The sequence below is a fragment of the Rhodoferax sp. genome, assembly GCF_028715765.1.
GTDB lineage: Bacteria > Pseudomonadota > Gammaproteobacteria > Burkholderiales > Burkholderiaceae_C > Rhodoferax.
In genome coordinates this window covers 1-42,785 of record NZ_JAQURE010000027.1, presented here as the reverse complement: position 1 = coordinate 42,785, position 42,785 = coordinate 1, and the positions used below count along the sequence as shown (strand labels likewise).

Annotated in this window: 41 protein-coding genes, 1 pseudogene and 1 CRISPR repeat array; of the genes and pseudogenes, 15 read left to right on the top strand and 27 right to left on the bottom strand. The window is 60.6% G+C overall.

Features of this window, described 5'->3' with window-relative positions:
- Nucleotides 1–149: 149 nt before the first annotated feature.
- Nucleotides 150–3,412: direct repeats of the CRISPR family, unit length 29 nt; unit sequence GGTTCCCCCGCGCGAGCGGGGATAGACCC.
- A gap of 241 nt (nt 3,413–3,653) precedes the next feature.
- Genes trkA through PHT20_RS10675 form a run of 3 tightly spaced genes read left to right on the top strand, consistent with a single transcriptional unit; the run spans nt 3,654 to nt 6,978 of the window.
- On the top strand, nt 3,654–5,045 hold the full coding sequence (gene trkA, locus PHT20_RS10685; protein ID WP_301020507.1) for a Trk system potassium transporter TrkA: 1,392 nt from the start codon (nt 3,654–3,656) through the stop codon (nt 5,043–5,045).
- A gap of 8 nt (nt 5,046–5,053) precedes the next feature.
- Nucleotides 5,054–6,517: a potassium transporter TrkG gene (locus PHT20_RS10680; RefSeq protein ID WP_301020506.1), complete on the top strand. Its 1,464-nt coding sequence runs from the start codon at nt 5,054–5,056 to the stop codon at nt 6,515–6,517.
- A gap of 35 nt (nt 6,518–6,552) precedes the next feature.
- Entirely contained in the window at nt 6,553–6,978 is a 426-nt protein-coding gene (locus PHT20_RS10675; RefSeq protein WP_301020505.1) for a rhodanese-like domain-containing protein, read from the top strand.
- Nucleotides 6,979–7,043: 65 nt separating this feature from the next.
- On the opposite strand, the gene purH is transcribed toward PHT20_RS10675, so the two are convergent.
- The 3 genes from purH to dusB form a co-directional block, all read right to left on the bottom strand.
- Nucleotides 7,044–8,642, bottom strand: coding sequence for a bifunctional phosphoribosylaminoimidazolecarboxamide formyltransferase/IMP cyclohydrolase (purH, locus tag PHT20_RS10670; protein WP_301020504.1), 1,599 nt, complete (start codon nt 8,640–8,642; stop codon nt 7,044–7,046).
- An 86-nt stretch (nt 8,643–8,728) separates the two neighbouring features.
- Nucleotides 8,729–8,965 (bottom strand): helix-turn-helix domain-containing protein, encoded by a 237-nt coding sequence (locus PHT20_RS10665; protein ID WP_301020503.1) that lies wholly within the window; start codon nt 8,963–8,965, stop codon nt 8,729–8,731.
- A complete protein-coding gene (dusB, locus tag PHT20_RS10660) occupies nt 8,962–10,011 on the bottom strand; it encodes a tRNA dihydrouridine synthase DusB (RefSeq protein WP_301020502.1) in 1,050 nt (349 codons plus the stop codon). Before dusB ends, PHT20_RS10665 begins: the two co-directional genes overlap by 4 nt.
- A gap of 136 nt (nt 10,012–10,147) precedes the next feature.
- Between dusB and PHT20_RS10655 the strand changes: the two genes are divergently transcribed.
- Complete coding sequence (locus PHT20_RS10655) at nt 10,148–10,618, top strand: YqaA family protein (RefSeq protein ID WP_301020501.1); 471 nt, start codon at nt 10,148–10,150, stop codon at nt 10,616–10,618.
- 142 nt (nt 10,619–10,760) lie between these two features.
- Here PHT20_RS10655 and ychF read toward each other — a convergent pair whose 3' ends face one another.
- Together ychF and PHT20_RS10645 are read right to left on the bottom strand one after the other, a co-directional pair.
- Complete coding sequence (gene ychF, locus PHT20_RS10650) at nt 10,761–11,849, bottom strand: redox-regulated ATPase YchF (protein WP_301020500.1); 1,089 nt, start codon at nt 11,847–11,849, stop codon at nt 10,761–10,763.
- Complete coding sequence (locus tag PHT20_RS10645; RefSeq protein ID WP_300086915.1) at nt 11,846–12,004, bottom strand: hypothetical protein; 159 nt, start codon at nt 12,002–12,004, stop codon at nt 11,846–11,848. Before PHT20_RS10645 ends, ychF begins: the two co-directional genes overlap by 4 nt.
- Here PHT20_RS10645 and PHT20_RS10640 point away from each other — a divergent pair.
- From PHT20_RS10640 to PHT20_RS10625, 4 genes are all read left to right on the top strand, one after another.
- On the top strand, nt 12,003–13,115 hold the full coding sequence (locus PHT20_RS10640; protein WP_300086912.1) for an FAD-dependent monooxygenase: 1,113 nt from the start codon (nt 12,003–12,005) through the stop codon (nt 13,113–13,115). The two genes, PHT20_RS10645 and PHT20_RS10640, sit on opposite strands and share 2 nt — an antisense overlap.
- 78 nt (nt 13,116–13,193) lie before the next feature.
- Nucleotides 13,194–13,895, top strand: a complete 702-nt coding sequence (locus tag PHT20_RS10635) for a DsbC family protein (RefSeq protein WP_300086909.1) — start codon at nt 13,194–13,196, stop codon at nt 13,893–13,895.
- A gap of 48 nt (nt 13,896–13,943) precedes the next feature.
- Nucleotides 13,944–15,743, top strand: coding sequence for a peptidase M61 (locus PHT20_RS10630; RefSeq protein WP_301020499.1), 1,800 nt, complete (start codon nt 13,944–13,946; stop codon nt 15,741–15,743).
- A 73-nt stretch (nt 15,744–15,816) separates the two neighbouring features.
- The gene (locus PHT20_RS10625; RefSeq protein ID WP_301020498.1) at nt 15,817–16,596 is read left to right on the top strand and encodes an enoyl-CoA hydratase; all 780 of its coding nucleotides are present in this window, start codon (nt 15,817–15,819) and stop codon (nt 16,594–16,596) included.
- 2 nt (nt 16,597–16,598) lie between these two features.
- On the opposite strand, the gene PHT20_RS10620 is transcribed toward PHT20_RS10625, so the two are convergent.
- The 4 genes from PHT20_RS10620 to PHT20_RS10605 are packed head-to-tail and all read right to left on the bottom strand — an operon-like array spanning nt 16,599 to nt 19,979.
- Entirely contained in the window at nt 16,599–17,981 is a 1,383-nt protein-coding gene (locus PHT20_RS10620) for an ATP-binding protein (protein WP_301020497.1), read from the bottom strand.
- A gap of 28 nt (nt 17,982–18,009) precedes the next feature.
- Nucleotides 18,010–18,681 carry a winged helix-turn-helix domain-containing protein gene (locus tag PHT20_RS10615; RefSeq protein WP_301020496.1) on the bottom strand — a complete coding sequence of 224 codons (672 nt, stop codon included), beginning with the start codon at nt 18,679–18,681 and terminating at the stop codon, nt 18,010–18,012.
- A 33-nt stretch (nt 18,682–18,714) separates the two neighbouring features.
- The gene (locus tag PHT20_RS10610) at nt 18,715–19,437 is read right to left on the bottom strand and encodes a cytochrome b/b6 domain-containing protein (protein ID WP_301020495.1); all 723 of its coding nucleotides are present in this window, start codon (nt 19,435–19,437) and stop codon (nt 18,715–18,717) included.
- A gap of 11 nt (nt 19,438–19,448) precedes the next feature.
- Nucleotides 19,449–19,979: a cytochrome C gene (locus PHT20_RS10605; RefSeq protein ID WP_301020494.1), complete on the bottom strand. Its 531-nt coding sequence runs from the start codon at nt 19,977–19,979 to the stop codon at nt 19,449–19,451.
- Nucleotides 19,980–20,156: 177 nt separating this feature from the next.
- Between PHT20_RS10605 and PHT20_RS10600 the strand changes: the two genes are divergently transcribed.
- Nucleotides 20,157–20,774 carry a glycine zipper 2TM domain-containing protein gene (locus PHT20_RS10600; protein ID WP_301020493.1) on the top strand — a complete coding sequence of 206 codons (618 nt, stop codon included), beginning with the start codon at nt 20,157–20,159 and terminating at the stop codon, nt 20,772–20,774.
- Nucleotides 20,775–20,809: 35 nt separating this feature from the next.
- On the opposite strand, the gene PHT20_RS10595 is transcribed toward PHT20_RS10600, so the two are convergent.
- Nucleotides 20,810–21,835, bottom strand: coding sequence for an undecaprenyl-phosphate glucose phosphotransferase (locus PHT20_RS10595; RefSeq protein WP_301020508.1), 1,026 nt, complete (start codon nt 21,833–21,835; stop codon nt 20,810–20,812).
- Between the two features lie 66 nt (nt 21,836–21,901).
- Nucleotides 21,902–22,174 (bottom strand): hypothetical protein, encoded by a 273-nt coding sequence (locus PHT20_RS10590; protein WP_301020492.1) that lies wholly within the window; start codon nt 22,172–22,174, stop codon nt 21,902–21,904.
- 171 nt (nt 22,175–22,345) lie between these two features.
- Here PHT20_RS10590 and PHT20_RS10585 point away from each other — a divergent pair, with 171 nt between their 5' ends.
- The gene (locus PHT20_RS10585; protein WP_300086451.1) at nt 22,346–23,926 is read left to right on the top strand and encodes a GGDEF domain-containing protein; all 1,581 of its coding nucleotides are present in this window, start codon (nt 22,346–22,348) and stop codon (nt 23,924–23,926) included.
- Between the two features lie 6 nt (nt 23,927–23,932).
- Here the strand turns inward: PHT20_RS10585 and PHT20_RS10580 are convergent, their stop codons facing one another.
- Complete coding sequence (locus tag PHT20_RS10580; protein ID WP_300086448.1) at nt 23,933–24,145, bottom strand: DUF2788 domain-containing protein; 213 nt, start codon at nt 24,143–24,145, stop codon at nt 23,933–23,935.
- A gap of 77 nt (nt 24,146–24,222) precedes the next feature.
- Nucleotides 24,223–24,780: a Spy/CpxP family protein refolding chaperone gene (locus PHT20_RS10575; RefSeq protein ID WP_300086445.1), complete on the bottom strand. Its 558-nt coding sequence runs from the start codon at nt 24,778–24,780 to the stop codon at nt 24,223–24,225.
- Between the two features lie 193 nt (nt 24,781–24,973).
- Between PHT20_RS10575 and PHT20_RS10570 the strand changes: the two genes are divergently transcribed.
- Complete coding sequence (locus tag PHT20_RS10570; RefSeq protein ID WP_300086443.1) at nt 24,974–25,867, top strand: recombination-associated protein RdgC; 894 nt, start codon at nt 24,974–24,976, stop codon at nt 25,865–25,867.
- Between the two features lie 70 nt (nt 25,868–25,937).
- On the opposite strand, the gene PHT20_RS10565 is transcribed toward PHT20_RS10570, so the two are convergent.
- From PHT20_RS10565 to PHT20_RS10555, 3 genes are all read right to left on the bottom strand, one after another.
- Entirely contained in the window at nt 25,938–26,129 is a 192-nt protein-coding gene (locus PHT20_RS10565; RefSeq protein WP_300086440.1) for a DUF2892 domain-containing protein, read from the bottom strand.
- An 82-nt stretch (nt 26,130–26,211) separates the two neighbouring features.
- Nucleotides 26,212–26,868: a Crp/Fnr family transcriptional regulator gene (locus PHT20_RS10560; protein ID WP_300086437.1), complete on the bottom strand. Its 657-nt coding sequence runs from the start codon at nt 26,866–26,868 to the stop codon at nt 26,212–26,214.
- Nucleotides 26,869–26,872: 4 nt separating this feature from the next.
- On the bottom strand, nt 26,873–27,067 hold the full coding sequence (locus PHT20_RS10555; protein WP_300086434.1) for a heavy-metal-associated domain-containing protein: 195 nt from the start codon (nt 27,065–27,067) through the stop codon (nt 26,873–26,875).
- 76 nt (nt 27,068–27,143) lie between these two features.
- On the opposite strand from PHT20_RS10555, the gene PHT20_RS10550 reads away from it, so the two are divergent.
- Entirely contained in the window at nt 27,144–29,375 is a 2,232-nt protein-coding gene (locus PHT20_RS10550) for a heavy metal translocating P-type ATPase (protein WP_300086432.1), read from the top strand.
- Here the strand turns inward: PHT20_RS10550 and PHT20_RS10545 are convergent.
- The 3 genes from PHT20_RS10545 to PHT20_RS10535 are packed head-to-tail and all read right to left on the bottom strand — an operon-like array spanning nt 29,372 to nt 31,240.
- Nucleotides 29,372–29,992, bottom strand: coding sequence for a 2-hydroxychromene-2-carboxylate isomerase (locus PHT20_RS10545; protein WP_300086429.1), 621 nt, complete (start codon nt 29,990–29,992; stop codon nt 29,372–29,374). The genes PHT20_RS10550 and PHT20_RS10545 overlap by 4 nt on opposite strands.
- Nucleotides 29,993–30,023: 31 nt before the next feature.
- On the bottom strand, nt 30,024–30,311 hold the full coding sequence (locus PHT20_RS10540) for a DUF1289 domain-containing protein (RefSeq protein ID WP_301020491.1): 288 nt from the start codon (nt 30,309–30,311) through the stop codon (nt 30,024–30,026).
- Between the two features lie 20 nt (nt 30,312–30,331).
- On the bottom strand, nt 30,332–31,240 hold the full coding sequence (locus tag PHT20_RS10535) for a hydroxymethylglutaryl-CoA lyase (RefSeq protein ID WP_300086424.1): 909 nt from the start codon (nt 31,238–31,240) through the stop codon (nt 30,332–30,334).
- 117 nt (nt 31,241–31,357) lie between these two features.
- Between PHT20_RS10535 and pyrC the strand changes: the two genes are divergently transcribed.
- Genes pyrC through PHT20_RS10520 form a run of 3 tightly spaced genes read left to right on the top strand, consistent with a single transcriptional unit; the run spans nt 31,358 to nt 34,164 of the window.
- Nucleotides 31,358–32,407 (top strand): dihydroorotase, encoded by a 1,050-nt coding sequence (pyrC, locus tag PHT20_RS10530; RefSeq protein ID WP_300088492.1) that lies wholly within the window; start codon nt 31,358–31,360, stop codon nt 32,405–32,407.
- A gap of 33 nt (nt 32,408–32,440) precedes the next feature.
- Nucleotides 32,441–33,319 carry an NYN domain-containing protein gene (locus PHT20_RS10525; protein WP_300088486.1) on the top strand — a complete coding sequence of 293 codons (879 nt, stop codon included), beginning with the start codon at nt 32,441–32,443 and terminating at the stop codon, nt 33,317–33,319.
- A 32-nt stretch (nt 33,320–33,351) separates the two neighbouring features.
- Nucleotides 33,352–34,164 (top strand): DUF3025 domain-containing protein, encoded by an 813-nt coding sequence (locus PHT20_RS10520; RefSeq protein ID WP_300088488.1) that lies wholly within the window; start codon nt 33,352–33,354, stop codon nt 34,162–34,164.
- A 3-nt stretch (nt 34,165–34,167) separates the two neighbouring features.
- Here PHT20_RS10520 and ftsZ read toward each other — a convergent pair whose 3' ends face one another.
- The 8 genes and pseudogenes from ftsZ to PHT20_RS10480 form a co-directional block, all read right to left on the bottom strand.
- Complete coding sequence (gene ftsZ / locus PHT20_RS10515) at nt 34,168–35,418, bottom strand: cell division protein FtsZ (RefSeq protein WP_301020490.1); 1,251 nt, start codon at nt 35,416–35,418, stop codon at nt 34,168–34,170.
- Between the two features lie 144 nt (nt 35,419–35,562).
- Entirely contained in the window at nt 35,563–36,792 is a 1,230-nt protein-coding gene (gene ftsA, locus PHT20_RS10510) for a cell division protein FtsA (protein ID WP_300088093.1), read from the bottom strand.
- A 4-nt stretch (nt 36,793–36,796) separates the two neighbouring features.
- Nucleotides 36,797–37,597 carry a cell division protein FtsQ/DivIB gene (locus PHT20_RS10505; RefSeq protein WP_300088095.1) on the bottom strand — a complete coding sequence of 267 codons (801 nt, stop codon included), beginning with the start codon at nt 37,595–37,597 and terminating at the stop codon, nt 36,797–36,799.
- On the bottom strand, nt 37,594–38,544 hold the full coding sequence (locus PHT20_RS10500; RefSeq protein ID WP_300088097.1) for a D-alanine--D-alanine ligase: 951 nt from the start codon (nt 38,542–38,544) through the stop codon (nt 37,594–37,596). The genes PHT20_RS10505 and PHT20_RS10500 overlap by 4 nt, the downstream gene beginning before the upstream one ends.
- Before the next feature lie 11 nt (nt 38,545–38,555).
- Nucleotides 38,556–39,974: a UDP-N-acetylmuramate--L-alanine ligase gene (gene murC, locus PHT20_RS10495; RefSeq protein WP_300088099.1), complete on the bottom strand. Its 1,419-nt coding sequence runs from the start codon at nt 39,972–39,974 to the stop codon at nt 38,556–38,558.
- A 34-nt stretch (nt 39,975–40,008) separates the two neighbouring features.
- Entirely contained in the window at nt 40,009–41,085 is a 1,077-nt protein-coding gene (gene murG / locus PHT20_RS10490; protein ID WP_301020489.1) for an undecaprenyldiphospho-muramoylpentapeptide beta-N-acetylglucosaminyltransferase, read from the bottom strand.
- On the bottom strand, nt 41,082–42,359 hold the full coding sequence (ftsW, locus tag PHT20_RS10485) for a putative lipid II flippase FtsW (protein ID WP_301020488.1): 1,278 nt from the start codon (nt 42,357–42,359) through the stop codon (nt 41,082–41,084). Before ftsW ends, murG begins: the two co-directional genes overlap by 4 nt.
- Nucleotides 42,356–42,785 (bottom strand): annotated as a pseudogene (locus PHT20_RS10480) (UDP-N-acetylmuramoyl-L-alanine--D-glutamate ligase); the annotation flags it as partial. The pseudogene PHT20_RS10480 and the gene ftsW, both read right to left, overlap by 4 nt.

The following is a 42,785-nucleotide window of genomic DNA, read 5'->3' as shown; positions in this document are numbered from 1 at the left end:
TGTAGGCGTGCCAAGTTAGTTATCGGGATGCTCGCTCCCAAAGAATTTTCTCGGCATCGACCCCGTCACCTCCACCCTAGAGTTTCTTTCATCATCCGGGGCGTCGGCTTGGATTCATGACAGTTAGAAGGCCTGAAGCCGTTTTCAGCGGTTCCCCCGCGCGAGCGGGGATAGACCCGGTATAAACGGTTTATACGGTTTTCGTTGCTAGGTTCCCCCGCGCGAGCGGGGATAGACCCCACGCGAGCAAGTGGTAATGCACCACCGCATCGGTTCCCCCGCGCGAGCGGGGATAGACCCGATAAGCAGTGGTAATACCCGGCGAGGTCAAAGGTTCCCCCGCGCGAGCGGGGATAGACCCATGGGCGAAGGGGCGAACCTCACCATTGGGCAGGTTCCCCCGCGCGAGCGGGGATAGACCCCCATGGCTCTCATCACCCCCGCACTCATTACCGGTTCCCCCGCGCGAGCGGGGATAGACCCAAAGAACACTACCGATGGAACCAAGCAAACCAGGTTCCCCCGCGCGAGCGGGGATAGACCCCACAAGGCGACGATCAATTAATACGCCCTTGGGGTTCCCCCGCGCGAGCGGGGATAGACCCATGCGCAGAACTTTTTTCACACCCCACACGCCGGTTCCCCCGCGCGAGCGGGGATAGACCCTCTTAGACAACTTGTTTCCAGGCGCAGCGGCAGGTTCCCCCGCGCGAGCGGGGATAGACCCCCTCTTTGGCCTTCTTCCCCAAATTCCCCCCTGGTTCCCCCGCGCGAGCGGGGATAGACCCCGGGCCAGTTCCGAACGGACCCGCCTCTACTTGGTTCCCCCGCGCGAGCGGGGATAGACCCGATGCCGAGAAAAAGGACAGCGAGCGCAGGAGGGTTCCCCCGCGCGAGCGGGGATAGACCCGCACGCGCCAGGAGCAAGGCCCCGACGATCACGGTTCCCCCGCGCGAGCGGGGATAGACCCCGCCAGCCGCCGACGACGCGAGCGCCGACACAGGTTCCCCCGCGCGAGCGGGGATAGACCCCGTAGCCATCGCCGAGGTCTGAAGCGTCGAACGGTTCCCCCGCGCGAGCGGGGATAGACCCTCTAGAGCGGGTGCAAAAAGAGCGTGATGCGCGGTTCCCCCGCGCGAGCGGGGATAGACCCCGACAAGCTCCATGCCGACCCTGATTTTTACGGGTTCCCCCGCGCGAGCGGGGATAGACCCCCGAGGTGTCGCACTCGCACCTGTCGTGGCCAGGTTCCCCCGCGCGAGCGGGGATAGACCCCACGGATATCAAAGCCCGCAAACTGTATGCATGGTTCCCCCGCGCGAGCGGGGATAGACCTTTATGCGAGACAGCGGCACGCATGGGCATTGGGGTTCCCCCGCGCGAGCGGGGATAGACCCGTCCGCAGGAACGCCATTTGAGCGCATCTCCCGGTTCCCCCGCGCGAGCGGGGATAGACCCCGCCAGCTCCCGCACCTAGGCAACGCCGGGCAGGTTCCCCCGCGCGAGCGGGGATAGACCCATGCTTGATGCAGCGCTGACAGAGCCGACAACGGTTCCCCCGCGCGAGCGGGGATAGACCCGTGGCACGACGTAACGGGCAAAGACCCATAGTGGTTCCCCCGCGCGAGCGGGGATAGACCCGCGAAAATTCACGCACCGTTCAGCCGCGCGCGGGTTCCCCCGCGCGAGCGGGGATAGACCCAAAAGCGCCGCCGAAGCCTCTGGCAAATACTGGGTTCCCCCGCGCGAGCGGGGATAGACCCTGGCCGTTCACCGTCTGGCGCAAGTCGTTCCAGGTTCCCCCGCGCGAGCGGGGATAGACCCGCTACAGCCAGCCAGGCGCCAAGCGTTACCGAGGTTCCCCCGCGCGAGCGGGGATAGACCCCGCTGGCACTGTCGGTAACAACGCCAGCGCCTGGTTCCCCCGCGCGAGCGGGGATAGACCCGCTGTTGATATTTGCGAGGTGGTCATGCCCTGGGTTCCCCCGCGCGAGCGGGGATAGACCCGTCACCAGCCACACACTCTGGGCAAATGGTCTGGTTCCCCCGCGCGAGCGGGGATAGACCCGCCAAAGCTGCTAAAGACATGGCCGCAGAGCAGGTTCCCCCGCGCGAGCGGGGATAGACCCTTCAGCAGCTTGGAGCGCTCTACACCATCCACGGTTCCCCCGCGCGAGCGGGGATAGACCCTTTTCTTGCGCGATGCAGGGCAGTTCAGTAAAGGTTCCCCCGCGCGAGCGGGGATAGACCCGGGTTTGTTGACAACGTGGTGGAAGCCAAGTCGGTTCCCCCGCGCGAGCGGGGATAGACCCCAAGACGTTGCTGTCATGGCCGCAAATGCCAAGGTTCCCCCGCGCGAGCGGGGATAGACCCCTGTGCCTGCAATAGATGCTGCAACACCTCCGGGGTTCCCCCGCGCGAGCGGGGATAGACCCTAAGCGCCAGTGATGTGCTTGGTGCATCAGGCGGTTCCCCCGCGCGAGCGGGGATAGACCCAAGCTCAAAGGCAATCCACGGCATATTGCCATGGTTCCCCCGCGCGAGCGGGGATAGACCCCTGCCTACAACACGCAATGGCCTTCAACGTTGGGTTCCCCCGCGCGAGCGGGGATAGACCCCACTGCCAAAGAGGTGATACACCTTATCGCGTGGTTCCCCCGCGCGAGCGGGGATAGACCCGTGATCGAGTTCAAGTCCTTGTGTCGCAAAGCGGTTCCCCCGCGCGAGCGGGGATAGACCCGTCTCAGTAGCTCTCTGAATGAGCCAGTAGGGGGTTCCCCCGCGCGAGCGGGGATAGACCCGCCCCCATTGACCCGGCCACCGGGCTGGCTGTGGTTCCCCCGCGCGAGCGGGGATAGACCCAACGGCCTGTCAATCGTCGGCTCACTGACAAAGGTTCCCCCGCGCGAGCGGGGATAGACCCAGGCCGCGCGGCTTGTCTGGGCCATAGTGTTTGGTTCCCCCGCGCGAGCGGGGATAGACCCTAGGGCGCAATGGGCAAAGGAAGCACAGGCAGGGTTCCCCCGCGCGAGCGGGGATAGACCCGCCAGGGAATTCATCACAAAGCTGCTGCAAATGGTTCCCCCGCGCGAGCGGGGATAGACCCCAGTCACATTGCATTGCCACATCGGCAATGAGGGTTCCCCCGCGCGAGCGGGGATAGACCCGGATAAGGCCATGTGTAGCTCTTCTCCCCGCCGGTTCCCCCGCGCGAGCGGGGATAGACCCAGGCGTTTTTCTTGCCCTTATCTTCACTTCTCGGTTCCCCCGCGCGAGCGGGGATAGACCCGACATGGGCTGGGGGGACTGGAAGCGCCGGTGGGTTCCCCCGCGCGAGCGGGGATAGACCCACGAAGGCACGCCGAAAGGGGAGCTATTGCAGGGTTCCCCCGTGCAAGCGGGGATAGACCCGAGTAAGACCTTTTCTCCGAACCGACATATTGGTTCCCTTGTGCGTGGCTATGCTTAAAGATTTCCATTGGAGATTCGCCCACCAGCAACGTCAGGCATAAATCCATCAGCAATCCGAATCAATTGTGTAAACACGCCGTTGCCACCCAACCCCACCCAACCCAATCAGTTCACCAGATCATCAGGCGGCGTTTTTCATCACACCCCCCGCTATGATTCCCAAACTGAAAGGTTTTTGACGATGCGAATTCTTATTTTGGGTGCGGGGCGTGTGGGTGAGAGCGTGGCAGAGAGTTTGGTGTCTGAGCAAAACGACATCACGGTCATTGACCCCGACCCCGACCGCCTGCGCCTGCTGGAAGATCGGCTTGACCTGCGTGGCGTGCCTGGTAACGGCATTCAGCCGTCGGTGCTGCGCCGGGCGGGGGCTGAAGATGCTGACTTGTTCATTGCCTGCGCGTCGTTGGATGAAACCAACCTGACAGCCTGCCGGGTGGTCAAAAGTGTGTTCAATGTGCCCACCACCATTGCGCGCGTGCGCTCTGACGAGTTTGAAGCAGACACACCGCTGCTGGGCAAAGAGGGGGGCTTTGGTGTAGACCGTGTGATCTGCCCTGAAGAGTCGGTGATGCGCTATGTGCACAAACTCATTGAATACCCCGAGGCGCTGCAGATTTTGGAGTTTTCGCAGCAGCGCGCACATCTGATTGCGGTGCGGGCGGCGGCAGGCAGTTTGCTGGTGCACCACACCATTGGTGAATTCAAGTTGCTGTTTCCGCAAGCGCCGATGAGGGTGGTCGCGGTATACCGGCAAGATGACGAGCTCACCATCAACGCCCACACCCGGGTGCTGCCGGGGGACGAGGTGTTTGTGCTGGCCGACAAAACCCAGATCAAGCAAATTTTGAGTGCCATCCACAAAGACGATCGCCCCGTGCAGCGCATCATGATTGCCGGTGGTGGCAAGGTGGGCTTGCGCCTGGCGCGCAGTTTGATGGGGCAATACCAGGTAAAGCTGATTGAGCGCGACCGCAAGCGCTGTGAATACCTGGCGGGTGAATTGGGTTCTGACACACTGGTGCTGTGTGGCGACTCAGCCGACGAGGCGCTGCTGATTGAGGAAAACGTGGGCGAGATGGACTTGTTTGTCTCACTCACCAGCGACGATGAAGACAACATTTTGTCGGCCATGTTGGCCAAGCGGCTGGGCGTGCAGCGGGTGATTGCGCTGGTGAACCGGCGCATTTACGCCGAGATGATGCAGGGCAGCGCCATTGACATTGCACTGTCGCCAGCGCAAACCGTCATTGGTGAACTGCTGGTGCATGTGCGCCGGGGTGCGGTGGCGGCGGTGCACAGTTTGCGCCGAGGTGCTGCCGAAGCGCTGGAAGGCATTGCGCGGGGCGATGCGCGCTCGTCCAAGCTGGTGGGGCAACGCATCAAAAACATCACGTTGCCCGATGGCGCACGCTTTGGTGTTGTGGTGCGCGGGCACGGTGATGCCTGCCAGGTGCTCATGCCACACCATGATTTGCTGATTGAGGCTGACGACCACGTCATCATCTTCATCCCCAACAAGAACCAGTTGCGCGCGGTGGAACGCTTGTTCCAGGTCAGTGCCACCTTCTTTTGATGCGCGCCATGACGGCATTTTTTGGCCCGGTTCTGGCGGTGTTTGCGCGCATCGTAATCGCCTTTTCGGTGATGTTTCTGATGCCGCTGGCGTGGGCCTGGCAGCTGGATGCGCCAGCCTTGCGCAACATCTGGCTGCGTAGCCTGGGTTTGACCTTGGTGGTGGGCTTGATTTTGATGCTATTGACCAAAAACCACCGGCGAGAGCTGGCTGTGCGCGACGGCTTTTTACTGGTCAACCTGGTTTGGCTGGTGTTGCCTGCGCTGTCAGCCGTGCCGCTGCTGCTGGCGATTGATGGCTTGAGCTGGACTGACGCTTACTTTGAAGCCATGAGTGCCTTGACGGCCACCGGTGCCACGGTGCTCAGCGGGCTGGATGCGCTGCCGGTGTCGGTCAACGTGTGGCGCTGTTTCTTGCAACTGGTGGGTGGCTTGGGCATCATGCTGCTGGTGGTGGCGGTGCTGCCACTGCTGGGCTTGGGTGGTGTGCAGCTCTACAAAGCCGAGACGCCGGGGCCGATGAAAGACGCGCGCCTGACCCCGCGCATTGCCGAAACCGCGCGCGGTCTGTGGGGGGTTTACGGTGTGCTGTCGGTGGCCTGTTTGTTGGCTTATCACACCGCCGGCATGAGTTGGGCCGATGCCTTCATGCACATGTGCACCACCATGGGGCTGGGTGGTTTTTCGTCGCACGATGCCAGTTTTGGCCATTGGAACTCGCCGCTGATGGAGGCGGTGGCGGTGCTGTTCATGGGGCTGGCGGGCATCAGCTTTGCGCGTTATTTCATCGTCTGGCGGGCGCGCTCGCTGCGCTCACTGGTGCGCGACCAGGAAGTGCGTGCCTATGTGGCCGTGCTGCTGGCGGCCAGCGTGGTGCTGACCGGGGTGCTGGTGGTGCATGGCACGCAGGCCACGTTGTTGGACGATGTGCGCGCAGCGGTGTTTCATGTGGTGTCGCTGGCCACCACCACGGGTTATGCGTCGCAAGACTACACGCTGTGGCCAGTGTTTGCGCCAGTGTTATTGCTGTCCCTGGGGTGCTACGTGTCGTGCGCCGGCTCCACCGGTGGCGGCATCAAGATGGTGCGCATGATTTTGCTGTTCAAACGCACGCACCGCGAGCTGGTGCGCGCGGTGCACCCCAATGTGGTCAACCCCATCACACTAGGGCGCAATGTGATCCCGGTGAGCGTCATGGCCTCGGTGGTGGCGTTCATGCTGATTTACATCGCAGCCATTGTGGGGCTGACGATGCTGATGCTGCTCTCGGGGCTGGACATGGTGACGGCGTTCTCAGCTGTGGTGGCTACGCTCAACAACATTGGCCCTGGGCTGGGCCTGGTGGGGCCATCAGCCAACTTTGGCGTACTGACCGATTTTCAAACCTGGGTCTGCACCGTGGCCATGTGGATGGGGCGGCTGGAGCTGCTGGCGGTGATGGTGTTGTTTGTGCCGCAGTTCTGGCGCAGGTAAGCTCAATCTTTTATTTTTTACAAGGAGACATCTCAATGGCAATTACCAAAGGAATCGATGTGCTGGTGGCGCAGGCCATGGCCGAGGTCAAAACCTACAGCGTGGCTGAGGTCAAGGCACGCCTGGGGGCTGCAGACTTGCAGATTGTGGACATCAGAGACGTGCGCGAGCTGGAGCGCGAGGGCACGGTGCCGGGCTGCTTCAACGCGCCACGCGGCATGCTTGAGTTTTGGGTTGACCCCGCCTCGCCCTACTACAAGCCGGTGTTTGGTGACGAGAGCAAAGAGTTTGTGCTGTTTTGCGGCGCCGGCTGGCGCAGCGCCCTGGCCACCAAGGCGCTGCAAGACATGGGCATGACCAATGTGGCGCACATCGACGGCGGCTTCACCGCCTGGGCGCAACAAGGTGCGCCGGTAGAAACCTACGAGCAGCACAAGGCACGCCGCCACAGCAAAGCGTGAATAGACTGAATGAAATCAGGCGGCCAGCTGACCGCCTGATTCGGCCTTAATGTCTCGCCACGGCCTCAATGCCTGAAATGGCGCACGCCGGTGTAGACCATCACCACACCGCGCTCGTTGGCGGCGTCAATCACTTCTTGGTCGCGAATCGAGCCGCCGGGCTGGATGACGCAGGTGGCACCCGCGTCCACCACCACATCAAGCCCGTCGCGGAACGGGAAAAATGCGTCGCTGGCCACGGCCGTGCCCTTGAGCGACAAGCCGGCATGCTCGGCCTTGATGCTGGCAATGCGCGCCGAATCGAGCCGGCTCATTTGCCCAGCACCCACACCCATGGTCATGCCGCCCTTGCAGAACACGATGGCGTTGCTTTTGACAAACTTGGCAATAGTCCAGGCAAACATCAGGTCTTGCAATTGCTCTGGCGTGGGCTGCAGCTGGGTCACCACTTTCAGGTCGGCCAGGGTCAGGATGTGGTTGTCGGCGGTTTGCATGAGCAAGCCGGAGCCGACGCGTTTGACATCCACGGCATTGCGGCCGTTGTCCCAGTCAGAGGCACCACCCGCGGGCAAGTCAATTTGCAAAATGCGCACATTGACCTTGCTTTTGAACACCGCCAAGGCTTCGGGGGTGAAGGCGGGCGCCATCAACACCTCAATAAACTGCTTCGACATTTGTAGCGCCGCACGCTCATCCAGCGTGCAGTTCAGGGCAATGATGCCGCCAAAAGCCGAGGTCGGGTCGGTTTGGAAAGCCTTGCTGTAGGCTTCCAGCGCATCAGCGCCCACGGCCACGCCACAGGGGTTGGCGTGTTTCAAGATCACGCAGGCAGCGCCATCACGCGCCGCATCAAAACTCTTGACGCATTCCCAGGCCGCATCAGCGTCAGCAATGTTGTTATAGCTCAGCTCTTTGCCTTGCAGCTGCTTGGCGGTGACCAGTGAGCCCGGTGCCGGAAACAGGTCGCGGTACAAGGCGGCGCTTTGGTGCGAATTTTCGCCATAGCGCAGGTCTTGCAGCTTGACAAAGTTGCTGTTGGACTGCGCCGGGAACAAGCTGCGCACCGGCACGCTGGCGGCTTCGTCAAAGGTGATGGATGACAAATAGTTGCTGATGGCCGCGTCGTACTGGCTGATGCGGTTGAAGGCGGCCACACTCAGGGCAAATTTGGTGGCTTGAGCCACCGTGCCGGTGGCGTGCAGGTCGGCCAGCACTTGGGCGTATTGGGAGGCGTCGGTCAACACCGCCACGTCTTTCCAGTTTTTGGCCGCGCTGCGCACCATGGCGGGGCCGCCAATGTCGATGTTCTCAATGGCATCTTCCAGGGTGCAGCCAGCTTTGGCCACGGTGGCCTCAAACGGGTACAGGTTCACCACCAGCAGGTCAATGGTGTCGATGGCGTAGGCCTTCAGGGCGGCCATGTGCTCAGGCAGGTCGCGCCGCGCCAACAAGCCACCGTGCACTTTGGGGTGCAGGGTTTTGACCCGGCCGTCGAGCATTTCCGGGAAACCGGTGACTTCAGCCACCTCGGTGACCGGCAAACCCTGGTCGGCCAACAGCTTGGCAGTGCCACCGGTACTGAGCAGTTTGATGCCCAGGGCGTGCAGCGCTTGGGCAAATTCAACAATACCAGTTTTGTCTGAAACAGAAAGAAGTGCGTTCATGGTGGGTTGTGGTGAGTGTAAAAAATGGATCAGTAAATTTATAAGAAATAGGCCTCTAGCGCTTGCTTTGCTTGCGCCAGCAGCTATCAATCGATGAGTTTGTGCTCAAGCAGTTTTTTGCGCAGCGTGTTGCGGTTCAAGCCCAGCCATTGCGCTGCTTTGGACTGGTTGTGGTCGGTGCGCTGCATCACCAGCTCCAACAGCGGTTTTTCGACCACCGCCACCAGCATGTCGTACATGCCGTTGGGCTCGCTGCCCCCCAGGTCTCTGAGGTAGCTTTCCAGGTTGATGCGCACGGCATCGGCTATGTGCACGGGTTTCATGTCACGGTCTCCAGCAAATGCGTCGCTTGTGACGCTTGCCCCAGGCCAGGCGCGGGCAAGCGATCCATGCGGGTGTTGAGTGCTTCAAAAAAATGGGTCACAGCGCGGGTCTGCGTCTGGGCGTCAGGCAGGGTGTTCATGTGGGCGCGAAAAGCCTCGCCACCGGGCAAGCCACGCACATACCAGCCAATGTGTTTGCGGGCGCTGCGCACGCCAGCCCACTCGCCATACAGGGTGTAGTGGTCGTGCAAATGTGCCAGCAGCAAGTGTTTGACTTCAGCCACCAGTGGCTGCGCCAGGGTTTGCCCGGTGGCCATGAAGTGCGCAATTTCCCGAAAAATCCAGGGGCGCCCCTGAGCGGCGCGGCCAATCATCACCGCATCGGCACCGGTGGCAGCCAGCACGGCGCGGGCTTTGGCGGGGCTGTCAATGTCGCCATTGGCCACCACGGGAATCGTCAGCGCCGCTTTGACTGCGGCAATGGTGTCGTATTCAGCCGCGCCTTTGTAGCCCTGCTCGCGGGTGCGGCCATGCACGGTGACCATTTGCACCCCGGCGGCTTGCGCGGCGCGTGCCAGCTGCACAGCATTTTTCTCGGCCTGGCACCAGCCGGTGCGCATCTTCAGCGTGACCGGCACGCCCTGGGGGGCACAGGCTTGCACCACGGCAGACACAATCTGCAGCGCCAGCGCCTGGTCTTGCATCAACGCCGAGCCGGCCCACTTGTTGCAGACCTTTTTGGCCGGGCAGCCCATGTTGATGTCGATGATTTGGGCGCCGCGGTCAATGTTGAAACGCGCCGCGTCGGCCATCATCTGCGCCTCGGTGCCGGCAATTTGCACCGCAATCGGACCGGGCTCGCCAGCATGGTTGGCGCGGCGCGAGGTTTTGAGCGAGTCTTGCAAATCTGGCCGGCTGGTCACCATTTCACTCACCGCGTAGCCCGCGCCCAGCTGTTTGCACAACTGGCGAAATGGCCGATCTGTCACCCCCGCCATGGGGGCAACAAAATAGCGGTTAGGCAAAACGTACGGGCCAATGTGCATGCGAGCAGTGGCAGTGTGAGTGCAGTAAGAGGGGGTGTCGTGGGGGAAGGTGAAGATTCTATCTGCTCAAAATTTCAGCACTTGAAACCCGCATCCAGCAGCGCAAGAGCTGTGCTATCCCTATACTCGCGCACCCATGGAACTCTGGCTGGAACACCTTTTGACGTTGCTGGCACTGCCCAAATTTGGCTTGAGCACGGTGTTTGTGGTGTCTTTCATTTCAGCCACCTTGCTGCCACTGGGCTCAGAGCCCGCCGTGTTTGGCCTGGTTGAACTCAATCCCAGTTTGTTTTGGCCAGCCATTGCCGTGGCCACTGCGGGCAACACCTTGGGCGGCGCGGTGAGCTGGTGGATGGGTCTGGCCTCGCACAAAGTGATAGAGCGGCACCAGCATTCAAAACACCACCTGCGCGCGCTTGACTGGCTGGAACGGCTGGGGCCCAAAGCCTGCCTGCTGGCCTGGTTGCCGCTGGTTGGCGACCCACTGTGCGCGGTGGCGGGCTGGCTGAAGCTGCCGTTTTGGCCGTGCTTGCTGTACATGGCCATTGGCAAATGCGCCCGCTACATCGTCATGACCGCCGCCCTGTTGGGTGTTTTTGGCAGCTGACACAGAAACATTGCATCCTCGGCACAAAAAAAACCCCACCTTAGCAGGCAGGGACAGGGCTCACACTCAGCATCAGAAAGCTACATAAAAAGTAGCTACTCACGCTTATTTCATAAGCGATAGAGCCCTATTTTCTTATCCATCAAGAGCTGAACAAGAAGTTCATCACGTCGCCATCTTTGACGACATAGTCTTTGCCCTCGGCGCGCATCTTGCCCGCATCTTTGGCACCCTGCTCACCCTTGAAAGCGACAAAGTCGTCATAGGCAATGGTTTGGGCGCGGATGTAGCCTTTTTCGAAATCGGTGTGGATCACGCCAGCGGCTTGCGGGCCGGTGTCGCCTTTGTGGATGGTCCAGGCGCGCACTTCCTTGATCCCGGCGGTGAAGTAAGTTTGCAAACCCAACAGGTCATAAGCAGCGCGAATCAGGCGGTTCAGACCCGGCTCGTGCAAGCCCAGCTCTTCCAGAAACATCAAGCGGTCTTCGTCGCTCATTTCAGACATTTCGGCTTCCAGCTTGGCGCTGATGGCCACTACCGGCGCGTGTTGGGCGGTGGCGTATTCCGTTAAACGGTCCAGGAACGGGTTGTTGGTGAAACCGTCTTCGGCCACATTGGCCACAAACATGGCGGGCTTGGCGGTGATCAAAAAGAATTGTTTCAGCAACGGCAGCTCTTCTTTGCTGAAATCAAGGGTGCGCACCGGCTTGGCTTCGTTGAGCGCCGCCTGGCAGCGCTCCAACATACCCACCAGTTTGATGGCTTCTTTGTCCGCACCCGATTTGGCGGCTTTTTGGTAGCGTGCCAGCGCTTTGTCCACGGTGCTGAGGTCAGCCAGGCAAAGCTCGGTTTGAATCACTTCAATGTCAGAAATCGGGTCGACCCGGCCAGAGACGTGGATCACGTTGTCGTCTTCAAAACAGCGCACCACGTTGATGGTGGCATCGGTCTCGCGGATGTGTGCCAAAAACTTGTTGCCCAAGCCTTCACCAGTGCTGGCCCCCGCCACCAAGCCAGCAATGTCCACAAACTCCACAATGGCGCGCTGCACCCGCTCGGGGTGGACGATGGCGCTCAAGGCATCCAGCCGGGGGTCGGGCACTTCGACAATGCCCACATTGGGTTCAATGGTGCAAAACGGGTAGTTTTCTGCTGCGATGCCAGCCTTGGTCAGCGCGTTGAACAGGGTTGATTTACCCACATTGGGCAAGCCCACAATGCCACATTTCATAACAAATCCTCAAACAAACTAAAAGAGCGGTCAACCTGCAAACAGCGCACGTTTAAACCCCAAAAAACCACGAAAAACAGGCTGAGAAGTGTATGCGATGCGGTTATTTTGTTGGTTTTGCCGTGGGCGGCGCCCGCTTCTACAATCTTGCGCATGACTCAACACCTTGATATTTGCATCCGTGGCGGTGGCATTGTGGGCCATACGCTGGCGTTGTTATTGGCCAAAGACCGCCTGCGCGTGGGGCTGGTGGCTCCGCCGCCGCCAGCCGACGCGCAGGCGGACGTGCGGGTCTACGCGCTCAACGCCAAGTCCAAAGCCTTGCTGGAGTCGGTGCGCTGCTGGCCTGACGCCCAACACGCCACTGAAGTGACCGACATGCAGGTCGAGGGCGACGACGGCGGCTCTGTGACGTTTGCCGCCAGCAGCCTGGGGGTGCAGGCGCTGACCTGGATGGTGGACGTGCCCGCCCTAGAGGCGCAGCTGCGCGAGGCGGTCAAGTTTCAGCCGCACATTGAGCTGCTAGAAAGCCCCCAACCCGCCACCCTGACGGTGGTGTGCGAAGGCCGCGCAAGCCGCACCCGGGAAGAATTTGGTGTGGAATTTACCGCGACCCGCTACCCCCAAACCGCCATTGCCGCGCGCCTGAGCTGTGAAAAACCGCACGCGCAAGTGGCTCGCCAATGGTTCAAGGGCGACGAGATTTTGGCCTTCTTGCCTATGGACGGCGCCCAAGGGCAAACGGTGGGGCTGGTGTGGTCGCTGCCCGATGCCCGCGCGGCAGAGATGCTGCAAGCCGATGACGCTGATTTTTGCGAGCAACTTCAAACCCTGTGTGACCACAGCTTGGGCACACTGGCGCTGACTGGCGCACGCAAAGCCTGGCCACTGCAGTCGGCGCAGGCCAGCCGCTGGATCGGGGTCAACCAGGGTCAGAGTTGGGCGCTGGCGGGCGACGCAGCGCACAACGTGCACCCGCTGGCTGGCCAAGGGCTCAACTTGGGGCTGGGCGACGTGGCCGAGCTGGCTCAGGTGCTGCACACCCGTGCCTACTGGCGGCCGGTCAACGACGCCCGGCTGCTGCGCCGCTACGAGCGCGCCCGTCGCGCAGAAGTTACCACCACCGATGCCGCCATGACGATGCTGCAGCAGTTGTTTGCCAAGCCTGGCAACGGCTGGCAAAAATTGCGCAACTGGGGCATGTTGGGTTTCGAGCTCAGTGGCATGACCAAACACTGGGCCGCCCGCCAAGCCATGGGCTTGTGAACCGTATCAGGTCGCATCCAGCGGGAACTTCTTGGCAGCGCACCCGTCTGATGGATTCATTTTTTTAACAGGACGCACATGAAAAGACTCCTTTCACCCTTACTGGTCTGCGCCCTGCTGACCGCCACCACCGCGGGCGCGCAAGAGGCGGCCATTCGCAAAAACCTGCCTGAGCGGATTCCGCAATTGCAAAAAATTGACGAGGTCAGCAAAACCCCGATAGACGGCATTTTTGAGGTGCGCGTGAACGGCACTGACATTTATTACACCGATGCCCAGGCCAATTACCTGATTCAAGGCAACCTGATCGACACCAAGCAAAAACGCAACCTGACCGAAGAGCGGGTAGACAAGCTCACCGCCATCAACTTTGACGCACTGCCATTCAAAGATGCTTTCACCATCGTGCGGGGCAACGGCAAACGCAAGCTGGCGGTGTTTGAAGACCCCAACTGTGGTTACTGCAAGCGCTTTGAGAAAGACTTGCAAAAGATCAACAACGTCACCGTGTACCTGTTTTTGTACCCCATTTTGAGCGCTGACTCGGGTGAAAAATCAAAAGCCATCTGGTGCGCCAAAGACAAGGCCAAGGCTTGGCAAGACTGGATGGTGCGCGACATCACGCCCCCGGCGGCCAGCTGCGACAGCGCCGCCATTGCCCGCAATGTGGCACTGGGGCACAAGTTCAAGATCACCGGCACGCCCACGCTGGTGTTTGCCGATGGCTCACGCGTGCCCGGTGCCGTGGGTGCTGACCAAGTTGAAAAACGCCTGAATTAAAAACGCCTGAACTGACTGACCTGGCCTGTGCGCCACCAGGAAACCCACATGAGCTCTGATGCAACCGCGCTGGTCTACGACGTGCGTGCCCACAACCTGCACGCGCACCTGTACCAGATCACACTCACCGTGCCGCAGCCAGCAGCTGACCAGTGCCTGAGTTTGCCGGTGTGGATACCCGGCAGCTACCTGGTGCGCGAGTTTGCCAAACACCTGCAGGGGCTGCAAGCCCAGCAAAATGGCCAAGCGGTGGCCTTGACCCAGCTCGACAAATGCAGCTGGCAAGCCCACTGCAGCCCTGCTGCGGCGCTGGTGCTGCACTATGAGGTGTATGCGTTTGACGCCTCGGTGCGCACCGCCTGGCTCGATGCCCAACGCGGCTTTTTTAACGGCACCAGCCTGTGCCTGCAGGTGCACGGCCAAACCCAGCAGCCACACCTGTTGCGCTTAAGCGCGGCTGGCCTGCCCAAAGACTGGCACGCCGCCTGCGCCTTGCCCGCCCAAAAAGTCACTTCCCGCGGGTTTGACAGCTACTTGGCTGCCAACTACGACGAACTGGTGGACAGCCCGGTCGAGCTGGGTGCGTTTTGGCAAGGGCACTTTGTGGCCTTTGGCGTGACGCACCGTTTTGTGGTGGCGGGCGCACCGCCCAGTTTTGACGGCGCGCGCCTGTTGGCCGATGCCCAGCGCGTGTGCGAGACTGAAATTGGCTTCTGGCATGGCCAGCACACGGCCGACGCACCGCACCGGCATTACCTGTTTTTGCTCAATGCCGTGCACGACGGCTATGGTGGGCTGGAGCACCGCCACAGCACCGCCTTGATTTGCCGCCGTGCCGACCTGCCCCGCACCGATGCCAGCCCAGCCGCCCCCCCACCAGCGGGCTACACCACGCTGCTGGGCTTGATCAGCCACGAATACTTTCACACCTGGAACGTCAAGCGCCTGCGCCCGGCCGAGTTTGCCCACTACAACTACGCGCAGGAAAACTACACCGAACTGCTGTGGTTTTTTGAAGGCTTCACCAGCTACTTTGACGACCTGCTGCTGCGCCGAGCTGGCCTGATTGACAGCGCCAAATACCTCACGCTGCTGGCAAAAACCATCAATCAGGTGCGGCAAACCCCTGGGCGCCGGGTGCAAAGTGTGGCGCAAGCCAGCTGGGATGCCTGGGTCAAATACTACCGACCGGACGAGAACAGCGCCAACGCCACGGTGAGTTACTACACGCTGGGCTCGTTGATTGCGCTGTGCCTGGATTTAAGCCTGCGCCAAACGACCCACAGCAGCCTGGATGCCGTCATGCGCACGCTGTGGCAGCGCTGCCAGGGTGGCGCCATGACCGAGCAAGACGTGACCGATGCGGTGACCGCCTTGGGCAGCGCAGCACTGGCCACCCAGCTGCAGCAATGGGTGCATGGCACGGCTGATTTACCGCTTGAAAAATTGCTGAAAGCGCAGGGCATTTGCTACACCTTAGAGAGTGCCTCACGCTTGGAGCAATTGGGCTTGAAGGTGATTGAGCAACAAGGCTTGAAGGTCAAGAGCGTGCTGCGTGGCAGTGCCGCGGAAGCTGCCGGCATGGCCGCGGGGGACGAGTGGCTGGGCATCTTGCTTGACTCGGACGTGGCGCCAGCAGGAGCCAGCGCGCACCCAGGCTGGCGCATCCACACGCCGGACGACGTGGCACTGGTGCTGGGGCAAGCCAGCGCTTTTCAGGCCTTGGTGGCGCGTGACCAGCGCTTGATGTGGTTGCCAGTGCGTCTGCCCAAAACGCTTCACAACGTGCGTTTGAGTGTGTCCGACCCCGCCCTGGCAGAGGTTTGGCTGGCCACCCACGATAAATAAAAATGATAGCTATCTACGCTTATTTCATAAGCTCTAGAGGCCAATTTCTTATATTTTTTTAAAAGGAGACTGCATGAACTATGAACTGATCACCGTCCGCACCGAAGCCGACAAAGTGGGCGTCATCACCCTGAACCGCCCGAAACAGCTCAACGCCCTCAACGAGCAACTGATGACCGAACTTGGCCACGCCCTGCAAGCCTTTGACGCCGCCCCGGCCGTGGGCTGCATCGTTCTCACCGGCAGCGAAAAAGCTTTTGCCGCTGGCGCCGACATTGGCGGCATGGCCAGCTTCAGCTTTGCCGACGTGTACAAAAACGATTTCATCACCCGCAACTGGGAGGCCATCCGTGCCATTCGCAAACCGGTGATTGCCGCCGTGAGCGGTTTTGCGCTGGGCGGCGGCTGCGAGCTGGCGATGATGTGCGACTTCATCATTGCCGCTGACAACGCCCGCTTTGGCCAGCCCGAGATCAAACTGGGCATCATCCCCGGCGCCGGGGGCACGCAGCGCCTGCCGCGCGCAGTAGGCAAGGCCAAAGCCATGGACATGGCACTGACCGGCCGCATGATGGACGCAGCCGAGGCTGAACGCGCCGGGCTGGTGAGCCGTGTGGTGCCGTTGGACAAGTTGATGGACGAAGCCTTGGGCGCGGCACTGCAGATTTGCGACTTTTCTCAGGTGGCGGTGATGGCAGCCAAGGAGTCAGTGAACCGCTCCTTTGAAGGCACGCTGGCAGATGGCATCATGTTTGAGCGACGCATGTTTCACGCGCTGTTTGCCACCGCCGATCAAAAAGAAGGCATGGATGCGTTTGTCAACAAGCGCAAAGCCGTGTTCACCCACCGGTAAGGTTACCGCGGCTTGGCCAGCGGCCACTGCACGGTCACGCACAGGCCGCCCAGCTGGGCTGAGCGGCTGACCGACACCTGGGCGTTGTAGACCTTGGCAATGCGCCGCACGATCGACCAGCCCAAGCCGCTACCGGTTTGCTCGGTGCCAAGCACCCGGTAAAAGCGCTCTCCCAGGCGCGCCATCTCGGCCTCAGCCAAACCTGGGCCACTGTCTTGCACCTGCAGCATGACCTGGTTTTCGCTCACTTTGACCGACACCGCCACTTTGGCTGCGTCCGGGCTGTAGCGCATGGCGTTGTCAATCAAATTGCGCACCAGCACGCTGGTCAGCATGTCGTCTGCGGCAATGAGGGCGGGCGCGGGGGCGTCAAGCGCCAGCTCTTGTTCACGCCCCAAGGCAATCAGAGCCAGGTCGGCGGCCACACGCTGCGCCAGCGCAGACACATCGACACAGCCGGTGGGGGCGGCGGTGCTGGAAGACTCCAGTCGCGACAGGGTGAGCAACTGCTCCACCAAATGGGTGGCGCGGTCGCAACCGGCCAGGGTGTAGTTCAAAGCCCGGTTGCGCTGCGCGTCGTCTGAACCCGCGCCCAACGCCACTTGGGCTTGGGTGCGAATGGCGGCAATGGGGGTGCGCAGTTCGTGCGCCGCGTCTGCCGTGAAACGGCGCTCTGAAGCCACCATGGTCTGGATGCGCTCAAACAAGGCGTTGAGGGAGTGCACCACCGGTGCAATTTCAGTGGGCACGTCTGGCAGCACCACCGCATCGAGCGTGTGCGGTTGGCGCTGTGCCAGGGTCAGGCTCAAATGCCGCAGCGGCGCCAAGCCATTGCGCACCGCCAGCCAGCCCACCACCGCCAGCAGCGGCAAGGCCGACAGCAAAGGCATCAACACGCCTTTGAGCACAGCCCACAGAATAGCGTCGCGCGATTTGACTTGCTCACCCACAAACACCTGCACATCGCCCTCGCTGCCCTGTGCGGCAAACACCCGCCACGCTGAATCATCAGGCATGCGCACCGTAGAAAAGCCACGTGTTTTGCCAGACATGGGGGTCTTGCCGGCATTGGCCGAGTTCATGGTCAGCACGCCTTCATGAAACACCTGAAATGCCACCCTGGGCGCATATTTGTGCAGTGAAGGCGCATCTTCCACATGGCTGTCTTCTGTGTCGTTTGCGCTCACGTCGTTGCCATGGCCGGTTTGTTGCACTACCAGCAAGGCGGCTGACTGGGCCAAGTGACCATCGAGCAAATCGCCCAGCTCGTCGCTCACATCCACCCAAGTCAAGGCGCCGGCACCCAGCCAGACCAGGGTCACCATCAGCAACAGCAGACTGAGCAAGCGGGCTTGCAAAGATTTCAGGCGGGGCAACAAGGTCATGGGCGGTAGCAGCAGGCCAGGCGCTGGGTCAGGCGGTCAGCTTGGGGCGCAGCAAGGTGTAGCCAATGCCGCGCACGGTTTGGATCAGCTCTGGCTTGAGTTTTTTGCGCAGGTGGTGAATGTGCACTTCCACGGCATTGCTCTCCACCTCATGCCCCCAGCTGTAGAGCTGTTGCTCCAGCTGCTCGCGTGACATGACTCGCCCCACTGCCAGCATCAGCACGTGCAGCAAATCAAACTCTCGGGTCGACAGGGTGACCGGTTGGTCTTCAAACACCACTTGGCGCGCTGCGGGGTTCATTTGAATCGCACCGCAGGTCAGCAGGTCTTGGGTTTGCCCGTGGGCGCGCCGCACCAGCGAGCGCAAGCGCGCGCCCAGCTCGAACAAATCAACCGGTTTGAGCACGTAGTCATCGGCACCCAGGTCTAGCCCTTTGATGCGCTCTGGCACGGCGTCGCGGGCGGTCAACACCAGCACGGGGGTGGTGATTTTTTTGGCTCGGATGGCCTGCAGCACATCCATGCCGTCTTTTTGTGGCAGACCCAAGTCCAGCACAGCGGCCTGGTAGTCGCCACTGCACAACTCGCGCTCTGCCGCTAGGCCATCACGCACCCAGTCCACTTGAAAGCCCTGCTGGCGCAGGCCGGCACGCAGGCCATCCCCCAGCATGGCATCGTCTTCAGCCAACAAAATCCGCATGGTTAACCCTTTGTTTGAAAGTGGTGCATGGTGTTAATCGTCATCGCCACCACGCCAGCCCTGGCTGCCGTAGCGACCTGGGTTGCTGTAACCATGGCCTTCGCTTTGGTAGCCACTACCGCCCTGGGTGTTGACCACTGGGCTTTGCCATTGCAAATACCAAAAACCCAGCACACAGCACACCAGCACCAGCGCCAGCGGCCACCATGACCAACCAATTTTGTCTTTGGACAAGCCTTGCTTGTAGCCGCTGATCATCGAGCCCACCAGGTTTTCGCCTTGCATCACGCTGGCCAGCAACACACCCGCCACATGCACCCCCACCACCGCCAACATCAACCCCGCTGCGCCCTCGTGAATTTCTTTCACGCTGTGGGCTGCGCCATTGAAATACACCCAGCCGGTGTAGACCACCACCAACGTGGCCAGCAGCATCAGCACAATCGACACCGCTCCCAGCGGGTTGTGCCCCACCGAATGTTTGGGCTTGAGCTGGAGCATGTCGCTGGCACATTGCGCCACCGCTTCAGGCCCACGGATGAAACTGGTAAAGCGGGCATAGCGCGTGCCAATCAGCCCCCACACCACCCGAAACGCCACCAAACCCACCATGGTGTAGCCTAAAGTCAGGTGCACGCCCATCAGGCGGTCACTCTCAGACGTGATGTAAGCCCCGGCAAAGCTCAAGGCCAGTAGCCAGTGAAACACCCTGGTAGGTGCATCCCAGACCAGTATTTTGTTGTTGTCGGTCACCATGGCGGCTGAACTTAGTTGGGGATACGAACGCTGTGTTCGTTGAAATCGCCATTTTCAGCACCTTGGTGACATGCCACACAGTTGGAAGGGCTGCCTATGGAGGGACGCGCCCAGGTGCTGTTGTTCACATGCTTGCCGTGTTTGCGCTGAAACCAGTAAGACTCGGTGATGCGGTTTTCAGGTGGCATTTCGCTGACCCGCTTGTAAGTGCCCGCATTGCTGGTCAGGTATTGCGAAATGGCGCTGGCACTGGCTGCGTCAATGGACGCATCGTTGCCAAAGTGTTTGCTCAGATTGGCCATCATGTTCTGCCATGACCCTGCTGGCAACAAACCGGCTGGGTAAGCCATGTGACATGAAGCACATTCGGTTTTGTATTGCGGTGGTGCATTGCTGACCATGCCGCCGCGCGAACCACCGCCCCAGCTACCGCCCCACCAGCGTCCGCCCCCTTCGTCATCATCCGCCCAGGCCGCATGCATGCTGCCGGCGGTGAGCAATAAAACCAAAGAAGTTTTCAGAAGATGGGACAAGCGTGGCATGGGGTTTCTCCAATAAATATACGGTGAAAGTAATGTAGGTTTGAGGGATTAAGCAATTCTTAAGACCTGCCCCATCTGCTTGAAAATTGTGTCACAAACCAAAAAGTCGCAGTATTCTTGCCACCCTTGCCAGACACTCGTGATCAGCATCACCCCATCAACTTCCTGGAGCACCCTATGCTTTTCAAACTCAACGCCCTGCGTCAAACATTCACTGCCATAGCCTGCACCCTGGCCCTGTGCGCTGGCACGGCCAGTCACGCCCAAGTGTGGGGCAGCGCTCCGCAGGACAGCCGCCAAGCGGCTCAAGCCCGGTATGAAGCCGACAAAAAACTTTGCGCCCAAGAAGCCTCACCCGAGGCACGCATTCAATGCCGACGCGATGCCCAAAGCATTTTTGACAACGCCGTGGCCGGCCAACAACCCGGCGTGTACCAAACCCAAAACTACGGCCAGGCGGTCTGTACCGACTGCGGTCGGGTGACCGCGGTGAATGTGTCAGAACAAGGTGGCGTGAATGGCACGGTGGGGATGATTGCTGGCGGTGTGGCCGGTGCCGTGCTGGGGCATCAGGTGGGCGGCGGGTTTGGCAAAGACCTGGCCACCATTGCCGGTGCCGCCGGGGGCGCTTACGCCGGTAAAACCCTGGCCGAGGGCGCAGGTGGCCGCAAGGTCTGGACAGTGAGTGTGCAATACACCGACGGGCGCACCGGCAGCTTCAACTTTGAACAAGACCCTGGCCTGGCGGTAGGCACGGCGGTGAAGAACTCTGGCAATACCTTGGTGCGCAACTAAAGCCCTGTGCGCAAATGGCAAAACGCCCAACCGCCTCAGTAGGCGTTTTGCCCCTGAATCAATGCCAGCGGTGTGAGCAAAATGATTTTCAGGTCGAGCCAAATCGACCAGTGCTCCAGGTAATAGATGTCGTGTTTGATGCGCCCTTCCATTTTGTCGAGCGTTTCGGTGCGACCCCGGTAACCACAGATTTGTGCCCAACCGGTGATGCCGGGTTTGACCTTGTGGCGCAGTGCGTAATGCGGAATCAACTTTTGGTATGCCGCGTTGTGCGACAACGCGTGTGGACGCGGCCCCACAATCGACATGCGCCCTTGCAGCACGTTGATGAACTGCGGCAATTCATCCAAACTGGTTTTGCGCAACAAGCGACCCATCGGGGTCACCCGCGCGTCTTGCGGACAAGCTTGGGTCACGCACCCCTCAGGCTCATGGTGCAGCACCATGGTGCGAAATTTGTAAACCCAGATTTCATCGCCGTTCCAGCCATTGCGTTTTTGTTTGTAAAACACCGGTCCGGGCGAGGTGAGCTTGATGGCGGCAGCTGTGAGCAGCAATACCGGCGCCAGCAACAACAGCATCAAGCTCGCCACGCCATAGTCCAATGCTGCCTTGATCATGCGGCTACTGCCATGCATGGGTGACACCGACGCATCGACCATGGGAATACCGAGGGTGACGCTCATGCCGTGGTTCAAAATTTGGTACATGTGCAAGTCAGGCAGCAGGCGGATGTTGGCCACCGATTGGCTCAAAGCCTGCATCACCGCATCCAGCGCGTCATGGTCGACCATGCGCAAACCGACCCAGACCTCATCAGGCTTGTGCTGGGCATCAAAGGCGGCAATGGCCGCCACATCTGACAAGGCCACCTCGCCCACAATGTCAAAACCGCTCCACGTGGCACCCTTAACGCGCTCGCGCACGGTGTCCAACACCCCGGCATCTCCCACCAACAGCAAGCGCTTGTGCTGATAGCCGGCTCGGCGCATGTGCGCCATGATGAAAAACACAGCCACTCGCCCCAGACACAAGGTGACCATGGTGGTCAGCAACCAAATGACCAGCCAGGCGCGCGAGAACGTGTCAGCCGTGTGGGTCAGTGCCAGCAGCACCAGCAACGCCAGCTAGGCCGTGGACCACCCCAACAACACCCGCCCGACCATCGCAGCCAGCGCGCCGCCAGGCCACATGCGGTAGACCTTGCCTAAAAACAGCGTGGCCAAAACAGCCGTCATCAGGCTCAACAGTTGCTCAGAAGGTGCCGGGCTGACCCATTGCTGATCTGACGCAAAACGCCATTGGTAAGCCAGCCAGCCGCCCAGCCAGATGGCCAAAAAATCAAGCCATTGCACCAGCACACTGGCCAGCGAAGCAGATTTTTTGATGGGGTTGAACATGGTAATGGCAAACTGGCAAGGGCTTGAAAAAATATCTAAGAATTCTAAGGGGGCACCAGCCAAACCCAGCTTCCGTCCAAAGGCGCGCGCCAGGCAATGTGGATAATTGCACGTTGGCGTGACGTTCACGCCATGAATTGCGTGGGATTGACCCCCAAAAGGTAACCAGACATGACTGCCATGAAACCGTTTGAAATTGCTCGGGAAACGCTCAAACAACTGACGCTTCAAAAGTTAGCGCCCACCCCGCTCAATTACCAACGTCTCTACAACAGCATTGCTGAGCTGCCCAATGAGCCCGCTTTCCCTGCAGAGCGGTTGCGCGACATTGCCCTGGCCTTGCCCACCAAAACACCGGGACAGCAAAAGCAGCGTGGCTTGCTTGAGTCTGCCATCAACCAGCTCAATTGGGAGGGGGTCAAAAATGCCTTGATGGCCTACGGCGGTTTCAGCCCCCCCGCGGTTGCGCCCAGCGCACCAGTGGCGGTCTTGGCGCCAACCCCACCACCCGCAGTTGCGCCTGACAGTGTGACGCAGGCCCTCAACCCCACAGCCCCAGCGCTGACGGCTGAATTTTTTGCCCAAATTGCCCGCATGATCGAATACGTGCAACCCGCCTTGGGACAAGACGATGAGCACTTTAAGACGCAAACCCAAACCTTGCTCAGCACCTTGCGCCAGCCCGACACAGATGCGATTGAAGCCAAAAAATTGCTGCAAAACTACAGCAACCGCTTGTCTTTTGCGGCTGAAGACCAGGCTGAAATCAAAACCATGCTGCTCAAGTTGCTGCACTTGATCATTGAAAACATCAGCCACTTGAGCCTGGACGATGGCTGGCTCAAGGGTCAGGTTGATGCCTTGATGGCCGTGTGCGTGCCGCCCATCACACTGCGCCGCTTGGATGATGTGGAGCAACGCCTGAAAGATGTGATCCACAAACAAACCGAGGCCAAAACACAAGCCGTCAAAGCGCAAGAAGACATGCGTCAAATGCTGGCTGCTTTCATTGAGCGGCTAGCCTCCATGACCGAGACCACCAGCGGTTTTCATGCCCAAATGGAGAGCAGCGCCAAGCTGATTGAACAAGCCAAATCGATTGCCGACATTGCCCCCGTGCTGAAAGACGTGGTGGGTGCCACCCGGCACATGGCGCAAGACAGCCTGACCGCCCGCGATGCCTTGCAAGGCATGAAGAAAAAAGTGGAGGCCACCGAAGCCGAGCTCTCCAAACTGCACCAAGAGCTAGACCGCGTCAGCGCCCAAGCCCGGCACGACCCGCTCACCGGGGCACTCAACCGGCAAGGGCTGGACGAAGCCATCAACCGCGAAGTCTCCAAAGTGCGCCGCATGGACACGCCGTTGTGCGTGTCGCTACTGGACATTGACAATTTCAAAAAACTCAATGACACCCTGGGGCACGCCACCGGCGATGTGGCGCTGACCCACCTGGCCAACGTGACCCGTGAGGTGATGCGCCCGCAAGACACATTGGCGCGCTACGGCGGTGAAGAGTTTGTGATTTTGCTGCCCGACACGCCCATCGACAAAGGCATTGAAGCCATGCAGCGCCTGCAGCGCGAGCTGACCAAAAAATTTTTCATGGCAGGCACTGAAAAAGTGTTGATCACCTTCAGTGCCGGTGTCGCCCAGCTACAAGCCGACGAAGCGGGTGCTCAAGCCATCAAGCGCGCCGATCAAGCCATGTATTTGGCCAAGCGCGCTGGTAAAAACCGGGTGTTGGGGGCTTGAACCAAGTCACTTGATGTCCATGACCCACTGGATCATGTACTTGGCCACGAACCCCACCATGCCAAATGCCAAGCCCAGCATCATGACAAAAAAACCAAACTTGCCAGCTTTCGACTCCCATGCCAGCTGCCCAATGATGAACAGCATGTAAAGCATCAGGCCACCAACGCCAAAGGTCATGCCAAAAGCAGCGATTTGTTCTTCTGTATAGCCAAACATGGGCAAGGGTTCTTTCAGGTCTGAGGTTAAGAAACAGTCAACTTTGAGTGTTCTAGCTTAACCTCAGTTCCCTGCCCCTATGAATTGGGTTGCATCTGGCCTTTTTGACCGCGCCCGCCGCCATGCATGCCTTTGGCGCCCTGCGCATGGCCTTGACCCATCATTTCATGTGCATCAAAAGTTTTTTGTTGCTCTGGGGTCAACACAGCATAAAACGCCTTGGTAGCTTCCATGCGCTTGTCCATGGCGGCGGCCATTTCACCCATGCGTTGGGCGCGCATTTCCTTCATTTTGTCCATGCGCTCTGGGGTGGTGAGCTTGGCCATGTCAGCCATGGCAGCAGGCTGTTTGCCCATCATGCCACCTGGGGCTTTGTGCGACTCGGTGAAAGTGGTCCAGGCTGCTTCTTGCGCTGGCGTGAGCTTCAACTGAGCCTTCAACGCAGCATGGCGCTTGTCCATCATGGCCTGCATTTTGGCCGGGTCCATCTTGCCCATGCTGTGCTGTCCCATGCCCTGGCCTTGCATGCCACCCATCATGTCGCACTGCCCTCCACCCATGGGGGAGGCTGAGTAAGCCCAACCAGCAGCCAACAACAAACCAGCGACCAGAGAAATTTTGAGATTCGTTTTCATGATCAAGTCCTTCAAGTTAAAACCGCTGACTCAACATGAGCATCGGTGTGAAATGAATTGTGCGCAGCCTGTGTATCGCGCCTGTGTGTCAACTTCAAAGCTTTGTAAAGTTTTGCCAAGTTTGGAGCCGCTGCAGCCGTGAATTGATGGGATGATCAGCGGCTTTTGTATCCCATTGAGCAAAGGTTTTTTTGTGTTTAAGAACATCATCATGTACCGCATCGTGCCGGGCTGGAGCAGCACCGCCGAAGAAGTTGAAACCCGCTTGCATGACCACCCGTTTGTGGCCTGTGGCGCATCGCAAGAAAAATCTGTGGGCTGGATCGAGCCCCGAGGCGTTGACCACGGACCGCTGCTGGAAGTAGTGGCAGGGCAATGGGTGTTGAAGCTGATGACCGAGACCCGTGCCCTGCCGGCCTCGGTGGTCAACCGCAAAGCCCAGGAGCGGGCGGCGCAGATTGAAGCCACCACCGGACGCAAGCCCGGCAAGAAAGAAACCCGCGACCTCAAAGACGACATTCGCCTGGAACTGCTGCCCATGGCCTTTACCAAACTCTCCAGCACCTGGGTTTGGATTGACCGCGCGGCCAACCTGCTGGTCATGGATGCCAGCAGCCAAGCGCGTGCCGACGAGCTGGTCACGCTGCTGGTGCAATGCCTGCCGGGCTTGGCGCTGGCACTGGTCAACACCCAAACCTCGCCCAGTGCAGCCATGGCCGAGTGGCTGGTCAGCATGGAAGCGCCACAGGGTTTCAGCGTGGACAGGGAGTGTGAGCTGAAAGCCGCAGACGAGTCCAAAGCCGTGGTGCGCTACGCCCGCCACCGACTTGACACCGACGAAGTCAAGCAACACATCGAGGGCGGGAAAATGCCCACCCGCCTGGCCTTGACCTGGAACGACCGCGTGTCATTTGTCTTGACCGAAGGCCTGCAACTGAAAAAAGTGGCTTTTTTGGACGTGGTGTTTGAAGGCGCCAGCGCCAGCAAAGACGATGGCTTTGATGCCGATGTGACCATCGCCACCGGCGAACTGCAGCAAGCTTTGCCGGTCTTATTGGAAGCCTTGGGTGGCGAAATGCAGGCTTAGGGCGCGTCCTTGACCAGCCTCGTAACCCAAAAAAGGCGGCCAAAGCCGCCTTTTTGACGCCTGATGGCGCTTACTTCTTCATTGAACAGGTATTGAAACCAAAAATGGCGTAGGGCGGACACCAGCCGATAGCACCCGTGGCCAGCGGCACCACGCCCAACCAACCCCAGACACCAATGGTGCCCATGAGGGTCAAGCCAAGCAACACCAGCCCCAGCACAATGCGCAAGATGCGGTCAATACCGCCAACATTTGATTTCATAAAAAGTCCTTGAATAAACAGGTTAAAGAGAAAACAGCCTGCGTATTACACCTGTCCGAACCCCTAGGGTCTGTGACTCAAGTCACCCAGCCAAGGCACGCAAAGCGGCGCCGTTGATGATCTGAATCTGCTCTCGCCCCAAGCTGACCCAGCCTTCGCGCTCAAAGCGGCGCAGCAAACGGGTCACGATTTCGCGCACTGTGCCCAGCTCGTCGGCCAAACTTTGGTGGGTGATACGCAACTGCTGGCCGTGCCCCAGCAGTGCCGCAGCCAGGCGACGGTCGAGCTTTTGAAACGCCACAGCATCCACCAAAGCGGTCAAGTCGGCCATGCGATCAGCAAACAAGCCCAGCACGTCGTTGCGAAACGCCGGGGTTTCCAGCCAACGTTTGAACAGCGCCACCCCAATCAGCATCAACGTGCTGGGCTTGGTGGTGATGCCGCAAGCCGACAGCGGCTGCGCCCGAAACAGGCTGGCGCTAGAGACCAGACACAACTCACCGGGCACCACGCGGTACAGCTCCAGCGAACGCCCGTCGTCTGAGTTGCGCGACACCTTGATCTCGCCTTGCAGCACCAGAGGGAAACCCTGGCAGGGTGCGTTTTCGCTAAAAAGCACGGTTTGGGCGGGCACCTCAAACGATGCCAGCCCAGACTCCGGCGCCGCAGGCTGCGGCTGCACCTGCGCCAGCGATGGGTACAAGTGCACCAGCTGCGCGGTCCAATCCAGGCCAGACATGCGCTCAGGCAACGGTAAAACCTTCTTCGGCAATGGCTTTTGCCAACGCCTCGCGCGGCTGCGTGGAGGTCACCTCCACCCGGTTGGCATGGCGGTCTGCCTGCACTTCAGCGCTGCGGTCTAACAGGCGCACTGCCCGCACCACGGTTTTCTCGCAATGCTCACAGGTCATGCCCGTCACCGTAAATATCTGCTTCATCTCAAATCCTTCGAAAATAGCGGTTTATCTGAGAAGACTATTGTGACCTTTTCACCCCGCTGCTTCACCACCCACCATGACATCACCTCAAAACCCCAGCACCCTGCGCATTGACATTGGCATTCACGGCATGACCTGCGCCTCGTGCGTGGGTCGAGCCGAGCGGGCGTTGAAAAAAGTTCCTGGCGTGACCGAAGTCAGCGTCAACCTGGCCACCGAATCGGCGCGTGTTGTGGTCAATGCCTCCGAGCAGATAGAAGCCCGGCTCAGGCGTGCCGTGCGTGATGCCGGGTATGAGCCAGTGGCCGCCAATGCCGCCATTGATGCCCCCAGCGCATCCAACTGGGCGGGGTTTGCCCCGGTGGCGCTGGGTCTGCTGCTGTCCATGCCGCTGATGCTGCCCATGCTGGGGGGCTTGTGGGGGCAACACTGGATGCTGCCAGCCTGGCTGCAGTTTGCTTTGGCCACCCCGGTGCAGTTTATTTTGGGGGCGCGGTTTTATAAGGCTGGTTGGCACTCACTCAAGTCGCTCAGTGGCAACATGGACTTGCTGGTGTCACTGGGCACCACTGCGGGCTGGCTGCTGTCGGTGTGGCTGTGGCTCAGCAGCGCGCCTGGGGCTCAGCCGCATTTGTACTTTGAAGGCTCGGCTGTGGTCATTACCCTGGTACTGCTGGGCAAGTGGCTTGAAGCACGCGCCAAACGCCAAACCACCTCGGCCATTCGCGCGCTGCATGCGCTGCGACCCGACACCGCGCACCTGCTGGGGCTTGACGGCGAAGTGGATGTGCCCATCGACGAGGTGCTGGCGGGTGACGAACTGGTGGTGCGCCCCGGCGAGCGTTTTGCCGTCGATGGCGTGGTGCTTGAAGGCCAAACCCAGGTCGATGAGTCGATGCTGACCGGCGAACCTCTGCCGGTGGCCAAAACCGTTCAAGACAAGGTCACCGGGGGCACACTCAATGGCGACGGCCGGGTGGTGATTCAGGTCAAGGCCACCGGGGTCGACACCGTGTTGGCGGGCATCATTGCGCTGGTGGAAGACGCGCAAGCCGCCAAGGCACCCATTCAGCGCTTGGTCGACAAGGTCAGCGCAGTGTTTGTGCCGGTGGTGCTGGGGTTGGCGCTGCTGACGCTGCTGGGCTGGCTGGCACACGGGCTGGCGTTTGAGCTGGCCGTCATCAACGCGGTCACCGTGCTGGTGATTGCCTGCCCCTGCGCACTGGGTCTGGCCACACCTGCCGCCATCATGGCCGGCACCGGGGTAGCCGCACAAAATGGCATTTTGATCAAAGACGCGCAGGCGCTGGAGCTGGCGCACAAGGCCGACGTGGTGGTGTTTGACAAAACCGGCACGCTCACCGTGGGGCAAGCCCGGCTGACCGAGGTGGTTCCCATGGCGGGCACCGATGCCGCCAGCGTACTGAGCGTGGCGGCGTCCCTGCAAAGCGGCAGCAGCCACCCGCTGGCACGCGCTGTGATGCTGCACGCCGCTGCGCAGCACATCAGCTGGCCAGCCGTGACCCAGTTGCAAACCACGCCCGGCAAAGGCCTGCGCGGCTGGGTAGACGGTGGCGACTACATGCTGGGCAGCCTGCGCTGGATGCAAGAGCTGAACCTGCCCCTGGGTGACTTGGCTGACCACGTGCACAGGCTGCAAAACGCTGGCCATTCTTTGGCGCTGTTGGCGCAGCAGACCCCGGCGGGGCGCCAGGCCTTGGCCGTGTTGGCCTTTGGCGACGAGCCCAAACCCAATGCCAGCACGGCACTGGACACGCTGCGGACGCGGGGCTTGCGCGTGATGATGCTCTCTGGCGACCACCGCAGTGCCGCCCTGGCCATGGCCCAACAGGTGGGGCTGCAGCCGGATGAAGTCATCAGCGACGTGCTGCCCGGCGACAAAGCCCACCACATCAGCCAACTCAAAGCCCAGGGACACACCGTGGTCATGGTCGGCGACGGGGTCAACGACGCACCCGCGCTGGCCGCGGCCGATGTCGGCATGGCCATGGCCAACGAAGGCGGCGGCACCGACGTGGCCATGCACGCGGCCGGCATCACCCTGATGCGTGGCGACCTGGCCTTGGTGGCCGCGGCGCTGGACATTTCAGACCGCTGCGTGGCCAAAATCAGGCAAAACCTGTTTTGGGCGTTCATCTACAACGTGGCAGGCATTCCGCTGGCCGCCTTGGGGTACCTGAACCCCGTGCTGGCCGGTGCCGCCATGGCCATGAGTTCGGTGAGTGTGATGAGCAACGCCTTGCTGCTCAAGCGCTGGAAACTGCCAGCCACCAAAGCGGTGGGCTAGAAATTGAAAGGCATGGGCGCTGCCCACAGCTTCTCCACCGTGGCATCGCCCGCCAGATAAGCACGCAACATGGGCAGCGCATCCAGCCCCCAAAAGAGTTTGCCGTCTACCTGAAACGAGGGCACACCAAACACCCCGTCGGCCAAGGCCTGCGCGGTGTTGGCCTGTAGCTGCGCTTTGACTGCCGCGCTGGCGGGGTCACGCAACGGTGCCAGCCAGGCACTCACCTGCTGCAGACGCTGCCCATCTGCCGCATCGGCACCACCCTGCCAGACATGCCGAAACAAGGTCTCGCAGACCTGGCGGTTGGCCAAGCCGTCTTGCCCACAGGCCACGGCCAGACGCAACAATCCCAAAGGGTTGAACGGATGCTGGGCGGGCAACTGCAGCGCCACCTGATGCTGCTGCGCCAGCCAAAGCACCTGGCGGTAAGTCCATTCCCGCTTTCCCACAATCTGTGCCGGGCCGCGCTGTCCGTGGTGCTTGAGCAAGCCCGCAAACAAAATGGGGCGGTAGCTCACCTGATAGCTCAAGCCCATCAGGGCTTGCGGCAACGCCTCAAACGCCAGGTAGGCATAGGGCGAAATGAAGTCAAGGTCAAACGTGATGTGTTTCATGGTTCAGGTCTTACGTTCTGAAGGTATGGCCTTACAAGCCCTCAGCGTCAAACAGCGCCGCTTCTGCCGCTGCCAGCCGTGGCGCCACCCGGGCTTCAATGGCTTGCCAGATGCGCCGCTTCTGGGCTTCATCTGCACCACCCCACACGGTGATTTCATCGAGCGTGCGCAGGCAACCTTGGCACAAGCCACTGGCCTCATCCATGTGGCATACCGACATGCATGGCGAGGGCAAACCTTGTGCATACTTTTGGCCTCTAGCGCTTATATCGCGTGCAGTAGCAGCTATGTAAATCATAGCTTTAGGCGAAAAACTCATGACATCTCCCGGGCACCTGGTCAGGCGCACCGTTGGGTCAACAAGGCCTTGGCCACGCGCGAAGCGGTGTCGCGGCCCAAAAATTGGCTGATGAACTGCCCAGCGTCCATCAGCTGGTCCAGGTCGATGCCGGTGTCAATGCCCATGCCATGCAGCATGTACACCACGTCTTCGGTGGCCACATTGCCGGTGGCACCCTTGGCATAAGGGCAGCCGCCCAGCCCGGCCACCGACGACTGAAAGTTCCACACCCCCAGCTGCAGCGCCGCCAAGGTGTTGGCCAGCGCCTGGCCATAGGTGTCATGAAAATGGCCAGACACGTGGTCAAGGTCAAAGTGCTTCAGCGCCGCGTCCAGGGCGCGCTGCACCTTCAGCGGCGTGCCTACGCCAATGGTGTCAGCCACATCCACACGCTGCACGCCAATGCTTTTCATCAAGCCCGCCAAAGTGCTCACCCGCTCGGGCGCAATCTCGCCCTCATAGGGGGAACCCACCGTGCAACTCATCGCCCCGCGCACGCCTATGCCAGCGGCCAGCGCGGCCGCCACCACCGGCGCAAAGCGCTCAATGCTTTGCGCCATCGAGCAATTGATGTTTTTCTGGCTAAATGCCTCGCTGGCCGCACCAAACACCACAATTTCATCGGGCGCGCTGGCCAGCGCCGCCTGAAAGCCTTGCAGATTGGGGGTCAGCACCGAATAGCGCACCCCCGCCTGGCGCACCAAGCCGGCCATCACCTGCGCGTTGTCGGCCATTTGTGGCACCCATTTGGGCGACACAAAACTGGTCACCTCAATCTCTTTCAGTCCCGCCGCTTGCAAGCGCTGCACCAGCGCTACCTTGACTGCGGTGGGCACCATTTGCTTTTCGTTTTGCAGGCCATCTCGTGGGCCGACATCAATCAAGCGAACATGCGAAGGAAGGGACATGAGGCAACTTTCTGGTTGAACTTGTGGGGCTGGAGTCGTGCACGACGTAGCCGTTGTGTGCAGATTATGCCGACGGATGCGCTGGCTGCCTGGGTAACTTTGGCGACAATCCAAGCCATGAACAAGTCACCTACCCCCCTCCAAACCCTGACGCTGACCCGCCCTGACGACTGGCATCTGCATGTGCGCGACGCTGCCGCCCTGGCGGCCGTGGTGCCGCACACCGCCGCCCAATTTGGCCGCGCCATCATCATGCCCAACCTGCGCCCACCCGTCACCACCACCGCGCAAGCCTTGTCTTACAAGGCGCGCATTCAAGCTGCGGTGCCCGCAGGCCAGCACTTTGAACCGCTCATGACGCTGTACCTCACAGACACCTTGGCGCCCGACGAAATTGCGCGCGCCCAAGCCGCCGGTGTGGTGGCCGTCAAGCTTTACCCAGCCGGCGCCACCACCCACAGCGATGCGGGTGTAACTGCTCTGCGCCACACTTACCCCACGCTCGAAGCCATGCAACGTGCCGGCCTGCCGCTGCTGGTGCATGGCGAAGTGACCACCCCAGAGGTGGACTTGTTTGACCGCGAAGCCGTCTTCATTGACACCCAGCTGATGCCACTGCGGCGAGATTTTCCTGAGCTGAAAATTGTGTTTGAACACATCACCACCCAAGACGCCGCTGACTATGTGCGCGAATCCGACCGTTTTGTGGCCGCCACCCTGACCGCGCACCACCTGCTGTTCAACCGCAACGCCATCTTCACCGGTGGCCTGCGCCCCCACTACTACTGCCTGCCCGTGCTCAAGCGCGAAACCCATCGCCAGGCACTGCTGGCAGCAGCCACCAGCGGCAACCCCAAGTTTTTTCTGGGCACCGACAGCGCGCCACACCCGGTACACCTGAAAGAACACGCCAGCGGCTGCGCCGGCTGCTACACCGCCCACGCAGCCATGGAGCTTTATGCCCAAGCCTTTGACGCGCAGGGCGCATTGGACCGGCTTGAAGCCTTTGCCAGCTTTCACGGTGCCGACTTTTACGGCCTACCCCGCAACACCGGCACCCTGACCCTGCGCCGCGAAAGTTGGACCCCGCCCGAGAGCTACCCGTTTGGCGAAGCCCTGCTCAAACCCCTGGGTGGTGGCGAACCCTTGCCCTGGCGTGTGGTTTGAAACAGCGTTACTTTCAACATTGATGCCATCAAAATGAAAAATCTGGCTTCACCTCAATTGGCTCTTTTGATTGACGCTGACAATTTATCGCCGAATGAGGTTGCAAACGTTTTCAAATACCTGACCCTCAAGGGTTATCAACTTCCCATTCGACGTGCGTACGGTGGACTCGAAAAGCTCACCGGCATGAAAGATGTCCTTCGTGAACACGCTGTGAGAGCCTTGGTTAATCAGGGCAAAGGCACCACGGATGTTTCTTTGACAATTGATGCCATGGACTTGCTCCACAGTTTGCACCTACCAGCAACAGTTGCCATTGTTTCAAGTGATGCAGACTTTGCGCCACTGGCCTTGCGACTGCGTGAATCGGGTCACCGAGTACTTTGTTTTGCCAATCACCTCAACTCAAACCCTCATGCGTTGGCTATCGCCTATGACGAGGTTGTTTTTGTGGACGACTTGACCCAAATGGACGGCAATTTCACGGCATCGTCCTCGAAAGACAAGTCTGCAAATCGCCTCATTCCACATCAAGTCGTCAAAGATGCGGTTGATTCAAAGGCTGAAAAACTTGATTCCCAAGCAGCCCAGTCACCTCAGTTGAGCGTGAAGCATCCAGCATTGGCACAACCCAAACCCTCATTAGAGATGCCAACAAAGGGAGCGAGCAAGGCGACTGCCGCTCAAACAGATGACCCTGCAGCAGTCAAACTTATTCTTGAGGTGCTGCCCGGTTGGCTTGCGAATACAGTTAAAAATTTGAATCAAATTGGCAGTCCTTTGCGCGCCAGTGGCATCGCCAAAGGAAGCAAACCATTGCATGAATTGTTTCGAAAACACCCCAGTTATTTCAAGGTTGTTCCGACTACCGGTCCAGCCAAGCAAATCAAACTTCTGAAGCTACCTGTTTGACCATTGGAATCTTCCCTGGATATGCACTCGCCTTGACTTCAGATGCATTAACGAAGATTGACTGGCAAGCCCCCTGGCTGCAGCCATGGCAGGCGTTGGGACAGGCCACGGCGGCACAGGTGCTGACGGGAACGCCGCAACCAGAGGCACTCAACACCATGGCGCAAAGGCTTTGGCCAGACCCGTGCACACGCCCGATGCACTTTGTGCCGCAAACGGCCTTGCCCGCAGGCATGGCCTATGAGCGCTGTATTTTTGAGCAGCACGCCTGCCCCACCCGCGAGGGGCGGCATGATTTTTTCAACGGCTTGGCCTGGCTGCTTTTTCCCCACACCAAGCGCCGCCTGAACCAGCTGCACATGACCCAGTTGCAAGCGGCGGACGTGGCGCACAGCGGCGTGGCCACAGTGCGTGGCGCAACGCGTGATGCCTTGACGGTGTTTGATGAAAATGCAGCCGTGCTGTGTGCGCCCGATGCGCTGTGGCAGGCGTTAGCGGCCAAAGACTGGCAAGCGGTGTTTGGCACCCTGGCTCCGCTGTGGCATCAGTCCCGACTGGTGCTGTTTGGCCACGCCCTCTTGGAAAAACTGGTTTACCCAAGAAAACCTATCACAGCCCATGTCATTCCTGCACCACTAGCTATTCAATCTATAGTGGATTTAGACACCTGGCTGGCGCACTACCTCAGCGCAGACCAGCTTGCAGGCAAGCCTTTTGCACACCTGCCGGTGCTGGGTGTGCCCGGCTGGTGGCCTGCCAACACGCAGCCTGACTTCTATGCCGACCGCAGCGTGTTCAGGCCACCACGGCAGCCAGCACCCAGGCTTGAAGCGAAGCGCCTCTGAAAATCAATCGGCTTGCTTGCGCAGGAAGGCCGGGATTTCAAAGTCGTCCATGCCACCACTGGACAAAGCATCAACCTTGGCCGCAGCGCTGGTGCGGTCGTGCGGACGGCGCCACACGCTGGGGGTGTTCATGCCGCCGTAGTCGGGTTGCATGCGCCCTGCTGCAGGCGTTGCTGCCATGGCCGAGCCGGCACTGGCCGACATCGGCGTGCCCATGGGGCTGACCACGGTGAACGGCACGTCGTCTGTGCCGGTGCGGCGCTGCTCGGTGGGCAACACCTGCAGCTTGGGGCGGGTGCGACTCAAACCGGTGGCCACCACGGTGACGCGAATGGCCTCGCCCAGCGAGTCGTCATGTGCGGTGCCGTAAATCACGTTGGCATCTTCGTGGGCAAAGGCCCGAATGGTGCTCATGGCCAAGCCAGATTCGCGCAATTTAAGCGAGCCTTTGGCGGCCGAAATCAACACCAGCACGCCCTTGGCACCAGACAAATCCACCCCTTCCAGCAGCGGGCAGGCCACCGCCTGCTCGGCGGCAATGCGGGCGCGATCAGGGCCGGTGGCCTGGGCGGTGCCCATCATGGCCTTGCCTGGCTCGCCCATGACGGTGCGCACGTCTTCAAAATCGACGTTCACATGGCCTTTGACGTTGATGATCTCGGCAATGCCGCCCACGGCGTTTTTCAGCACATCATTGGCACTGGCAAAAGCTTCTTCTTCAGAGGCGTCCTCGCCCAGAACTTCTTGCAGTTTTTCATTCAACACCACAATCATCGAGTCCACATTGGCTTCAAGCTCAGCCAAACCGGCCTCGGCATTTTTCATGCGCTTGTTGCCCTCAAAACTGAAAGGTTTGGTGACCACGCCCACGGTCAAAATGCCCATTTCCCGCGCCACCCGCGCAATCACGGGTGCAGCACCCGTACCAGTGCCGCCGCCCATGCCCGCAGTAATGAACAACATGTGGGCACCCTCAATGGCCGAGCGGATGGCCTCCACGGCAAGTTCAGCCGCCTCGCGCCCGCGCTCAGGCACACCGCCGGCACCCAAGCCGGTCTTGCCCAGCGGAATGACGCAATGGGCACCCATGCCGTCAAGCACCTGGGCATCGGTATTGGCACAAATGAACTCCACCCCGCGTACGGCGCTGGCAATCATGTGCCCCACGGCGTTGCCGCCGCCGCCGCCCACGCCAATGACTTTGATCTGGGTACCTTGGTTAAATGCTTCTTCGTCGATGAGTTCAATAGGCATGGTGTGCTCCTTGGGAAATGAAATTTAAAAATTGAAAAAGGGGTAAGCAATGGGTTGTAAAAAAATGTCTGAGCACCACGGGGCGCCATCGTCGTGGCGGGCCAGCGCAGGGCAGGTGATGCAGTTCAAGCGGTAATATCATGGTCAAAAGTTCCCTACCAACCAGTCCTTGATCGAGCCAAAGGCGGACTTCATGGAGCCGTTTTTTTGTGACACCTTGAAACCGCGCAAACGCGCTAAGCGCGCCTCTTCCATCAAGCCCATGACCGTGGCCGCACGCGGCTGCGCCACCATGTCAGACAAGGCACCGCGGTATTTGGGAATGCCCCGGCGCACCGGTTTCAAAAAGATGTCTTCACCCAGCTCGACCATGCCCGGCATGATGGCGCTGCCGCCCGTGAGCACAATGCCGCTGGAGAGCACTTCTTCAAAGCCCGACTCGCGAATCACCTGGTGCACCAGGCTGAAAATTTCTTCCACCCGGGGTTCAATCACACCCGCCAGCGCCTGGCGGCTGAGCATGCGCGGGCCACGGTCGCCCAGGCCAGGCACCTCGACCTGGGCTTCGGGGTCGGCCAGCAGCTGCTTGGCGTAGCCGTTTTCAACCTTGATCTCTTCCGCGTCTTTGGTGGGGGTGCGCAGCGCCATGGCAATGTCGCTGGTGATCAGGTCACCGGCAATGGGTATCACCGCAGTGTGGCGAATGGCGCCATTGGTAAAGATGGCCAGGTCGGTGGTGCCCGCACCAATGTCCACCATGGCCACGCCCAGCTCACGCTCGTCTTCGGTCAGTACCGCCAGGCTGCTGGCCAGGGGGTTGAGCATGAGTTGCTCCACCTCCAGGCCGCAGCGGCGCACGCATTTGATGATGTTTTCAGCGGCACTTTGGGCGCCGGTGACGATATGCACCTTGGCCTCCATGCGGATGCCACTCATGCCAATCGGCTCTTTCACGTCTTGCCCGTCAATGATGAACTCTTGCGGCTCCACCAGCAGCAAGCGCTGGTCGGTGCTGATGTGGATGGCCTTGGCGGTTTCCACCACCCGCGCCACATCTGCCGCCGTAACCTCGCGGTCTTTGATGGCCACCATGCCCTGGGAATTCATGCCGCGAATGTGGCTACCGGTGATGCCGGTGTAGACCCGGGTGATCTTGCAGTCGGCCATCAGCTCGGCTTCTTTCAGCGCTTGCTGAATGCTTTGCACCGTGGCGTCGATGTTGACCACCACGCCGCGCTTCAAGCCGTTGCTGGGCGCCACGCCCAGGCCGGCCAGTTTCAAACTGCCGTCAGGCATGACCTCAGCCACCACCACCATCACCTTGGCGGTGCCGATGTCGAGCCCCACGACCAAATCTTTGTACTCTTTTGCCATTACGTCACCTGTTGCTTTTGCTTGAATTTTTATCAATCGTGTCGAGCGTGCTGACCCCATCGAGCTTGATGGCGTAGCCGTCGGTATGGCGTAAATCGGCCGAGGCCAGTTGTTCAACGCTGCGGCCGTAGCGCGCGCTGGCTTGGGTCACTGTGCCCAAAAAGCGCTCTAGCCGCGCCACCAGCTCAGGCGTGCTGCCGCTGCCCAGCTCCAGCACCGTGCCGGTGTCAAGCTCAGCACGCCAGCTGCCCCGGGCCGACTGCTCCAGCACCGTCAACGTCAAGTCCATGCGTGCCAGCAGCGGCGTTAGGGTGCGCTGCATTGCCAACACCTCGGCGCTTTGGCCACTGGGGCCGTTCAGGCGCGGCAAGTTGTCGCTTTCAAGCTCGCCCACATTGGCTTCAAACACTTCGCCAAAGCTGTTGACCAGGCGTGAGTCGCCCGCCTCGCCCCAGAAGGCCACCGCTTGATGCTCTTGCAGTTGCACCTTGAGCCGGTTGGGGAAATCGCGCCGCACCACCGCTTGACGTACCCACGGCATGGTCTCAAACACCTGGCGCGCCGCAGCCACATCCAGCGTGAAAAAAGTCCCTTGCAAGCGCGGCATCACGTTGGCCTTGAGCGTGAGCGCGTTGTAGTGCGCCACATCACCCACCACCGTGACCCCGCGAATATTGAACACCGGCAAGCGCATCACCCAGGCCAGCAAGGCGCCCAGCAACACCAGAGCCAGCAGCGCAAACAGGGCGCTGCCTGCGGCCTGCATCAGTCTGACATCCAGTGGCAAGGGCTTGGTGTGGCTCATACGGCGGCGTAGTCCAAGCTGGCCAGGCGCAGCACCTGCAGACAAAGTTCGGGGTAGCTGATGCCGGCGTGTTGTGCTGACATCGGCACCAGCGAATGGCTGGTCATGCCCGGGCTGGTGTTGATCTCCAGCAGGTAGGGCGCGCGCGTGGCGGCGTCAATCATCACGTCAGCACGCGCCCAGCCACGGCAACCCAGGCTGTGGTAGGCCTTCAGCACCAGCGCCTGGATGTGCGCCTCTTCTCCTGGGGGCAAGCCGCACGGCAGCAGGTAGCGGGTGTCGTGGGTGAAATATTTGGCTTGGTAGTCATAGTTGCCATCAGGCGTCTGGATGCGGATCACCGGCAGGGCATGCGCCTGCGCCCCGCTGCCCAGCACCGGCACAGTCACCTCATCCCCGGCAATGAACTGCTCACACAACACATCGTCATGGGCGTTGGCGGCCAGGGCAAAGGCGGCGTCACATTGCGCCGCTGAAGTGACCTTGGTCAGGCCGATGGTGGAGCCCTCGCGTGCGGGTTTCACAATCATGGGGCAGCCCAGCTCGGCCAACGCCGCATGGGTGGCTGCGGCGCTGTCCACCGTGCGCCAGGCCGGCGTGGGCAACCCGGCGGCTTGCCACAGGCGCTTGGTCATTTGCTTGTCAATGGCCATGGCAGAAGTCATCACGCCCGGCCCGGTGTAAGGAATGCCCAGCAATTCCAGCGCACCTTGCACCGTGCCATCTTCGCCAAAGCGGCCATGCAGGGCAATGAAGCAGCGGGTGAACCCCTCACGCTTGAGGTCACCCAAGTCGCGTTGTGCGGGGTCGAATGGGTGCGCATTGACGCCCAGACTTTGCAGCGCCTGCAACACGCCCGAGCCTGACATGAGCGACACCTCGCGCTCAGCCGAGGCGCCCCCCAGCAGCACCGCCACTTTTTCAGAATTGATAAGAAATTGACCCATAGCCCTTGTCCTTATTGCGTAAGTAGCTCTGTATTTTGTAGCATCATGGCAACCTTGCCAGCCACTGCACCAATCGAGCCTGCGCCCATGCACAGCACCACGTCGCCGTCTTGGGCGGTCTCCACAATGGCTTGCGGCAGGGCTGCCACATCGTCTACAAACACCGGCTCGACCTTGCCCGCCACGCGCAGCGCACGCGCCAGACTGCGCCCGTCAGCCGCCACAATGGGCGCTTCACCGGCGCTGTAGACCTCGGTCAGCAGCACCGCATCGGCCAGCGCCATGACCTTGACAAAGTCATCGAAACAGTCGCGTGTGCGGGTAAAGCGGTGTGGCTGAAACGCCAGCACCAGGCGCCGCCCGGGAAACGCGCCACGCGCCGCAGCCAGGGTAGCGGCCATCTCGACCGGGTGGTGGCCATAGTCTTCCACCAGGGCAAACGCGCCACCCGCCGCGGCGGACAACTCACCGTGGCGCTGAAAGCGCCGCCCGACACCTTTGAAGCTGGCCAGCGCACGCAGTACCGCGGCATCGTCAATACCCAGTTCCACCGCCACCGCAATGGCCGACAAGGCGTTGAGCACGTTGTGCCGCCCCGGCAAGTTCAGCACCACCTGCAGGTCAGGCAGCACCACGCCATTGCGCCGCTGCACGGTGAAGTGCATTTGGCCGCCCACGGCACGCACTTCCACCGCGCGCACCTCAGCGCCCTCGTCAAAGCCGTAGCTGGTGATCGGGCAGGTGACGTGCGGCACGATGCTGCGCACCGCCGGGTCATCGGTGCACAGAATAGCCGTGCCGTAAAAAGGCATCTTGTGCAGAAAATCCACAAACGCCTTTTTGAGCCGCTCAAAGTCGTGGCCATAGGTTTCCATGTGGTCGGCGTCGATGTTGGTCACCACCGCCATCACTGGCAACAGGTTCAGAAACGACGCATCAGACTCATCGGCCTCCACCACAATGTGGTCGCCCTGGCCCAGACGGGCGTTAGCGCCGGCGCTGTTGAGGCGGCCACCAATCACAAATGTGGGGTCCAGCTGGGCTTCAGCCAGCACGCTGGCGACCAGGCTGGTGGTGGTGGTTTTGCCATGGGTCCCGGCAATGGCAATGCCTTTTTTCAGGCGCATCAACTCAGCCAGCATCAGGGCGCGCGGCACCACGGGAATGCGGTTGTGCCGGGCGGCCACCACCTCGGGGTTGTCGGCCTGCACCGCGGTCGAAGTGACCACTGCGTCAGCACCGCTGATGTGCTCTGCCGCATGACCCAAGCAGGTGCGAATGCCCAGGCTTGCCAGACGCTGCAAGGTGGCGCTGTCGGCCTGGTCTGAACCGGATATGGTGTAGCCCAGGTTGAACAAAATCTCGGCAATGCCGGACATGCCGACACCACCAATGCCGACAAAGTGGATGTGTTGAATGGCGTGTTTCATGCGGTTGGAGCCATAGGAGTTTGATGTTTTTTGATCACAGCGCCAGCGCCTCACACGCCTGAACCAGCACCTCAACCGCCTCAGTTTTTTGAAGCTTTTTGGCCTCTAGCGCTTTATTCATAAGCGTAACACGCTCTGTTTTTAGTAGCATATCAGCCAACCCAGTGGCAGACAGTTGGCTTTGTGGCAGCAGCCAGGCGGCACCCGCGTCAGACAAAAACCGGGCATTGCCGGTCTGGTGGTCATCGACCGCAAACGGAAACGGCACCAGCACCGCGGCGGCACCCACGGCGGCCAGTTCGGTCACCGTGCTGGCACCAGCGCGGCACAGCACCAGGTCGGCCTCGGCAAACGCTTGGGCGGTGTCGTCAATGAACGGGGTCAAGGTGGCGGCCACGCCAGCGGCGGCGTAGTTGGCACGCAAGGCCTCAATTTGCTTGGCACCGCTTTGGTGGGTGACCTGCGGGCGCTGCTCGGCGGGCAACAGAGCCAGCGCTTGCGGCACCACGTCGTTGAGCGCTTTGGCACCCAAACTGCCCCCCACCACCAACAGCTTCAAGGCGCCTGCTCGTCCGGCAAAACGCTGCGCCGGGTCGGGCTGGTTCAAAAAGGCGGCACGCAAGGGGTTGCCCACCCACTGCGCGCCTTTGAGCACATGGGGGAAAGCGGTGAACACCCGGTCGGCCACACCGGCGAGTACCTTGTTGGCCAGCCCAGCCACCGAATTTTGTTCATGCAGAATCAATGGCTTGCCCAGCAGCACGCTCATCATGCCGCCCGGAAAGCTGATGTAACCGCCCAGGCCAATCACCACATCGGGCTGCACCCGGCGCACCAGGCGCAGGCTTTGCCAAAAGGCTTTGAGCAAGCGCAGCGGCAGCAGCGCCAGCGTCAGCACGCCCTTGCCGCGCACACCACCAAAGTCAATCGACTCAAATGCAAAACCCGCCTTGGGCACGATCTGGCTTTCCATGCTGGGCTGGCCGGGGCTGCCGCTGCCGCCAAACCAGTGCACACGCCAGCCCCGCTCGCGCAGCGCTTGCGCCACGGCCAAACCCGGAAAAATGTGGCCGCCGGTACCGCCGGCCATGATCAAGGCGCACTTGCTCATAGCCTGCCCCCATGCATCATGGCGCGGTTCTCGGCATCAATGCGCAGCACCACGGCAATGGCCGCCAGGTTGATCAAGATGGCGGAGCCGCCGTAACTCATCAAAGGCAGGGTCAACCCCTTGGTGGGCAGCGCGCCCAGGTTCACACCCATGTTGATGAAGGCCTGAAAACCCATCCACACCGCCACGCCTTGCGCCACCAAACCGGCAAACACGCGGTCTAGCGCAATGGCTTGGCGGCCAATGTGCATCATGCGGCGCACCAGCCAGAAAAACAGCCCAACCACCAGCACCACACCCACCAGACCAAACTCTTCGCCGATCACGGCCAGTAAAAAATCGGTGTGGGCTTCTGGCAACCAGTTGAGTTTTTCCACACTGCCGCCCAGCCCCACGCCCCAAATTTCACCCCGGCCAATGGCGATCAGCGAATGGGTGAGTTGGTAACCTTTGGCCAGTGCATTGGTTTCGCTCCACGGGTCAAGGTAGGCAAAAATGCGCTCGCGCCGCCATGGGCTGGCAGCAATGATGGCGGCAAAAGCGCCCATCAGCACAAACGAGATCAAGAAAAACATGCGGGCGTTGACCCCCCCCAAAAACAAGATGCCCATGGCAATCACAGCGATTACCATGAACGCACCCATGTCGGGCTCGGCCAGCAGCAGCCCGCCCACCAAGGCGGTGGCCAGCCCCATGGGCCAGACCGCACGGATGAAGTTTTCACGCTCTTTCATCTTGCGCACCATGTAGTCAGCGGCATACAGCAGCATGGTGAACTTGGCCAGCTCTGACGGTTGAAAACTCAAGGGGCCCAAGCCGATCCAGCGCCGTGCGCCATAGACCACCTTGCCGATGCCTGGAATCAGCACCAGCAGCAGCAACACCAGCGACAGCACAAACAGTGGGCGCGCCATTTTTTCCCACACTTTGAGCGGCACCTGGTAAGCCACCAGCGCCCCCACCCCCGCCAAAAACAGCCACAGCGCATGGCGCACCAGGAAATAAGTGGAGGTGTATTTGGCGAAACGCGGGTTCTCGGGCATGGCAATCGAGGCCGAGTAAACCATCACCAGCCCCCACAGCAACAGCGCCACCGTGACCCACACCAGATTCACATCAAAGTCTTGCACCTGGCTGGGTGTGGCTTGGGTGGCGCGCTGGTGGCGCAGCCCCAAGCGCACCGGCAGCACCTCGCTGGTGGCCGACTTGGCACACCCCCAAACGCTGCCCAATTGCGCCAGACGGCCAAACAAAGAGCTCGCCACCTGGCTCATGGCTCACCTTCCAGCAGCACACCAGCCTCTAGCGCCAGGTCGTGCACCGCTTGCACAAAGACGCGGGCGCGGTGCTCGTAATCGTTAAACATGTCAAAGCTGGCACAGGCAGGTGACATCAGCACCGCATCGCCCGACTTGGCTTGCCCCGCGGCCAGGGTGACGGCAGCAGGCATGTCAGGCGCATCGAGCAGCGGCACAGGGGTGGCAGCCAGCGCGGCACGAATCAGCGGTGCATCGCGCCCGATCAGCACCACCGCGCGCACAAAGCGGCTCACCGGGTCGGCCAATGGGCTGAAGTCTTGCCCCTTGCCCTCGCCGCCCAAAATCAGCACCACCTTGCGGTCGGCGCCCAGGCCGTGCAAAGCGGCCACAGTGGCGCCGACATTGGTGCCTTTGCTGTCGTCAAAAAATTCAACATCGCGC

Coding starts and splice junctions, on each gene's coding strand:
- trkA (WP_301020507.1), top strand. CDS start 3,654: ATGCGAATTCTTATTTTGGGTGCGGGGCGTGTGGGTGAGAGCGTGGCA.
- PHT20_RS10680 (WP_301020506.1), top strand. CDS start 5,054: ATGACGGCATTTTTTGGCCCGGTTCTGGCGGTGTTTGCGCGCATCGTA.
- PHT20_RS10675 (WP_301020505.1), top strand. CDS start 6,553: ATGGCAATTACCAAAGGAATCGATGTGCTGGTGGCGCAGGCCATGGCC.
- purH (WP_301020504.1), bottom strand. CDS start 8,642: ATGAACGCACTTCTTTCTGTTTCAGACAAAACTGGTATTGTTGAATTT.
- PHT20_RS10665 (WP_301020503.1), bottom strand. CDS start 8,965: ATGAAACCCGTGCACATAGCCGATGCCGTGCGCATCAACCTGGAAAGC.
- dusB (WP_301020502.1), bottom strand. CDS start 10,011: ATGCACATTGGCCCGTACGTTTTGCCTAACCGCTATTTTGTTGCCCCC.
- PHT20_RS10655 (WP_301020501.1), top strand. CDS start 10,148: ATGGAACTCTGGCTGGAACACCTTTTGACGTTGCTGGCACTGCCCAAA.
- ychF (WP_301020500.1), bottom strand. CDS start 11,849: ATGAAATGTGGCATTGTGGGCTTGCCCAATGTGGGTAAATCAACCCTG.
- PHT20_RS10640 (WP_300086912.1), top strand. CDS start 12,003: ATGACTCAACACCTTGATATTTGCATCCGTGGCGGTGGCATTGTGGGC.
- PHT20_RS10645 (WP_300086915.1), bottom strand. CDS start 12,004: ATGCGCAAGATTGTAGAAGCGGGCGCCGCCCACGGCAAAACCAACAAA.
- PHT20_RS10635 (WP_300086909.1), top strand. CDS start 13,194: ATGAAAAGACTCCTTTCACCCTTACTGGTCTGCGCCCTGCTGACCGCC.
- PHT20_RS10630 (WP_301020499.1), top strand. CDS start 13,944: ATGAGCTCTGATGCAACCGCGCTGGTCTACGACGTGCGTGCCCACAAC.
- PHT20_RS10625 (WP_301020498.1), top strand. CDS start 15,817: ATGAACTATGAACTGATCACCGTCCGCACCGAAGCCGACAAAGTGGGC.
- PHT20_RS10620 (WP_301020497.1), bottom strand. CDS start 17,981: ATGACCTTGTTGCCCCGCCTGAAATCTTTGCAAGCCCGCTTGCTCAGT.
- PHT20_RS10615 (WP_301020496.1), bottom strand. CDS start 18,681: ATGCGGATTTTGTTGGCTGAAGACGATGCCATGCTGGGGGATGGCCTG.
- PHT20_RS10610 (WP_301020495.1), bottom strand. CDS start 19,437: ATGGTGACCGACAACAACAAAATACTGGTCTGGGATGCACCTACCAGG.
- PHT20_RS10605 (WP_301020494.1), bottom strand. CDS start 19,979: ATGCCACGCTTGTCCCATCTTCTGAAAACTTCTTTGGTTTTATTGCTC.
- PHT20_RS10600 (WP_301020493.1), top strand. CDS start 20,157: ATGCTTTTCAAACTCAACGCCCTGCGTCAAACATTCACTGCCATAGCC.
- PHT20_RS10590 (WP_301020492.1), bottom strand. CDS start 22,174: ATGTTCAACCCCATCAAAAAATCTGCTTCGCTGGCCAGTGTGCTGGTG.
- PHT20_RS10585 (WP_300086451.1), top strand. CDS start 22,346: ATGACTGCCATGAAACCGTTTGAAATTGCTCGGGAAACGCTCAAACAA.
- PHT20_RS10580 (WP_300086448.1), bottom strand. CDS start 24,145: ATGTTTGGCTATACAGAAGAACAAATCGCTGCTTTTGGCATGACCTTT.
- PHT20_RS10575 (WP_300086445.1), bottom strand. CDS start 24,780: ATGAAAACGAATCTCAAAATTTCTCTGGTCGCTGGTTTGTTGTTGGCT.
- PHT20_RS10565 (WP_300086440.1), bottom strand. CDS start 26,129: ATGAAATCAAATGTTGGCGGTATTGACCGCATCTTGCGCATTGTGCTG.
- PHT20_RS10560 (WP_300086437.1), bottom strand. CDS start 26,868: ATGTCTGGCCTGGATTGGACCGCGCAGCTGGTGCACTTGTACCCATCG.
- PHT20_RS10555 (WP_300086434.1), bottom strand. CDS start 27,067: ATGAAGCAGATATTTACGGTGACGGGCATGACCTGTGAGCATTGCGAG.
- PHT20_RS10550 (WP_300086432.1), top strand. CDS start 27,144: ATGACATCACCTCAAAACCCCAGCACCCTGCGCATTGACATTGGCATT.
- PHT20_RS10545 (WP_300086429.1), bottom strand. CDS start 29,992: ATGAAACACATCACGTTTGACCTTGACTTCATTTCGCCCTATGCCTAC.
- PHT20_RS10540 (WP_301020491.1), bottom strand. CDS start 30,311: ATGAGTTTTTCGCCTAAAGCTATGATTTACATAGCTGCTACTGCACGC.
- PHT20_RS10535 (WP_300086424.1), bottom strand. CDS start 31,240: ATGTCCCTTCCTTCGCATGTTCGCTTGATTGATGTCGGCCCACGAGAT.
- pyrC (WP_300088492.1), top strand. CDS start 31,358: ATGAACAAGTCACCTACCCCCCTCCAAACCCTGACGCTGACCCGCCCT.
- PHT20_RS10525 (WP_300088486.1), top strand. CDS start 32,441: ATGAAAAATCTGGCTTCACCTCAATTGGCTCTTTTGATTGACGCTGAC.
- ftsZ (WP_301020490.1), bottom strand. CDS start 35,418: ATGCCTATTGAACTCATCGACGAAGAAGCATTTAACCAAGGTACCCAG.
- ftsA (WP_300088093.1), bottom strand. CDS start 36,792: ATGGCAAAAGAGTACAAAGATTTGGTCGTGGGGCTCGACATCGGCACC.
- PHT20_RS10505 (WP_300088095.1), bottom strand. CDS start 37,597: ATGAGCCACACCAAGCCCTTGCCACTGGATGTCAGACTGATGCAGGCC.
- PHT20_RS10500 (WP_300088097.1), bottom strand. CDS start 38,544: ATGGGTCAATTTCTTATCAATTCTGAAAAAGTGGCGGTGCTGCTGGGG.
- murC (WP_300088099.1), bottom strand. CDS start 39,974: ATGAAACACGCCATTCAACACATCCACTTTGTCGGCATTGGTGGTGTC.
- murG (WP_301020489.1), bottom strand. CDS start 41,085: ATGAGCAAGTGCGCCTTGATCATGGCCGGCGGTACCGGCGGCCACATT.
- ftsW (WP_301020488.1), bottom strand. CDS start 42,359: ATGAGCCAGGTGGCGAGCTCTTTGTTTGGCCGTCTGGCGCAATTGGGC.